Annotated in this window: 51 protein-coding genes (1 of these 51 running past the window's edge); 28 read left to right on the top strand and 23 right to left on the bottom strand. The window is 34.9% G+C overall.

All coding sequences use genetic code 11. The features are described from left to right. The coding region (locus tag AC1EU5_RS00005; protein WP_480190283.1) for a DUF7933 domain-containing protein at positions 1-5,097 on the bottom strand (5,097 nt) is incomplete at its 3' end. A gap of 500 nt (positions 5,098-5,597) precedes the next feature. On the opposite strand from AC1EU5_RS00005, the gene AC1EU5_RS00010 reads away from it, so the two are divergent. Genes AC1EU5_RS00010 through sufD form a run of 5 tightly spaced genes read left to right on the top strand, consistent with a single transcriptional unit; the run spans position 5,598 to position 10,346 of the window. Continuing rightward, complete coding sequence (locus AC1EU5_RS00010) at positions 5,598-5,927, top strand: HesB/IscA family protein (protein WP_480190284.1); 330 nt, start codon at positions 5,598-5,600, stop codon at positions 5,925-5,927. Positions 5,928-5,940: 13 nt separating this feature from the next. Then, the gene (gene sufB / locus AC1EU5_RS00015; RefSeq protein ID WP_480190285.1) at positions 5,941-7,389 is read left to right on the top strand and encodes a Fe-S cluster assembly protein SufB; all 1,449 of its coding nucleotides are present in this window, start codon (positions 5,941-5,943) and stop codon (positions 7,387-7,389) included. 9 nt (positions 7,390-7,398) lie between these two features. After that, a complete protein-coding gene (locus tag AC1EU5_RS00020; protein WP_480190286.1) occupies positions 7,399-8,265 on the top strand; it encodes an N-acyl homoserine lactonase family protein in 867 nt (288 codons plus the stop codon). Between the two features lie 15 nt (positions 8,266-8,280). Next, positions 8,281-9,018, top strand: coding sequence for a Fe-S cluster assembly ATPase SufC (sufC, locus tag AC1EU5_RS00025; protein ID WP_480190287.1), 738 nt, complete (start codon positions 8,281-8,283; stop codon positions 9,016-9,018). Positions 9,019-9,023: 5 nt separating this feature from the next. Continuing rightward, the gene (sufD, locus tag AC1EU5_RS00030; protein ID WP_480190288.1) at positions 9,024-10,346 is read left to right on the top strand and encodes a Fe-S cluster assembly protein SufD; all 1,323 of its coding nucleotides are present in this window, start codon (positions 9,024-9,026) and stop codon (positions 10,344-10,346) included. Positions 10,347-10,510: 164 nt separating this feature from the next. Here the strand turns inward: sufD and AC1EU5_RS00035 are convergent, their stop codons facing one another. Further along, a complete protein-coding gene (locus AC1EU5_RS00035) occupies positions 10,511-11,836 on the bottom strand; it encodes a serine hydrolase domain-containing protein (protein WP_480190289.1) in 1,326 nt (441 codons plus the stop codon). 174 nt (positions 11,837-12,010) lie between these two features. Between AC1EU5_RS00035 and AC1EU5_RS00040 the strand changes: the two genes are divergently transcribed. Next, complete coding sequence (locus AC1EU5_RS00040; RefSeq protein ID WP_480190290.1) at positions 12,011-13,225, top strand: aminotransferase class V-fold PLP-dependent enzyme; 1,215 nt, start codon at positions 12,011-12,013, stop codon at positions 13,223-13,225. Positions 13,226-13,235: 10 nt separating this feature from the next. Beyond that, a complete protein-coding gene (locus AC1EU5_RS00045) occupies positions 13,236-13,886 on the top strand; it encodes a DUF4377 domain-containing protein (RefSeq protein ID WP_480190291.1) in 651 nt (216 codons plus the stop codon). Between the two features lie 2 nt (positions 13,887-13,888). Here AC1EU5_RS00045 and AC1EU5_RS00050 read toward each other — a convergent pair whose 3' ends face one another. Continuing rightward, a complete protein-coding gene (locus tag AC1EU5_RS00050) occupies positions 13,889-14,527 on the bottom strand; it encodes a ribonuclease H1 domain-containing protein (protein WP_480190292.1) in 639 nt (212 codons plus the stop codon). After that, positions 14,520-15,101 carry a phosphoribosylglycinamide formyltransferase gene (gene purN / locus AC1EU5_RS00055; protein ID WP_480190293.1) on the bottom strand — a complete coding sequence of 194 codons (582 nt, stop codon included), beginning with the start codon at positions 15,099-15,101 and terminating at the stop codon, positions 14,520-14,522. The genes AC1EU5_RS00050 and purN overlap by 8 nt, the downstream gene beginning before the upstream one ends. A gap of 177 nt (positions 15,102-15,278) precedes the next feature. On the opposite strand from purN, the gene AC1EU5_RS00060 reads away from it, so the two are divergent. The 7 genes from AC1EU5_RS00060 (at position 15,279) to AC1EU5_RS00090 (ending at position 20,937) form a co-directional block, all read left to right on the top strand. Beyond that, positions 15,279-15,515 (top strand): acyl carrier protein, encoded by a 237-nt coding sequence (locus tag AC1EU5_RS00060; protein WP_117883955.1) that lies wholly within the window; start codon positions 15,279-15,281, stop codon positions 15,513-15,515. An 84-nt stretch (positions 15,516-15,599) separates the two neighbouring features. Next, positions 15,600-16,853 carry a beta-ketoacyl-ACP synthase II gene (gene fabF / locus AC1EU5_RS00065; protein WP_480190294.1) on the top strand — a complete coding sequence of 418 codons (1,254 nt, stop codon included), beginning with the start codon at positions 15,600-15,602 and terminating at the stop codon, positions 16,851-16,853. A gap of 9 nt (positions 16,854-16,862) precedes the next feature. Then, a complete protein-coding gene (rnc, locus tag AC1EU5_RS00070) occupies positions 16,863-17,600 on the top strand; it encodes a ribonuclease III (RefSeq protein WP_480190295.1) in 738 nt (245 codons plus the stop codon). An 80-nt stretch (positions 17,601-17,680) separates the two neighbouring features. Further along, complete coding sequence (locus tag AC1EU5_RS00075; RefSeq protein ID WP_480190296.1) at positions 17,681-18,148, top strand: IPExxxVDY family protein; 468 nt, start codon at positions 17,681-17,683, stop codon at positions 18,146-18,148. A 2-nt stretch (positions 18,149-18,150) separates the two neighbouring features. Beyond that, positions 18,151-19,578, top strand: a complete 1,428-nt coding sequence (gene pyk, locus AC1EU5_RS00080) for a pyruvate kinase (RefSeq protein ID WP_480190297.1) — start codon at positions 18,151-18,153, stop codon at positions 19,576-19,578. 3 nt (positions 19,579-19,581) lie between these two features. Next, complete coding sequence (locus AC1EU5_RS00085; RefSeq protein WP_480190298.1) at positions 19,582-20,334, top strand: enoyl-CoA hydratase/isomerase family protein; 753 nt, start codon at positions 19,582-19,584, stop codon at positions 20,332-20,334. Beyond that, positions 20,335-20,937: a DUF4230 domain-containing protein gene (locus AC1EU5_RS00090; protein ID WP_480190299.1), complete on the top strand. Its 603-nt coding sequence runs from the start codon at positions 20,335-20,337 to the stop codon at positions 20,935-20,937. It begins immediately after the preceding gene. A 1-nt stretch (position 20,938) separates the two neighbouring features. Here AC1EU5_RS00090 and AC1EU5_RS00095 read toward each other — a convergent pair whose 3' ends face one another. Then, the gene (locus tag AC1EU5_RS00095; RefSeq protein WP_480190300.1) at positions 20,939-22,702 is read right to left on the bottom strand and encodes an aromatic amino acid hydroxylase; all 1,764 of its coding nucleotides are present in this window, start codon (positions 22,700-22,702) and stop codon (positions 20,939-20,941) included. Between the two features lie 127 nt (positions 22,703-22,829). On the opposite strand from AC1EU5_RS00095, the gene AC1EU5_RS00100 reads away from it, so the two are divergent. The 3 genes from AC1EU5_RS00100 to AC1EU5_RS00110 all read left to right on the top strand — a co-directional run bounded on the left by AC1EU5_RS00100 (position 22,830) and on the right by AC1EU5_RS00110 (position 24,524). Then, positions 22,830-23,606: a M48 family metalloprotease gene (locus AC1EU5_RS00100; protein WP_480190301.1), complete on the top strand. Its 777-nt coding sequence runs from the start codon at positions 22,830-22,832 to the stop codon at positions 23,604-23,606. Between the two features lie 99 nt (positions 23,607-23,705). Continuing rightward, entirely contained in the window at positions 23,706-23,972 is a 267-nt protein-coding gene (locus tag AC1EU5_RS00105; protein ID WP_480190302.1) for a hypothetical protein, read from the top strand. Positions 23,973-23,990: 18 nt separating this feature from the next. Further along, complete coding sequence (locus AC1EU5_RS00110; RefSeq protein ID WP_480190303.1) at positions 23,991-24,524, top strand: inorganic diphosphatase; 534 nt, start codon at positions 23,991-23,993, stop codon at positions 24,522-24,524. Between the two features lie 40 nt (positions 24,525-24,564). Here AC1EU5_RS00110 and AC1EU5_RS00115 read toward each other — a convergent pair whose 3' ends face one another. Continuing rightward, positions 24,565-24,981: an ankyrin repeat domain-containing protein gene (locus tag AC1EU5_RS00115; RefSeq protein ID WP_480190304.1), complete on the bottom strand. Its 417-nt coding sequence runs from the start codon at positions 24,979-24,981 to the stop codon at positions 24,565-24,567. A gap of 152 nt (positions 24,982-25,133) precedes the next feature. Between AC1EU5_RS00115 and gpmI the strand changes: the two genes are divergently transcribed. The 5 genes from gpmI (at position 25,134) to AC1EU5_RS00140 (ending at position 29,334) form a co-directional block, all read left to right on the top strand. Then, positions 25,134-26,648, top strand: coding sequence for a 2,3-bisphosphoglycerate-independent phosphoglycerate mutase (gpmI, locus tag AC1EU5_RS00120; RefSeq protein WP_480190305.1), 1,515 nt, complete (start codon positions 25,134-25,136; stop codon positions 26,646-26,648). Between the two features lie 2 nt (positions 26,649-26,650). Beyond that, on the top strand, positions 26,651-27,184 hold the full coding sequence (locus AC1EU5_RS00125; protein WP_480190306.1) for a thioredoxin family protein: 534 nt from the start codon (positions 26,651-26,653) through the stop codon (positions 27,182-27,184). 65 nt (positions 27,185-27,249) lie between these two features. Then, positions 27,250-27,654 (top strand): BT0820 family HAD-type phosphatase, encoded by a 405-nt coding sequence (locus AC1EU5_RS00130; protein ID WP_480190307.1) that lies wholly within the window; start codon positions 27,250-27,252, stop codon positions 27,652-27,654. An 8-nt stretch (positions 27,655-27,662) separates the two neighbouring features. Further along, entirely contained in the window at positions 27,663-28,481 is an 819-nt protein-coding gene (map, locus tag AC1EU5_RS00135; protein WP_480190308.1) for a type I methionyl aminopeptidase, read from the top strand. An 85-nt stretch (positions 28,482-28,566) separates the two neighbouring features. Continuing rightward, positions 28,567-29,334 carry a class I SAM-dependent methyltransferase gene (locus AC1EU5_RS00140; protein ID WP_480190309.1) on the top strand — a complete coding sequence of 256 codons (768 nt, stop codon included), beginning with the start codon at positions 28,567-28,569 and terminating at the stop codon, positions 29,332-29,334. Positions 29,335-29,336: 2 nt separating this feature from the next. Here the strand turns inward: AC1EU5_RS00140 and AC1EU5_RS00145 are convergent, their stop codons facing one another. The 17 genes from AC1EU5_RS00145 to AC1EU5_RS00225 form a co-directional block, all read right to left on the bottom strand. Continuing rightward, positions 29,337-30,092: a tetratricopeptide repeat protein gene (locus AC1EU5_RS00145; protein ID WP_480190310.1), complete on the bottom strand. Its 756-nt coding sequence runs from the start codon at positions 30,090-30,092 to the stop codon at positions 29,337-29,339. Positions 30,093-30,129: 37 nt separating this feature from the next. Next, positions 30,130-31,896 (bottom strand): BatD family protein, encoded by a 1,767-nt coding sequence (locus tag AC1EU5_RS00150; protein ID WP_480190311.1) that lies wholly within the window; start codon positions 31,894-31,896, stop codon positions 30,130-30,132. Between the two features lie 4 nt (positions 31,897-31,900). Further along, positions 31,901-32,728 (bottom strand): tetratricopeptide repeat protein, encoded by an 828-nt coding sequence (locus tag AC1EU5_RS00155; protein ID WP_480190312.1) that lies wholly within the window; start codon positions 32,726-32,728, stop codon positions 31,901-31,903. Continuing rightward, complete coding sequence (locus AC1EU5_RS00160) at positions 32,721-33,773, bottom strand: VWA domain-containing protein (RefSeq protein ID WP_480190313.1); 1,053 nt, start codon at positions 33,771-33,773, stop codon at positions 32,721-32,723. The genes AC1EU5_RS00155 and AC1EU5_RS00160 overlap by 8 nt, the downstream gene beginning before the upstream one ends. Continuing rightward, the gene (locus AC1EU5_RS00165; protein WP_480190314.1) at positions 33,773-34,777 is read right to left on the bottom strand and encodes a vWA domain-containing protein; all 1,005 of its coding nucleotides are present in this window, start codon (positions 34,775-34,777) and stop codon (positions 33,773-33,775) included. Before AC1EU5_RS00165 ends, AC1EU5_RS00160 begins: the two co-directional genes overlap by 1 nt. Continuing rightward, positions 34,761-35,681 carry a hypothetical protein gene (locus AC1EU5_RS00170; protein WP_480190315.1) on the bottom strand — a complete coding sequence of 307 codons (921 nt, stop codon included), beginning with the start codon at positions 35,679-35,681 and terminating at the stop codon, positions 34,761-34,763. The genes AC1EU5_RS00165 and AC1EU5_RS00170 overlap by 17 nt, the downstream gene beginning before the upstream one ends. Before the next feature lie 7 nt (positions 35,682-35,688). Further along, entirely contained in the window at positions 35,689-36,558 is an 870-nt protein-coding gene (locus AC1EU5_RS00175; RefSeq protein ID WP_480190316.1) for a DUF58 domain-containing protein, read from the bottom strand. An 87-nt stretch (positions 36,559-36,645) separates the two neighbouring features. Next, positions 36,646-37,650, bottom strand: coding sequence for an AAA family ATPase (locus AC1EU5_RS00180; RefSeq protein ID WP_480190317.1), 1,005 nt, complete (start codon positions 37,648-37,650; stop codon positions 36,646-36,648). A gap of 161 nt (positions 37,651-37,811) precedes the next feature. Next, positions 37,812-38,630 (bottom strand): 3-methyl-2-oxobutanoate hydroxymethyltransferase, encoded by an 819-nt coding sequence (gene panB / locus AC1EU5_RS00185; protein WP_480190318.1) that lies wholly within the window; start codon positions 38,628-38,630, stop codon positions 37,812-37,814. Positions 38,631-38,640: 10 nt separating this feature from the next. Then, positions 38,641-39,156, bottom strand: coding sequence for a CvpA family protein (locus tag AC1EU5_RS00190; RefSeq protein ID WP_480190319.1), 516 nt, complete (start codon positions 39,154-39,156; stop codon positions 38,641-38,643). 31 nt (positions 39,157-39,187) lie between these two features. Then, positions 39,188-42,319: a UvrD-helicase domain-containing protein gene (locus tag AC1EU5_RS00195; RefSeq protein ID WP_480190320.1), complete on the bottom strand. Its 3,132-nt coding sequence runs from the start codon at positions 42,317-42,319 to the stop codon at positions 39,188-39,190. A gap of 27 nt (positions 42,320-42,346) precedes the next feature. Continuing rightward, complete coding sequence (locus tag AC1EU5_RS00200; protein WP_480190321.1) at positions 42,347-43,507, bottom strand: metal ABC transporter permease; 1,161 nt, start codon at positions 43,505-43,507, stop codon at positions 42,347-42,349. After that, entirely contained in the window at positions 43,500-44,585 is a 1,086-nt protein-coding gene (locus tag AC1EU5_RS00205) for a metal ABC transporter permease (protein WP_480190322.1), read from the bottom strand. The genes AC1EU5_RS00200 and AC1EU5_RS00205 overlap by 8 nt, the downstream gene beginning before the upstream one ends. Before the next feature lie 130 nt (positions 44,586-44,715). After that, positions 44,716-45,456 (bottom strand): metal ABC transporter ATP-binding protein, encoded by a 741-nt coding sequence (locus tag AC1EU5_RS00210; protein ID WP_480190323.1) that lies wholly within the window; start codon positions 45,454-45,456, stop codon positions 44,716-44,718. A gap of 73 nt (positions 45,457-45,529) precedes the next feature. Then, on the bottom strand, positions 45,530-46,441 hold the full coding sequence (locus tag AC1EU5_RS00215) for a metal ABC transporter solute-binding protein, Zn/Mn family (RefSeq protein ID WP_480190324.1): 912 nt from the start codon (positions 46,439-46,441) through the stop codon (positions 45,530-45,532). Between the two features lie 10 nt (positions 46,442-46,451). Beyond that, positions 46,452-47,228, bottom strand: a complete 777-nt coding sequence (locus tag AC1EU5_RS00220) for a transporter (protein WP_480190325.1) — start codon at positions 47,226-47,228, stop codon at positions 46,452-46,454. A gap of 3 nt (positions 47,229-47,231) precedes the next feature. After that, complete coding sequence (locus tag AC1EU5_RS00225) at positions 47,232-47,891, bottom strand: metal-dependent transcriptional regulator (protein ID WP_480190326.1); 660 nt, start codon at positions 47,889-47,891, stop codon at positions 47,232-47,234. A gap of 85 nt (positions 47,892-47,976) precedes the next feature. Between AC1EU5_RS00225 and AC1EU5_RS00230 the strand changes: the two genes are divergently transcribed. The 6 genes from AC1EU5_RS00230 to AC1EU5_RS00255 form a co-directional block, all read left to right on the top strand. After that, entirely contained in the window at positions 47,977-49,137 is a 1,161-nt protein-coding gene (locus tag AC1EU5_RS00230) for an aminotransferase class V-fold PLP-dependent enzyme (RefSeq protein WP_480190327.1), read from the top strand. A gap of 50 nt (positions 49,138-49,187) precedes the next feature. After that, positions 49,188-52,571 (top strand): transcription-repair coupling factor, encoded by a 3,384-nt coding sequence (gene mfd / locus AC1EU5_RS00235; protein WP_480190328.1) that lies wholly within the window; start codon positions 49,188-49,190, stop codon positions 52,569-52,571. Between the two features lie 47 nt (positions 52,572-52,618). Beyond that, positions 52,619-53,428 (top strand): DMT family transporter, encoded by an 810-nt coding sequence (locus AC1EU5_RS00240; protein WP_480190329.1) that lies wholly within the window; start codon positions 52,619-52,621, stop codon positions 53,426-53,428. Between the two features lie 256 nt (positions 53,429-53,684). Further along, positions 53,685-55,166 carry a CoA-acylating methylmalonate-semialdehyde dehydrogenase gene (locus tag AC1EU5_RS00245; protein ID WP_480190330.1) on the top strand — a complete coding sequence of 494 codons (1,482 nt, stop codon included), beginning with the start codon at positions 53,685-53,687 and terminating at the stop codon, positions 55,164-55,166. A gap of 56 nt (positions 55,167-55,222) precedes the next feature. Then, positions 55,223-56,557 (top strand): aminotransferase class III-fold pyridoxal phosphate-dependent enzyme, encoded by a 1,335-nt coding sequence (locus tag AC1EU5_RS00250; protein WP_480190331.1) that lies wholly within the window; start codon positions 55,223-55,225, stop codon positions 56,555-56,557. Between the two features lie 3 nt (positions 56,558-56,560). After that, positions 56,561-57,671, top strand: partial view of an NCS1 family nucleobase:cation symporter-1 gene (locus tag AC1EU5_RS00255; RefSeq protein ID WP_480190332.1) — the 5' portion only. The gene runs 566 nt beyond the window's last position; 1,111 of the gene's 1,677 nt are visible here — the first part of the coding sequence; the start codon lies at positions 56,561-56,563; its stop codon lies beyond the right edge, outside the window.

The following is a 57,671-nucleotide window of genomic DNA, read 5'->3' on the forward strand; positions in this document are numbered from 1 at the left end:
CGTTATATTTACAACAATTTCTGCCCTTGTGCTTTCACACCCATTAGCATTCGTCTGAGTAACATAATATGAAGTACTTCCTACTGTTGAGGTATTAGGTGTAGGCGCAGTAGAGCTACCTGTACCACCCGTTGGCACGGTATACCATAATAGATTAGTTCCCGTTGCAGTTAATTGTGAAGCCGTGTCATTCTGACAGTAAGTAACTGGAGAAGACACTGTTGGTGGAGAAGGTTCTCCAAGAACATCTGTTAAGGTTACTGTACCAAGATCAACGGGGCATTCATTATTTCCCCATCGCGCCCATACATTGTAGGTTCCAACTGCCAGATTAGAATAAGTTACAGAACCAGAATTATCAGCTACAGCGGTTTCATAACTTGCCTGATTGTCAAGACTAAATTCAATATTAGTTCTATTGGGATGATTTGGAAATGTAAAAGTTATTGATCCATTATCTTCTGCACATGTTGGATTAACTTGTGAAATTGCGGCTATGGGGTTCGATTCAACGGCAACTACCACAGTATCTGTCGCAGTACAATTGGTAGTAGTATCGGTAATAGTAACTGTATAATTTACCGATGTATTCAAGTTCGGATCTCCTGATGGTGAAACATTTATAATTGGAGTTGTAGCTCCAGTACTCCATAAATATGTATAGGTTCCACTACCACCTGACGGTGTTGCTGTAAGTGTAACTGATTCTCCCTGGCAAATTTCTTCATCTGCTCCCGCACTAACTGAAGGGCTTGTTGGATCTGAAAGTGTTGCCGAAACAGCAGCACCCGAACAGGTTGGAGTAGTTGTTGAAGTTGCTATAATATTTGTATAAATACCCGCATTCAATCCAGAAATGGTAATTTCTCCACTTCCATCTGCTGTAAAATTATTTGGTCCAACCGGAGTGCCATCATCCAGATAATTTATCGTATAAATCAAACCGGCAGTTAAACCGCTTAATGTTATTTCTCCATCTGTGCCTCCACAGGTTGCAGGATTACTCCCAACCGCTACCATTGAAACATCAGGCACGGTTAACTCAGCACTGGCAGAAATAACTTCTCCGCAGGCAAATGAACTGTTTGTGACAATTACACGATATTCATTTTCATTTAAAGCTTCAGACGAAGGAGAAATATTCAACGTAGCTAAGTTTACTCCAGAATAAATACCTCCATTCGATAAATCGGTAAAGCCACTACCAGTATCTATTTGCCATTGATATGTAAGATTATCACCTGAAGCACTTACTGAAAAACTTCCGCTATCGCCAGCACAAATTACTGTATCTGTGGGTTGACCCCCAACATCAATTGTTGGAATGGTGCCCAATTCTAAAAAGTCAGGAGTACCATTACCATCATTATCTGCAGGAGTTGTATATCCATCAACCACTGCAGTATCTGTTACAAGACCATCACTATCAACAACAGTTGGCAGTTCACCTAAAATACCATCGACATTTTGATCAGTAAAGCCAGCTTCAATGACATCATCACATCCATCACCATCAGCGTCAGTATCAAATATATTGATGGTGCCGTCGCCATCCGTATCTGTATTACAAATTGTAAAGCTACTTGGGTCAGAACCTATAATTATTAATTTTCCATCACCGGCATCATTACTTCCAGCATTATCATATATTCTAATAGAAGCTACATTTGATCCTAACGGAGCTAGCTGATCAAGTGGTAGTAAAGCTATTCCCAACTCTCCTGTAGTAGCTGGAGCAGAATTTGCTTGAATTCCAGAAGCTATTAAATCGGATACAGCTACCGTTTGAGTTCCAATTAAACTTCCATTTATATCATAAGCTTCTAGTATATAACCATTGTTTATATGTCTTTCAGAAAGCCAAATAATGCTTTCTCCATTGACATAAATTGGTGTATTGTAATGCAGTTCCCAATAGGCAGTGGTACCTGAAAGTCCAGCACCATTAAGATCTTGCATCCAGTTGATATCATTAGATTGAAATGCCTGTAAAATTTCATTATTCCAATCAGGTGTAGTTACATAGTCTCCTAGAGAATTTCCATGTTGCAAATTTTCAGCATCACTAGCAGTCATACCTTGCGAAGCAAAATTAGAAGTATATGCATCTGGAAATATAAATTCTGAATATGTTGTAGCGCCAACAGTAACACTATTTAATAGTATTGGTCCGCCAGCACCCCCCGTAGTATTAAATGTACCTGAAGTAATAAATCCTGTTGTGCCAAATGGTGTAAATTCACATTCATCGGTATCCAAAATACCGTCGTTATCATCATCTAGATCATTTACATCTATAATACCATCATTATCATTATCATTACCCGAAACTACGGCAAGACTAGCGGATGAAGAAATCACCACACTACATATATATGCGCTATTACTAACAACTAATTGATATAAGTTGCCATCTAATGAAGCCGTTGCTCCTGTAATATTAAGTGTAGCCGTTGTAACTCCAGAATATACTCCTCCATTAGCTAAATCAGTATAATTTGAACCTCCATCTGTACTCACTTGCCATTGATAAGAGATATTTGTACCTGTGGCCGTAACACTATAACTAGTATTAGCTCCTTCTAAGACAATTTGATTTTCCGGATTTATAGATATGGCATTACCTGAACCTACTTCTTGAAAATCTAAAGTACCATTAGAATCACCATCCAATGGATCTGTATACCCATCTGAACCACTAGTAACTAACCCATTACTGTCTACAGTTACAGATAGCGGGCCTAAAACGCCATCAACATTGTCATCCGTATATCCTGCTTCATCAACATCATTACAACCATCATTATCAGAATCTAAATCTAAAAAGTCTCTTGTATCTAAACCATCAGTATTGGTAACTGTATAATTTAATATTCCATTATCTGTCACAGTCTCTACCGTGTCAAATACTCCATTTGTACCTACATTAGAAGATGTAATCCCATCAATAATTCCGTCATCATCAGCATCGTTAACGCCAGAAACATTAATAGCTCCGCCTTCAATTATATCATAAATACCATCGTTATCTGAATCCAGGTCTAAGCTATTAATAACACCATCTCCATCCGTATCTAAATTGGTACAGACTCCATTAGCATTAAGTGTACAAAAATCCGGATCTTCATAGTTAAAAAGGCCATCTCCATCGTCATCATTACTCGGGTCAGAGGTTGTACATGAAAAAGGATTAGATGGTGGTATTGTAACCGTAAACGTATGCGTTTCAAAAGTTCCTCCTCCTCCACTAAAACTCGGATAATTTGCGGATGTAACTACAGGCGTTCCATCAACCGAAATGACATAGCCTGCCATACTATCACTATCAGATCCACCTGCTGGTCCTTGCATACCATCTCCAAAAGAATCAAAAATGTTAAATGTGTAGTTACCGGAAGTTGAGACTATCGTATTTGGTGACGTAGGAACAATTTCATCGGTACCTAGATATGGACCACCACTTGCAATGATAGTAGATGAAGGATCTCTAAGCTCCCATGAAGTTTCATTTTCCCATTGATCAAGATTAATCACAACAGATATTGTAGAAGTACCCCCAGAAGCAGGTAATGGGTTTGTTCCACATAATTCTTGAGTATCTGTAATACCGTCATTATCGTCATCTAAATCAAGAACATCAATGGTACCGTCTCCATCGGTATCTTCACCAACATTTAAAATAGCAGTTGCTGAATTCTGAAGATCAACACCTTCATTATTACTAAATACCGAATTATCTACAGTATTCGAAAAAACTCCCAATTCAGTACCAACTACATCAAAAGTAATTGTACAAGTTGTATTTACAGGTATATTCATACCACTTGCGGTAAATGTACCTGAACCGGCAACGGCAGTTACAGTACCACCGCATGAAATAGAAGCATTAGGGGTTGGTGCAATTACAACGCCTGCCGGTAAATTATCTGTAATGGAAGCTCCTGTCATAGAGATTCCTCTATTTGGATTGTTTATAGTTAGCGTAACAGTAGAAACATCCCCAATTCTTGTGACATCAGGATTTGAAAATGATTTGGAAACAGTAGGTAATACAATTTCATTTGAAATTACAAATAGACCACCCCAAACACCTTCATTAGCACTACCTAATTGCACCGCAACTGAGGTGGCTGAATTAGGAACGTATCCCGCGGCATTAAATATATCAAGGTCATAACCCCAATTATAAGGAGTTATATTGGGGTTTCTATTTGCATTATTAGCTCCAAATACCGAATTCGTACCATTAAATACATCATTCGTAGGGTTTAAGGCATTCGTTAGAGGGCTTCCATTAATATTTATAAAATCGCCCACAAATGAACCCGAAGATTCACCATCCATACCATAATAGGCTATTTTAGTTTGAAATGCACCAAGCGAAGGTGTTAAAATACCAGTAACGTTAAATGAATCTGTCCCCCCAAAACCAAAGAACTGAAAGCCATCCCAAACATTAATTCTTCTACTTTGCTCCGACGGATCACTATAAATGACTACTAGTACCCAACCTCCGTGAGGGCCAGTAAATGCACTCCCGGTTGCTAAATTTATGTCCGCAACAAAATAATTACCTGATCCTGCTGATTGAACTGTTGAAGTTATCTCGGCAAACGCCATGAAAGTGTTCCAACCTCCAAATGTTGTAGTCTCTAAATTTCTAGTTGTCGCATTAATAGTAGTATATCCAGTAGCGCCAGGTTCCATAAGTAATACCTGGTCATTGTTCATGCCTGTTGGATTTGTTATACCTCCGAAAGAAGAATTATACATTCCTCCCCAATAAAGACCTGCCCACTCAACTGTGGCACCCGCTGGTATAGTTAATAAGGAACTACTTGAATTTTGTGTTGACCCATCCGAATCTATATCTACATAGACCATATTTGCCGACGGGTTATTTGATAATGTCCCTCCTGGACATCCAGAACATTGCATATTGGTATTACCAATTGCTTCAAAATTACCAACAAGATTTATTGCCGTACGTTCTGAATAATTACGGGTAGTATTACTGATCTGTGCTATTATACTATTGGTAAATAGCAAAAACAAAAATATAGTGAGGACGCCTATCCTACTAAGGTATTTTCTCAAAGTCAGTATATTTGGTTTGTTGCGTATTTTTATATCATACATCTATTAATGCGTTAGACCCTATTTAGCAACAAAAGTCACATGTGTTTTTATTAAAACAACTACATAAAAAAAACTCCCAACACTACTGTAAAATTTAACAGTCTTGCAGGGGTTTACTTTAAGATCAACTTTTAAAAAGGGTAAAATTCTTTTTCATTAAATTTAGTTAACACTATGATAAGGCAAACACTCCTATTTGAAAGCCCATTTTATCCCTTATAGTAAAAGCAAATATAAATTCCGAAAATCAAATTGTTAACATAGTGTTAATAACCCAATAAAATTGTTGATAACTTTCAGTTCAACAAATCTAAAACTTGAATTATTAAGCTGATAACTAGGAATTAAAGCTCGTTACAAATATAAACATTTACCTATGCTACTATCAATTTTTACTATTTTATTTATAAGATCATTTAATGTAACTTTGCAAGCTCTATTTAGATTAATTAAAGATTATGATTCAAGTATCAGAGGCTGCAAAAAATAAGGTAGTGGAGTTGATGAAAGAAGATGGTTTTGATGCTAGTACTGACTTTGTTCGTGTAGGTGTTAAAAGCGGAGGTTGTTCGGGTTTATCATATGAATTAGACTTTGATAAAACTAAGGCAGATACAGATAAAGTTTTTGAGGACAATAACATCAAAATCATTGTAGACAAAAAGAGCTTTTTATACTTAGTAGGCACTACTTTAGAATATTCTGGTGGCCTTAACGGAAAAGGTTTTGTGTTTAATAACCCAAATGCCAATAGAACCTGTGGTTGCGGTGAGAGTTTTGCACTTTAAATTTAAAAATTGAATGAGTAAGTATACCGAGGATGATTTAAAGAAAGAACTCGAAACCAAAGAGTACGAGTATGGCTTTTATACTGATATTGAGGCCGATAAATTTCCTGTAGGATTAAACGAGGATATTGTTCGTGCCATTTCTGAAAAGAAAAATGAGCCTGAATGGATGACAGAATGGCGTTTAGATGCATTTAGAATTTGGCAGCAATTAGAAGAGCCTGAGTGGGCCAATGTTACCTATCAAAAGCCAGATTTTCAAAATATTTCTTATTACTCTGCACCTAAGAAAAAACCTGAATTAGAGAGTTTAGACCAAGTCGATCCTGAATTATTGAAGACTTTTGAAAAATTAGGTATCTCTTTAGAAGAACAAAAACGTCTTTCAGGAGTGGCTGTTGATATTGTAATGGATTCCGTATCTGTTGCAACTACTTTTAAAGAAACTCTTGCTGAAAAAGGCATTATTTTCTGCCCTATTTCAGAAGCAATTCAAGAACATCCTGAGCTCGTCAAAAAATATATAGGCACTGTAGTTCCTAAAACCGATAATTTCTATGCCGCACTTAATAGCGCAGTCTTTAGTGATGGCTCTTTTTGCTATATACCTAAAGGAGTAAAATGCCCAATGGAATTATCTACATATTTCCGTATTAATGAAGGTGGCACAGGGCAATTTGAACGTACATTAGTGATTGCTGATGAGAGCAGTTATGTAAGTTATCTTGAAGGATGTACAGCGCCACAACGTGATGAGAATCAGCTTCATGCAGCAGTTGTAGAGTTGATTGCTTTGGATGATGCTGAAATAAAATATTCTACAGTACAGAATTGGTTTCCTGGTGATAAAGAAGGAAAAGGCGGTGTCTTCAACTTTGTTACTAAGCGTGGATTATGTGAGACCAAGGCTAAAATTTCTTGGACACAAGTTGAAACTGGATCGGCCATTACATGGAAATACCCTAGCTGTATTTTAAAAGGAAACAATTCTATTGGTGAATTTTACTCAATAGCTGTCACCAATAACTTTCAACAAGCAGATACAGGTACCAAAATGATTCATCTTGGTAAGAATACTAAATCTACAATTATTTCCAAAGGTATTTCTGCTGGTAAGTCACAAAATTCATATCGCGGATTGGTTCAAATAAATCAGCGCGCTGAAAATGCCAGAAATTTTTCACAATGTGACTCTTTGTTAATGGGCAATGAGTGTGGTGCTCACACTTTTCCATATATAGAAGCAAAAAATAAATCTGCCCAGATAGAGCATGAGGCTACCACTTCAAAAATAGGTGAAGATCAATTGTTCTACTGTAATCAACGCGGTATAGATACCGATAAAGCTATTGCCTTAATTGTAAATGGATTTAGCAAAGAAGTTTTGAACAAATTACCGATGGAATTTGCCGTTGAAGCGCAAAAATTGTTAGAAATAAGCCTTGAAGGTTCTGTGGGATAAACTATAAAAATGAGAAAATTAGTAATATTAGTTCTTGGGTTATGCGCCCTAACTTCTTGTAAAGATTTTAAAAAAGGTTATAAAGACTCTAAAAATGAAGATGAAAAGGAAAAACCTAGGGTGAAACTGTATGTGTTTGACGGAGGCACAGTGAATGCTAATAAATTGGAGATATTTTCTCAGGATACTGCTTATACTGGTCAATCTAAACAATTTGCCGATGCCTTTTATGTGATCTCTCACCCAAAAGGAAATCTAATGTGGGATGCAGGGTTACCCGAAAATTTAGTAGGTCAAGAACCTTTTACTGATCCCAGTGGTGCTTTTACAGTTTCTAGAAAGGATTCGTTAAAAAACCAATTAAAAAGCATCAAAATGACAATCGACAGCATTGATTATTTAGCGCTTTCTCATTCTCATTTTGACCATACCGGTCATGCCAATGCATTAAAGAACTCAACTTGGTTAGTGCAAGAAAATGAGTATAATTTCATAACAAATGATTCTGCTAAAATTAAAGATGCAAACACTTATAATTCAATTAAAGAATTGACGAAAGTCAAGAAGTTAAATGGCGATCATGATGTATTTGGTGATGGTACGGTGGTTATAAAATCTATGCCGGGTCATACTATTGGGCACCAAGTATTATTTGTTGATTTAGGAATTGAGCAACCCATTTTATTGACTGGTGATTTGTATCATTTTGAAGAAAATAGAGAAAATAAAGGTGTTCCTGTGTTTAACTATAATGTTGAGCAGACCCTAAAGAGCATGGAAAATTTTGAGGCATTTGCTAAGCAAAAAAATGCTCATGTTTTTATTCAACATTCTCCAAAAGATTTTAACCGATTAAAAGAAATATTAAAAAACTAAAACTGGTAGTTTACCATGCTAGAAATAAAAAACTTACACGCAAGTATAGAAGATAAAAACATTCTTAAAGGGATAAACTTGAATGTTAACCCTGGTGAAATACACGCCATTATGGGACCTAATGGTTCTGGTAAAAGTACCTTGTCTTCCGTCATTGCAGGGCGAGAAGATTATGAAGTTACTGATGGAAAAATTCTTCTGGAAGGTGAGGATATTGAAGATTTAGCTCCCGATGAAAGAGCACATAAAGGTGTTTTTATGTCTTTTCAGTACCCTGTTGAAATCCCTGGTGTTACGGTAACAAATTTTATTAAAACTGCTATTAATGAAACCCGTAAAGCAAATGGTCAAGAAGAACTTCCTGCCAAGGATATGTTGAAAAAAATACGTGAAACTGCAGAAATGTTAGAAATTGACCGTAAGTTCTTATCGCGTTCTTTAAATGAAGGTTTTTCGGGCGGTGAGAAGAAGCGTAATGAGATCTTTCAAATGGCTATGTTAGAGCCTAAATTGGCAATTCTAGATGAAACAGATTCTGGGCTAGACATTGATGCCTTAAAGGTAGTAGCTAATGGTGTAAATAAGTTAAAGAGTGAAGATAATGCTGTTATTGTTATTACGCACTACCAAAGACTATTAGAGTATATTATTCCTGATTATGTGCATGTGCTACATGATGGGAAAATTGTAAAATCTGGCGGTAAGGAATTGGCGTTAGAACTTGAAGAAAAAGGATACGATTGGGTTAAATAAGCACTATGGACTTAAAAGAAAAACTAGTAGCTTCTTTCTTAGCTTTTGAGAATAAAGTGAGTATTGATACGGATAGTGATATTCATGATATACGTTCAGAAGCATTTACACATTTTGAAGAAAATGGCTTTCCAACACGTAAGAATGAAGAGTGGAAATACACATCTTTAAAATCAGTCTTGAAACATGATTACAATGTCTTTCCAGAATCTGAAAAAGCACTAGCTTATGCTGATGTAAAGACCTACTTTTTACATGAAATAGAGTCCTATAAAATTGTATTTATAGACGGTGTATATAGTTCTTTTTTATCCGAAACTACGCATGATGGTTATGATATCTGTTTACTTTCAGCAGCATTAAAAAAGCCTAAATATAAAATGGTTATTGACCACTATTTTAATACAATTGCTTCTGATAAAGACAGCATCGCCTCATTGAATACGGCTTTTGCCAAAGAAGGTGCTTATATTCATATCCCAAAAAATACAGTACTTCCAAAACCTATTCAGATTGTACATTTCTCTACAGGTAGTGAAGCGAATGTATTACTACAACCTCGTAATTTGGTTGTGGTAGGTGAAAATTCTCATGTGCAAATCATAGAGCGTCATCAAAGTTTAAGTGAGAATGTAGTACTGACCAATTCGGTAACAGAAATCTTTGCTAATAAACGTGCTATTGTTGATTATTATAAGATTCAGAATGATGAAAGATCTGCTTCTCTAATTGATAACACGTATGTTAAACAACAGCAAAATAGTATTGCTTCGGTTAATACGTTTTCTTTTGGCGGCAACTTAACGCGTAATAATTTAGATTTTTATCAGGAAGGTGAGCATTGTACTTCAAACCTTAACGGAATTACCATTGTTGGCAACAAACAACATGTAGATAATCACACCTTGGTGCACCATAAATTTCCCAATTGTGAAAGCCATGAACTATATAAAGGTATGTATGCCGATAAATCTACAGGTGTTTTTAACGGAAAAGTAATTGTAGATAAAGTAGCTCAAAAAATAAATGCTTTTCAGCAGAACAATAATATTTTGATGGATGATGGCGCTACCATCAATTCAAAACCTCAGCTTGAAATTTTTGCAGATGATGTTAAGTGCTCACATGGATGTACTATTGGGCAACTTGATGAAGACGCCTTATTCTATATGCGCACACGTGGAATTCCGGAAAAAGAAGCAAGAGGATTATTGCTGTATGCCTTCGCAAATGATGCTTTAGAGAAGATCAAAATACCTGAATTAAAAGCACGAATCACCAAACTGATTGCTAAAAAACTTGGGGTTGACTTAGGTTTTGACTTGTAGCTTAAAAAGTCAAAATATTTAAAATAAGCCTTTCTAATAGACTTTAAATAACGATTGGAGGAATTATATCCAATAATTTGTAAAAACTCTTGTAAGATATTTATTACAGTTCAAATTTAAATTATTAAAATCTATTGATTTTAAGTTTTGATAGATTTTTATTATTAATTGATCGTTGCTAATATTTCCTTTAAAAACTCATTAAAATCCATAGTGCTTAATCCCATTCTTACAATTACCAAATCTTTTGAAGGAACAATAAAAACTCGCTGCCCTTGATAACCATTAAATGATAAAACTTCTTTTGGAGCATCCGGGTAATAACCTCCTTGATTCAACCAAATCTGTGCACCGTATCTACCTTCTGACGAATTTGTAGGTGTTGTAGCATAGTCTACCCAGTTCTTATCGAAAATTTGCTTCCCATTCCAATTACCGTTATGCAAATACAACAATCCGAATTTGGCCCAGTCTCTTGGCGTTGCCCAACCATATGAAGAACCTACATAATTACCTTCTAGGTCTGCTTCTATAGTCATAGAATGCATGCCAATTTTATCAATCAATTGGCTATACCAGGCATCTAAATATTTCTGATGCGAAGCATAATAAGATCTTAATAACTTAGACAACAAATTCGTGGTTCCTGAAGAATAGTTCCATGTTTCATTAGGCTTTCCCACAAACTCCTTATCCGCTTGTAAGCCACCCATATCTTCAGCTAAGAATAGCATTTTTGTCACATCAGAAATAGCGTCATAATCTTCAATCCATTCTAAACCACTATTCATTTGCAATAAATTATGAAGTGTAATTTCAGAACGTTCATCATCTTTCCAAAGTTCAATAGGCGCCCTATCCTTTACATTTAATTTTCCCTGGTGCTGCAATATACCATACATGGTTCCTGTAATACTTTTGGTCATTGACCAACCCAACAGTTTAGAGTTCTTATCAAACCCTTTAGCATATTCCTCAGCAATAATTTGATCTTGATGTATTACCAATAGAGCCCTTGTTTTATTTATACTATCAAAAGCTTTTACAATAGCAGCATCTAATCCTTGATAGTCAATATTTTGAAAAATGGTATCCTTTTGAGGTAGATCCCCGTATGGAAATGGCAAATTACTTTTCACCTTATTTCGCTTGGGAGCTATCTTAGGAATTTCTTTATCATAACCTTTGGGTACCAAAACGCTTCCTAAGCCATCTCTATAAATTGCCTTTCTAGTGAGCAAGCCATATACAGAAGCAGTAGTTGCTTTTTCTGACGCTAGCACTTCATCACTTGCCAAATTCACAGGCGTAAAATCATTATCATGTGTATCAGTAAATTCAAAACTCCTCCCTGCAAGAAATACAGAAGAACTCATATTCTTGGCAGAGTAACCTGCCAAAATATTTAAACGAGGATACTGACTATAAACCGCATAAATGATCATCAAAGCTGCCAATAACAAAACAAATCTTATAACTTTCTTGCGCATTATTTAAAACTATAATTCAATCAAAAACAAATATAGCTGAATAGGTTTAAATCTGACTTTGTTTTGTAAGTTTGTGTTTTAACACCTCCCTTAATCCCTACTCAAAAAGGGAATATACATAGATGCGTGAATTATGTCCCCTTGAGGGGACCTTAGGGGTGTAAATTTTGAAACATGTTTGACGTACAAAAAATCAGAAAAGATTTTCCCATTTTAAATCGTGAAGTAAACGGGAAACCATTGGTTTATTTTGATAATGCCGCTACTTCGCAAACACCTAAAGTGGTGATTGACTCCATAGTAGATTACTATTCAAACTACAATGCCAATATTCATCGTGGGGTTCATGCGTTGAGTCAAGAAGCTACTGATGCCTATGAGGCGGCTAGACAAAAAATTCAAGCGCATTTCAATGCTGAAAAAACTCATGAAATCATATTTACTTCTGGCACTACACATGCTATAAACATTGTTGCCAGTGGATTTTCAGAAATACTCAAAAAAGACGATGAAGTTATTGTTTCAGCGTTAGAACATCATTCTAATATTGTGCCTTGGCAGATGTTATGCGAAAAGACAAGTGCTATACTCAGAGTAATCCCTATGAATGAAGATGGCGAACTCGAGATGGATACTTTTGAAACATTACTGTCAGAAAAAACCAAGCTTGTTTTTGTTAATCATATCTCAAATGCCTTAGGAACGATAAATCCCATTAAAGAGATTATAAAAATGGCGCACAAAGTTGGAGCTGCTGTTTTAATTGATGGCGCACAGGCCTGCCCACATGTAAAGCCTGATATACAGGCACTAGATGTAGATTTTTATGTGGTCTCAGCTCATAAAATGTGCGGACCCACTGGCGTTGGTATTTTATATGGAAAAGAAGCATGGCTTAATAAATTACCTCCTTATCAAGGTGGAGGAGAAATGATCAAAGAAGTAACCTTTGAAAAAACTACCTATGCCGATCTTCCGCATAAATTTGAAGCAGGTACCCCTAATATTTCAGGAGGTATAGCATTTGGGGTAGCCATAGATTATTTAAATAAAATAGGATTCGATAATATAGCAGGTTATGAAAAAGAGTTGCTTGATTTTGGTACCAAAAAGCTCCTTGAAATAGAAGGGTTGAAAATTTACGGTACTTCATCAAACAAGACTTCAGTGATCTCATTTAACATTGAAGGTATTCACCCTTATGATATTGGCTCTATAGTAGATAAATTTGGAATTGCCGTCCGTACAGGACACCACTGCGCACAACCAATCATGGATTTCTATAAAATACCTGGTACAGTTCGCGCATCCTTTGCTTTTTATAACACCAAAGAAGAAATTGTTAAATTAGCTGAAGCGGTTAAAAAAGCCAAAAGCATGCTTTCCTAAACTATACATTATGAGAATATTTATGATACTATTATTAGCACTATGCATAACATCGTGCAATGAAACCAAAACCATTTATGTAGGACCTGAATTGGTAGATTGTGAAGGTGTAGGCAAGCAAAAATGTATGCAGATAAAAGAAAATAAGGAAGATGATTGGACATTATTCTACGACAATATTGAAGGTTTTGAATATAAAAAAGGGTTTACCTACAAAATGATAGTGAATATTAGCAAGATTAAAAATCCTCCTGCAGATGGTTCAACTATAAAGTACAAAATGACCGAACTTATCTATCAAGAAGCCATGCCTAAAAAAGCAAACCAAGTGTCAGATCTTTCAGGAGAATGGAAAGTAAGTTTTATTAATGATATAGGTGATCTAAGTTCTAATATGACTATGAATTTTGATACTGAAAAGAAAACGTTATCGGGGTCATCGGCTTGTAATAACTACAGCACATCGTATACCTTAGATGGTGAAAATATTTCTTTTGGTCTTACTATGGCTACCAAACGTATGTGCACTGAAATGAAAACGGAAAAAGCTTTTTTTGCATGTTTGAATCAAGCCACTTCTTATAAAATTATTGAAAATGAACTTACTTTTTACAACAAAGAAAATGAAAGGTTGATTGACTGTTCTGTGAAAGAAGATTAATGTTATTTTCTACCAAAATCTGCAGGAATTTCACCCCATGCTTTAGTTTCCCATTTCAAAATGGGATTTTTATACGAGTTTTCTTGTAACCACTTCTCTGCTCTTTTAATAAGGTTTGTTAGCCTTTTGTTTTCTTCATTGAATAAGATATTGGTTCTGCATTGCTTTTTTTTAACCCAAGAAATTGCAATTTTAGAATCTGAATAAATAGGATAATCATACAGTTTCTTACTTTTTAGCATTGAAATACCATGCACCAAAGCTAAAAACTCACCAATATTATTTGTGCCGTTTTTAAAAGGTCCTTGAATAAAAACTTGCTTCTTAGAATCGGTTAAAACGCCTCTATACTCCAGAATTCCAGGGTTTCCGCTACAGGCCGCATCAACTGACAAACTCTTTGAAATAGGTGCTCCATATTTTGCTTTTTCTGCTTTGGTAAGAGTTTTCTTCTTCGTGTTTTTTCCTTTGTAGTCGCTATACTTTTTCTTGAATGCGTTTTTGGCCTCCGTCTTATCTGTAAAAGCTTTGTATTGAGCGCCTTCAAAGCCTGTTACTTGCTTCTTACAAGCCTCCCAAGAATCAAAAACTCCCGTTTTGTGACCTTTCCAAACCACATAGTATTTCTGTTTCTTAACCATTTATTGAAAATTCGTTATGAATTACCTCTTCTATAACTTTTGGAAAATACTTGTATTCAAGTTCGTGAATTTTAACCGCTACATTCTCTGGAGTATCACCTTTATCCAACTTGACAGATTGCTGAAAAATAATAGCACCTTCATCATATTGTTCATTCACAAAGTGAATAGTTATACCGCTTTCTTTTTCGTTATTCTCAACAACTGCTTTGTGAACATTCATACCATACATCCCTTTTCCTCCATACTTTGGCAACAGAGCTGGGTGAACATTTACAATCTTTTGTGGAAAAGCATTTACAATCTTTTGCGGAACACGCCATAAAAAACCAGCTAAAACAATAAAATCAGCTTCTTTTTTTAATAGATTTAGCACAGTATTTTCTGACATAAAGTCTTTTCTACTAAATACTAACGTGTTTACATTCAAGCATTTAGACCTTTCAATTACTTTGGCATGCTGATTGTTAGTAAGCACTTGAGTAACAGCAACTTTAGTGCTATGGTTAAAATACTTTATAATGTTCTCGGCATTGGTACCAGAACCAGAAGCAAAAATGGCAATTCGAATCATGAGGCACTAAAAGATTGTTATGACAAAAAAAAGAATTATTATTAACAAATAGAATGAGGTAAAAACTAAATTTTAAACAAATTTTGTTAAATTAGGGCTCATATTTTACGGGCCAAATCCTAATTTAATCTAAAGTTTTTTATTTTTGCCCCGATTTTAAATTTAAATTAAAAAATTATGTCAGACATTGCATCAAGAGTAAAGGCCATTATCGTAGATAAGTTAGGCGTTGACGAAAATGAAGTAACAAACGAAGCTAACTTTACGAACGATTTAGGAGCAGATTCTTTAGATACTGTTGAGTTAATCATGGAATTTGAAAAAGAATTTGATATTCAAATCCCTGATGACCAAGCAGAAAATATTGGAACTGTTGGTCAGGCAATAAGCTATATTGAAGAAGCAAAAAAGTAATCAAACGATAACTTATTAAACTACGAGCATCACTTTAGTGACATGCTCGTAGTTTTTATCTCTCAATCACTAACTCAAATTTAAATGGAATTAAAACGAGTTGTAGTTACCGGTCTAGGTGCTCTAACACCTATAGGAAATACACTTTCTGAATATTGGGATGGGCTTGTTAGTGGCAAAAGTGGTGCCGCTCCAATTACCTATTTTGATACTGAAAAATTCAAGACTCGTTTCGCTTGTGAATTGAAAAATTTCAACGCTACTGATTTTCTTGACAGGAAAGATGCGCGTAAAATGGATAAGTTCACGCAATATGCTATGGTTTCGTCTGATGAAGCTATTAAAGATGCTCGTTTAGATTTAGATACCATAGATAAACTTCGTGTAGGGGTTGTTTGGGGTGCCGGTATAGGGGGCCTTGAAACATTTCAAGACGAAGTATTAAACTTTGCTAAAGGTGATGGAACTCCGCGTTTCAACCCTTTTTTTATTCCAAAAATGATTGCTGATATTGCCCCTGGCAATATTTCTATTAAGCATGGATTTATGGGACCAAACTATACAACAGTTTCTGCTTGTGCATCCTCAGCAAATGCCATGATAGATGCGCTCAACTATATTCGTTTAGGACATTGTGATGTGATTGTAACAGGAGGTAGTGAGGCCGCCGTTACTATTGCAGGAATGGGTGGATTTAATGCCATGCATGCCTTATCTACTAGAAATGAAAGCCCCGAAACTGCTTCAAGACCATTTGATGCTACCAGAGATGGATTTGTTTTAGGTGAAGGTGCAGGAGCAATTATACTTGAAGAGTATGAACATGCTAAAGCCAGAGGCGCTAAAATTTATGCAGAAGTCATAGGTGGCGGTTTGTCATCTGATGCACATCACATGACGGCTCCACACCCTGAAGGAATTGGCGTTATAGCAGTAATGCGTAACTGCATACAAAATGCAGGTATTAAAGCTGAAGAAATAGATCATATTAATACACATGGTACTTCTACTCCCTTGGGTGATGTGGCAGAATTAAAAGCCATAAAAGAAGTTTTTGGCGACCATGCAAAAAACATCAATATTAACTCTACCAAATCAATGACTGGTCACCTATTGGGAGCTGCCGGTGCTATAGAGGCAATTTCTTCTATTTTAGCTATTGAAAATGGTATAGTACCTCCAACAATCAACCACACAACAGTAGATGAAAATATAGACCCTAGTCTAAATTTAACTCTAAATAAAGCTCAGCAAAGAGATGTAAAAGTAGCTATGAGTAATACCTTTGGATTTGGGGGGCACAATGCCTGTGTGTTGTTTAAAAAGCTTGAGGAGTAAGAATCATTAATGAATTTATTCAAAAAAATAATACCATCTCGTTCTAAAAAAGACGAGATTTTTTTTGCTGAAATTTCAAAAGTTATTCGTTTTAAACCCTCTAAATTAAGACATTATAAAAAGGCATTTACACACAGTTCTTTAAAAAAGACGTCATCAAATGGTAAACCACTCAATTATGAGCGTTTAGAGTTTTTAGGAGATGCCGTTTTAAGCTCTGTTATTGCTCATTATCTTTTCAAAAAAATTCCTTTAGGAACCGAAGGTTATTTAACGCAAATGCGCTCTAAAATTGTAAGTAGAGAACATTTAAATGAAATTGGCCTTGATCTTGGTTTGATTAAATTTGTAAAAAGTAATGTGCCTAAAGAAAATTTTGGAGACAATATTCATGGAAACATTTTTGAAGCCCTAATAGGCGCTGTTTTCTTAGACAAGGGTTATAACCAATGTGAGCGATTTATTTATAGGGTAGTTATTGAACCCTACGTAGATATTGAAAGACTTGAAGGCAAGATTACCAGTTATAAAAGTCTTTTGATTGAATGGTGCCAGAAGCAAAAAAAGAAGATACGGTATGAAGTATATGAAGATACCGGGAATGATTCTTTAAAACACTTTAGTGTTCGTCTTTCAATTGATGATGATAATTTATCTAAGGGCAGAGCAACTTCAAAGAAAAAAGCCGAAGAAATAGCTTCAAAAAGAGCTTACTACAAACTACAAGATAAAATTTCTCTCACCTAAGTAATATAGCGATAACGTTTTCGCAATTCATGGAGCCTACTTCTTAAAAGTATATGTATTTTAGCATAAACTTTCTCTGAATGTCTAAAATACTCACCCTAGAGCTTGAAGATGAACATGACTATAAACTTATTGGCATTCATACTACTTTAGAAGACTGTCGGCTTGTATTTTACTTAAACAACGTTCTGAATATAAGTTTAAAACGTGAGAAATATGATTTGGACTTTGAACCTGACAATATTACTTATCCATTATTTGCGTATCAATGTGACTCTACATTTTCAAATTGGTCGCTCATTGCAAACAAAAGTATTTCTGAGGTAGATTCTAATAAGAATGAAGGTATTTTATTTAAAAAGGAGTATAAAACATCTGTTTTGATTCGAGAAAAAAAACAACTTGATTATTTTCTAAAAATAGAAGGAGATATTCATAAAAAAAACCTTTATGAAATCATAACTACAATCAATACAATCAACAATGTGATAACCTCATATCAAATAAATCCACTAACTTTAAAATCGAAAGATTTCTTAATTTTTTAAATATGCGAAATCGTAAAAAAACCAAGATCGTAGCCACTTTAGGTCCTGCATGTGATGATCCAAAGATCATGGAAGACATGATGACTACGGGTGTAAATGTATTTAGGATAAATTTTTCTCATGCTCGATACGATAATGTTGAAGAAAAAGTAAGACAGATACGTGAAATTAATAAGCGTAAAGGATATAATGTAGCCATATTAGCTGATTTACAGGGACCCAAATTACGTGTTGGAGTGATGCAGGAAGGTGTGAAATTAAAAAAAGGTGACACATTTACTTTTACCACTGAAGAATGCGAAGGTACTAAGGAAAAAGCTTATATGACGTATCAAAACTTTCCTAATGATGTAAAGAAAGGAGAAAATATTTTAGTAGATGATGGTAAATTGCTATTTGAAGTACTTGACACAGATGGTAAAAAAGATGTAACCACCAAAGTATTAAGAGGTGGAAAATTAAAGTCTAAAAAAGGAGTTAATTTACCTAATACAGCTATTTCGCTTCCCGCTTTGACTGAAAAGGATGTTCAAGATGCAATTTTTGCAGTTAAACTACAGGTAGATTGGATAGCATTATCATTTGTTCGTAATACGGATGACCTTGTAATGTTACAAGACCTTATTAAAGAACATTCTGACTATAAAATACCAATTATTGCCAAAATTGAAAAGCCTGAAGCTGTAGCTAATATTCGAAAAATTACTGCATATTGTGACGGATTGATGGTAGCACGCGGTGACCTTGGTGTTGAAATTGATATGGAAAAAGTTCCTTTAATTCAGAAAAAACTAGTGCTCCAAGCCAAAAAAGCCAGAATACCGGTGATTATTGCTACACAAATGATGGAAACCATGATTACCAATCAGGTACCAACCAGAGCAGAAGTAAATGATGTTGCTAATTCCATTATGGATGGTGCAGATGCTGTTATGCTTTCTGGTGAAACCTCAGTAGGAGCGTACCCAGTTGAAGTTATTCAGAAAATGCGAAATATAATTGAAAATGTAGAAGATTCTCCGTTAATTATAAAACCTGGTTCTTCAATTCAAAGTGTAAATGACCGATTTATATCTAAAAAGATATGTCACCAAGCCGCTTTGATGGCTGATGATATTGGAGCAACCGTTATTTCTACATTAACCAATAGTGGTTACACCGCTTTCCAAATATCTGCATGGAGGCCTAAGACACATATATTAGCCTTTTCTTCCAATAGACGTATACTTGCCATGCTTAATTTACTTTGGGGTGTGAAAGCATTGTATTATGATAAAATTGTAAGTACAGACGATACAGTAGAAGATATTAACAAGATAGCTGTTAAAAAAGGCTATGCAGAGCAAGGTGATTTTGTCATCAACCTTACATCTATGCCCGTTCATGAAAAAGGGATGGTAAATACATTACGAGTGAGTCAAGTGGAATAATATATGGAACAACCTTATGTTCAACTATCGGTAAATAAAGATATTGGAACTATAGAGTTCTTTCATCCTGCACATAATTCATTGCCTAGTGATTTATTAACTGATTTAAAAGAAGTTATTGAAGAAGCTGATAAGAATAATGAAATAAAAATCATTATCCTCAAAAGTGGTGGTGACAGAACCTTTTGTGCAGGTGCGAGTTTCAGTGAATTAGTGGCTATTGATACTATAGTAAAAGGAAAACAATTCTTTGCAGGTTTTGCCAACGTTATCAATGCTATGCGGAAATGTTCAAAAATTATACTTGGACGTATACAAGGTAAGGCCGTGGGCGGCGGTGTGGGTCTAGCATGCGCTACTGATTATTGTTTTGCAACAAAATATGCCTCAATTAAACTCAGTGAATTAACTATAGGCATAGGACCTTTTGTTATTGAGCCTGCGGTAGAAAGAAAAATTGGATTCAATGCACTTTCTCAAATGACATTAGAGGCTACAAATTTCTTCTCTACTGATTGGGCTAAAAACAAAGGCATGTATGCGCAAGTACATGATTCTATTGAATCTCTAGACTACGCTTTAAATACTTTCGCCGAAAATTTGACCGCTTATAATCCGGAGGCTCTTAGAGAAATGAAAAAGATCTTTTGGAAAGGAACGGATCACTGGGATGAATTACTGGAAGAACGTGCTGCTATATCAGGTCGTTTAGCACTATCTGATTTTACAAAAGAAAAACTTAAACAGTACCAATAGATGCGCAAGATTCTTATCGGTATTATTATACTCTTGCTAGTAATTCTCACTTATAAGACCTTCACCAAAGATTCGAATTCTGCTATCATAAAAGAGCAATCTGAACTCATTCAAGAAGAAGTAAAGAAGGTAGGTAAATTGATCGTTACAGAAGGGCATTTTAGCCAAGTTTTTGATTATAAAAAATCTAGAAATCTTTTTGGTGATTATTTTACCGCCAATAAGAAGGCATTGGTAGTGGTCAATGCAAAAGTAACTGTAGCCTATGACTTAAGTAAACTTATATATGAAATTGATAAAGAGAACAAGGTTTTACATATAAAGAGCATTCCAAAAGAAGAACTTAATATATATCCTGAAATAGAGTATTATGACATACAGCAAGATTTTTTCAATCCTTTTAAAGCTGAAGATTATAATAGCATAAAAGAAACTGTCGAAAAATCGTTAGACGAAAAAATTAAGGCTTCTGACCTTACTAAAAATGCCAAGCGGCAATTATTAAGTGAACTTTCCAAATTTTATATACTTACAAAATCTATGAGCTGGACACTTTCCTACAATGAAAACATCATTGAAAATGTGCAAGAAATCAAGTTGTAATTTAGTCAGTCACCAGTTCTTTTTCAATAATATTAATACCATCATCTATTAAATGGCCCACTTCTGGTCGTTCTAGTTTTACAGCCTCTAGGTGGGCTAATATTTGTTGACACAAACTTTTCTCACCACCTTTAAAAGCTAGTTCATAGAGCTCAACTGGCAACAACCAATCTTCTGGATACTTTTCAATCAACTGTTCTAATACTTTAGTTCTAGATATAGTCCGGTTTTTACCTTCTCTGTAATCTCGTACTTGCTCATAAAAAATTTCTAATTGCAATTGTTTTTCTGATTTTTCAACCTGAATAGTTTGAGAAGATGGAACATGCGTAACTAAATCAAAGCTATGAATATCAGCAACCCCAGCATGGGCAGAGATAACTTCTTTTCCTATAGCCATGTCATAAATTCCCCATTCTGGCTGAAAAAGAATCTCATTTTTAAACGTTACGGTACAGTCTTTAAAACTGATAAGTATGATCTTGCCTTGTAAATTTCTTTTACCGGTAATAATAGTTCCTGATACTTTTACACCACCTTCAAACTCAAGTGTTACTTTTTCATTTTCGTATATATCATAAGCTCGCAAATCTCTAGGACTCATATCTTCAATAGCAAGATTAATTCCTTTTAATTTACCTATTGGGGAGCCAAATCCATCAGCATGATACTCAATACCATGCCCTACTAATTCTTTATCTCTATAAGCCAATGCAGTTTGACCATTACTTTGAATATATACAGGTTCTCCTTTGTGTTCTATAACCTTCGTGAAAATACCTGAAACCTGTAACCCAGTACTTAACTCAATAGTTCCTAAAGCTTTTGAGTTAATTAGTTTATTAACACCTGTCAAACCTCCGGTCCGTAATGCCATAGTATTTGCAAATTCTTCTAAAACCAAGCTCAGATGCGCAAAATCTGGTGTAACAAACAATTGGGGCTGAGGTTTGGTAATATCAAAATTTTGAAAAGCTGCCTGAAGAGAATACGGTAGTTTCTTCACTTCATCAGTCATACACCACGCGCTTTCTCCAATTGAAGATAACAAACCGGCTCCATATATTTTCGGGGTTTCAAGTGTGCCGATCAAACCATACTCTACAGTCCACCAGTGCAAGTTTCTTATGAGCGCCATCTCACTAGGGTCGCCCATATTTTGTTGTAACTCTTCAACTTTTTGTTCGGCTTTCTTAATTTCATTCTTTGGTGTACCTGGAGCTTCTTTTATTATTGATAAATGTCGTACCGCTTCATATAACTCATAATCTTTAGCAGATGAAATTGCTTTGCATCCAACTTCGCCAAAACGCCTTAAATATTCTGCATACTCAGGATTTGCAATAATAGGAGCATGACCTGCCCCTTCATGAATAATGTCAGGAGCCGGAGTATATTCTATATGCTCTAGTTGGCGAATATCAGAAGCTATTACCAGCACGTTATAGGCTTGAAACTCCATAAAAGCATTTGGCGGAATGAATCCATCAACAGCCACCGCGGCCCATCCTATTTCTTTTAAGATACGGTTCATGCCATACATATTCGGAATATGGTCAATAGAAATACCCGTTTGCTTCAACCCTTCAACATATGATTCATGTGCTACCGCACTGAGGTAATCTACATTTTTGCGCATAGCATACCTCCAAACTGCTTGATCTATGGCAGAATAATCCTCATAATTTTGAGGTTTTATATACTGCCTTAAATAATACGGTAGTTTGTTTAAAATTTCATTAGATTCTATAGTATCAAATGCCATAATATCTTAAAATATCTATTTGTAAAAATACAAATATTTAAACGATGTCTTCTTTTATGAAGAGGTAAAAGCATAAAATTCGCGTTAAAATATTTGTATATTTATACCCAACCAAAGTATTTTAATTATGAGAAGAGGTGGGCTTAGTATTCGACTATTGATTGGGGCAGGTATTGTTATATTTACTCTTTTTAAGTACTATTCTAATAGGCAAACAAACCCATATACCGGTAAAAAACAGAGTATTTCTTTGTCTGCTGATGATGAAATTGCTATAGGTTTGCAAAGTGCACCACAAATGGCGCAGCAACATGGTGGTTTATATCCAGATCAGCGCGCTCAGGATCTTGTAGACCAAGTTGGACAGAAACTGGTAAATAACAGTATTGCCCGTGAAACCCCTTATAAATATGATTTTCACTTATTGCGAGATCCACAAACCATTAATGCATTTGCTTTGCCTGGAGGTCAAATATTTATTACTTATGCTCTTTTTTCTAAACTAAAAAATGAGGATCAACTTGCTGGAGTGTTGGGTCATGAAGTTGGGCATGTGGTTGGTCGTCATTCGGCAGAACGTATGGCTAAACAAGGACTTACTCAAGGTATCATCTCAGGTGTTTTGGTAGGTGGTGGTGATGGTACTGGTCAGATGGCTGCCATGATCGCGAATGTAGTCAATATGAAATACGGTCGTGAAGACGAACTAGAAAGTGATGACCTTGGCGTAAAATTTATGATAGATGCTGGTTATCAACCCGAAGAACTCGTTGGAGTTATGAAGATATTAAAAGAAGCTGCAGGGCCAAATAGAGTTCCTGAATTTCAAAGTACCCACCCTGATCCTGAAAATAGAATAGAAAAAATAAAGGAGGCTATTCAAAAATATCGCAAAGGCAGTTAATACTTCCAATCTGTAACATTTTTAAGGTTTTTGGTACTAATATGATACAAGTATCGCATAAATACTTGAAAGTATTCATTAACCAAAAAATCAACTATTATGTCAGGTGCAGGATCTATACAGGGGATGATTACTTCTCTAAAAAACAATAAGCGTTTAAGAACAAAAACTTTTGATCGTTTAAAAGAATTTAAGAATATTAAATATAAAGAAGGAAAAATCCTTAAAAAAGCAACTCCAAAACAACTAAGGACTATTCGTGATCGCATTCAAAAAGAAAACAAGAAAGAAAGAATAGTTTTTATTGTTTCTATTGCTTTATTGTTAGCGGTTTTCTATATTCTGTTTAACTTTGTGGCTTTCTAGAAACTTAGATCGTATCGTATGATGAATCCATGGCACCACGTAAGTGTTGGTGAAAATGCTCCTGAAACTGTAACTGGTATTATAGAAATTCCTAAAAATACAAGGGCAAAGTATGAATTAGATAAAGAAAGTGGTTTACTTAAATTAGATAGGGTGCTGTACTCTTCTATGTATTACCCAGCCAATTATGGTTTTATACCCCAAACCTACTGTGAAGATGATGATCCTTTAGACATTGTTGTACTATCGCAACAGGAAATTGTACCGATGTGCCTTGTAGATTCTAAAGTAATTGGAGTAATGCGCATGTTAGACGGAGGTGAAAAAGATGATAAGATTATTGCTGTTGCTGCTAATGATATGAGTGTAAACCATATTGACGATGTTAATGAGTTACCTCGTCATTTCTTTAGAGAATTGAAGAATTTCTTTGAAGACTATAAAAAATTGGAAAACAAAACAGTAGTAGTTGAAGAATTTCAAGATAAGGAAATTGCCATAAAGATTGTTAAGCAAAGTATTGTAGACTACAATAACAAATTCAAGAATTAAAAAAAGCGGGAATTTTTATTCCCGCTTTTTTTAAAGATGACTATGCTTTTCTTTTCTTCTTTTTGGCTTCCATAGCTTCAGAAATCACTTTATAGGTATCATGAGCTTTAGAAATTTTGGCATACTTTAGAGCATTATAGCCTTTATCTGACTTAGCTTTTAGTTTAGCTCCATTAGCAATTAATAGTTTTACTATCTCTACTTTATTATATCTTGCTGCATACATAAGTGGTGTCATTCCTTTTGACTTTTGGTTTACATCTGTGCCGGCTTTGATCATACTTTGAACAGCATCTAAATTTCCTTCAATAATTAATTTGCAAAAAGTACTTACTTCGGTAGTATACTTTACACTTGATAAAATTGGCGTAATTTCATTTTCGAAATTTGATGGGGTGGTAGTAGCTGATAAAGCAAAACTAGTAACTAAAGCTGCTGATAGAATTAAATTTTTCATGTTAAAGAGGTTTTTAGATTATACTATAAAGACTACCATCATACTGTTAAGTTACCGACTTTAACACTACTTAACTCAAATTTAACATTAGCTGTTAAATTGATCTAAAAATCTTTTTTAGTTTGTTAATTTTGTGACTCAACTTGAAAAACATGCAAAAAAAAGTTATTCTGCTCATACTGGATGGATGGGGAATTTCAAACAACCCTAAAGTTTCAGCAATAGATCAAGCTAACATTCCATTTATAAACTCTCTTTATGAAAAGTATCCAAATGCAACCTTGCGTACAGATGGATTACATGTAGGGTTACCAGATGGTCAGATGGGCAATAGCGAAGTTGGGCATATGAACTTAGGTGCTGGGAGAATCGTATATCAAGATTTGGCCAAAATTAATTTAGCCGTAGAGAATGACGAATTGGCCAAAGAGAAAGTATTACAAGATGCTTTTTTATATGCTAGAACTCAGAATAAAAAAGTGCATTTCTTAGGACTGGTCTCTGATGGGGGTGTACATTCACATATAAATCATTTAAAAGGCTTGGTTAAAGCAGCCGAAGTTGCTGGTGTAGAAAGTTATATTCATGCTTTTACGGATGGTAGAGATGTAGACCCGCAATCGGGTATTGATTTTTTGATTGATTTAGATGATTTTTTATCAGACTATACTGCCAAACTAGCATCAGTTGTTGGTCGTTATTATGCCATGGATAGGGATAAGCGTTGGGAACGTGTAAAAAAAGCTTATGACCTTATAGTTAATGGAATTGGCATAAAGGCAACTGATGTAAAAAGAGCAATTCAAGATAGCTATGACATGGAGGTAACAGATGAATTTATTGAACCTATTGTCATGGTTGACGATGATGAAAATCCTCTAGCCACCATTCAATCAGATGATGTTGTAATATTCTTTAATTTCAGAACTGATCGTGGTAGGCAGCTTACCCAAGCATTATCTCAGGAAGATTTTCACGAGTATAATATGCATAAAATGCCTTTGCATTATGTTACCATGACTAATTATGATGATACATTTAAAAATGTAAACGTCATCTACCCAAAAGAGGATCTCTCTGAAACCATTGGTGAAGTCTTAGAAAAACATGATAAGAAACAGATTCGTATAGCAGAGACCGAAAAGTATCCTCATGTTACCTTTTTCTTTTCTGGCGGTAGAGAAAACGAATTTAAAGGTGAAAAACGTATTATGTGCCCTTCACCAAAGGTGGCTACATACGATTTAAAACCAGAAATGAGTGCTTATGAAATTACTGAAAAAATACTGCCAGAAATAGCTAATAAAGAACCTGACTTTATTTGTTTAAATTTTGCAAATACAGACATGGTAGGCCATACAGGAGTGTTTGAAGCGGCTGTAAAAGCAGCAGAAACAGTTGATGGTTGTGTAAAGCAAATTGTAACAAGAGCACTTGAAAATGATTACACTACCATCATCATTGCGGATCATGGTAATAGCGACACAATGATCAATGAAGATGGGTCGCCAAATACAGCTCATACCACAAATCCTGTCCCTATTATTTTGGTAGATAAGGAAATCGATACTATTGCTAGCGGGATTTTAGCCAATATAGCACCCACAATTCTAAAATTAATAGGGATTGAAAAACCCGCCATTATGGATCAGGAAGCATTGATTTAAATATGAGAAAAGTCCTATTTCTAATATTTCTTATTTCTCAGCTTGTTTGTGCACAAGAAAAGGAAACTATTACTCAGAAAAATTCTGATTTTATCGGCTTAAAGAATAAAGAATTTCTGCTTCAAGAACCTAATTCTAAATGGTATTTTGACAGTTATGATACTTACACTCCTCATCAAAAAACAGTTGAGAAAATAAAAACTCATATTCAAGATTACCAGATTAAGATTTTCATGTCTGTTTGGTGTCATGATAGTCATCGAGAAATCCCTCGTCTTTTTAAAGTTCTTGAGCTGGCAAATTTTAATTTTGATAATTTAGAGTTGATCGCTCTTGATCGCTCTAAGAAAACTCCCGATCATCTCCAAAAAGGTTATGATATCAAGCGTACTCCAACCATTATTTTCTTAAAAAACGGAAAAGAAGTTTCAAGGTTTGTAGAGCAGCCCGTCAAAAATCTAGAAAAAGACCTTTTGAAGATTATAAGTGGTAAAAATTACCGACATTCATACTACAAACAGTGGCATAGTAATTGACAAATAGTGAGTCTATTATATTCTAAAAGAATCCCTTAAATTTGCACCACTTTAAATGAAGAGAGATGTTACCTAAAAACCACAAGATAATTGCTGTTGATTTTGACGGTACTATTGTTGAAGATGCCTATCCAGAAATTGGAAGTCCTAAAATTTTTGCTTTTGAAACCTTAAAAGAATTAAAAAATGATGGTCATCGATTAATTCTTTGGACCTATAGAAATGGGAGCAAACTTGATGAAGCTGTTAATTTTTGTAAAAAGAATGGTATTGAGTTTTATGCTGTAAATAAAAACTACCCTGAAGAAGTATTTGATAATAAAGTCAGTCGAAAGATTAATGCTGATATTTTTATTGATGATCGTAATATAGGCGGTATGTTAGGCTGGGGTGAAATCTATAGAATGATTACTAATAAACCTGAAATTTTAGTAAAGAAAAAACGCAAAAAAGGCTTTTGGCGCTTTTAAATTTTAATATGATCAAAGCAAAAACCCGCGAGGAAATTGAATTAATGCGCGAAAGCGCACTTATAGTATCTAAAACACTTGGTATGCTTGCCAAAGAGGTAAAGCCTGGTGTTACAACTCTATATTTAGACAAACTTGCTGAAGAGTTTATTAGAGATCAGGGTGCAGTACCCGGTTTTTTAGGTTTATATGACTTCCCAAATACACTATGTATGAGTCCTAATGCTCAAGTTGTTCATGGTATACCTAACGATACACCTCTTGATAATGGTGATATTATTTCTATAGATTGTGGGGCGATTAAAAATGAATTTTATGGAGATCATGCTTACACATTTGAAGTAGGTGAGGTGTCCGAAGATGTAGAAAAACTCTTAAAAGTTACCAAGGAAAGCTTATACCAAGGAATCAGACAGTTTAAAACTGGTAATCGTGTAGGAGATGTTGGCTACGCTATTCAAAATTATTGTGAAGCTCATGGTTATGGTGTAGTACGTGAATTAGTAGGTCATGGATTGGGGGAAAAAATGCATGAAGACCCTGAAATGCCTAATTATGGTAGAAGAGGGCGAGGAAAAAAATTCATAGAAGGCATGGTGGTAGCCATAGAACCTATGATTAATATGGGTACGCATAAAACAAGACATTTAAAAGACGGTTGGACCATCTTAACAGCAGACAACAAGCCCTCTGCACACTTTGAACATGATGTTGCTATTGTTAATGGAAAACCGGAACTGCTTTCTACATTTGCATATATATATGAGGCTTTGGGTATAGAAAGTGATGAAGAAGACGAGTTTCGAAAAGTTAAACTAACAGTCTAATTATTTCGAACCTTTAGGTAAGAAGTTAGATTTATCAATCATCTGCCGAAAGCAGGCTCATTTTAAAATGACTTAAAATATTCTTGTGTCGCTTTTTAAATACATTCTCAATACAATTCCAAGACCTTTTTTGATCAAAGCCAGTTATTGGGTTCGTCCTTTATTCGCATTTTATCTTAAGGGTTCTAAATACACTGATCCTATTGATGGTAAAAGTTTTCGAAAATTCTTACCTTATGGTTACGGTACGCAAAGACCTAATGTACTTTCTCCAAGTACACTTTCTTTAGAACGTCATCGATTACTCTGGCTGTATTTACAAAATGACACCGATTTTTTTGATGCATCAAAACCAAAACGTGTTTTGCATATGGCTCCTGAACAATGCTTTTTAAAACGTTTTAAAGCCTTAAAGCATATTGATCTGGTAACAGCTGATCTTTATTCACCTATCATTGATGTAAAAGCTGATATTTGTGATCTACCCTTCAAGGATAATGAGTTTGACATTGTCTTTTGTAACCATGTGCTGGAACATATTCCAGACGACAAAAAAGCCATGCAAGAGCTCTACAGAGTCATGAAGTCAGGTGGGCTTGGCATTTTTCAAATACCTCAAGATTATTCACGAGATACGACTTATGAGGACTTTAGCATCACTTCTCCTGAAGAACGTGCAAAACATTTTGGACAATATGATCATGTACGCGTATATGGCAATGACTATTTTGACCGACTTAGGAATGTAGGTTTTAAAGTAGAAGAGATAAACTATTCTAAAAAAATGTCTGATATAGAAATTGACAAGTATTGTTTGATGAAAAATGAAATATTGCCGGTATGTTATAAATAGAATTACTGGAGTTCTTTGATATCTTCCTCCTCTATCCATCCTATTTTACCATCAGCAATTTTTATCTTTTTAAATCCGTCAAGGCTCTCTAATAATTGCACTTTAGTACCTTCATGCAATTCAAAATTCACTTCACTTGATTTTGTAGGTGCGCTTCGCACATTACTTTGTTGTGCAAAAACAATAGCCGTTCTGTAACTCTTAGTGAATTCATGATTGCTATACGCAAAAAACACAGATACGATTGAAAATAGCACACTTAGTATACTCGTAATAAAATAAATTCTTTTCTTAGAAGCAGCATAGGAAAAATGATATAGTAAAAACAAGAGTGCAAATAAAAACGAAAATACTACCGCCAAATAGGCCCAGATATCATACGTGAACCTTTGTACAATATTCTCTGAGAGTTTTTGTCCTATAGACTTAGGCAAGGCTTCAATGTTATCAAGTGCCATTCGCTTTGCAAAACTTAAGTTATGCTTTGCATCTTCATGATTAGGGTTTAACAATAACGCTTTTTCATAATAATAAACAGCCGGCGCTACCTGATTCTTTTTATAATAAGCATTCGCCATATTATAAAACAGATCATCTGACTTTAACTTATTAGCTTCTATCTCTTGATAAATGGTTAAAGCCTCATCATATTTTTCTTGTTGGTATAACTTATTGGCCTTTACAAAAAGGCTATCTGCAGGTTGCGCTGAAAAACCTGTAAAACCGAATAATAACAGTATTGGTAATATTCTTTTCATATATCTATAACTGTCTTAAAAAACAGTATAACCACATCTATAGTTGTTTATCAATCTTTGCAATTACTTCTTTTGCATTATTATATTCCTGTTGCATCTGCACATTAGTAGTTGGTGTATAGCGCGCATAATCACAATCATCTAATACTTTTATGAGTCTATCAATAGAAATTTCATCTACATTTCTATTTAATAATAACTCCGTAATTCGTTCCTGGCTAATATCTGATGTTTCTACTTGCAACTTCGCCTTTAAATAATTGTGCAATGCCTTTTCTAAAGCAATATAAAACGCTTCTTTATTTCCTAACTGTTTTTTAGCTTCTGATAAGTACTTCCGTGCTAAACGATCAGCTTTTCTTCGCTTATTACCAATAATATCTCCATCTCGTTCTTTTTTCTTTTTTCCTATAAAAACCCCAATAGGAATTACCAGTAATGGCAATATCAAAAGAGAATAAAACAAGTTTGAATCTAAAAAGTCTTTGGTTTTGGCTGTTGAGATAAATTTTGCAGTACTACTTATATATCTGATTGTATTACCTGTAGTAATCACATCTCTTTTGTCTATGGCAGTTGTGTTTGCAGCTTCAGAGGGTATGGCTCCCTGGGGAGCATTAATAACAATAGGGTTGGTGGTAATTGTTTTATATACTTTGTCTTTTAAGCTAAAGTAAGAAAATGATACCGGTGGAATCTTATACTTTCCTTTGTACTGAGGTACCACTGTATATTGATCGTATATTTTACCGCGAAGGCCTGCCAAATTCGTACTAATACTTTCTTTGTGTTCAGGTTCATAACGTTCCAAACCATTAGGTGTTTCAATAGATGGGAGGTCAATCAATTTTAAGTTTCCTTTTCCCGTTACCTCAACTTTGATCTGGGCAGATTCATTTGCTTTTAATTCAGTCTTCGTAGCAAAAATCTTAAAGTCCAAATCACCTACTGCGCCATTAAAATTTGACGGTCTCCCCTCTTCAGGTAATGCTTTAACTTCAACAGTTCTTCTTCCAGTAGTAACCGTATAGTTAACATTGCGTGTCATTCTATTGCCAAAAAGATCAACTCGACCACTAGGAACTCCTACTGCTGTCTCTATACTCATAGGTTCTATACTCAGTTTGCCCGCCCTTTGTGGAATCAAAACAGCTTTTTTTACAATAACATAACGATGTGGCTTCCCTTGAAATTCCCCCATTTTAGGTTCCCATTGTTTTACCTCTATATTTTGATTCCAAAAACCATTAAATGACGGAGATTCTAGTTCTCTGGTATTACGAACAGAAACATTATTTACATCTACGTACAATTTGTAAACTACAGAAATGCTCTCACCAACATAGGGTTTTGAATTAGATATTTCTGCAATTAAATGCACATTTTGAGATGCAAGATAGCTAGGATCATTCGGATCTTTAGGAATCTCAACAGCCTCAGTAACCGTAACTTTTACTGTGTTCGTTTTGACAATATCTCCTTCATATTTTATACTAGCTGAAGGAATTGTATGTACTCCTTTTCTTTTTGGCTGCAATGTGTAAGTGTAAGACTGCTCAAAAGATTGTTTACCATTTACATATGAAAAATTCGTTGACTGCATTGGTCCTGCAAGCACTTTAAAGTTTTTAAAACTTGGTGGTGTGAAGTCGTCTCCGCCCTGTTTATTTAAAGAAAATGTAATGCGTAAACGCTCATTAACGCCCAGTCTATTTTTACTTACAGTAGCTTTAAAAGATAAATCCTGGGCTTCAATGGTTTGCAAGCCTATGATAAAAAATAGTATGAATGTTATTCTAAACATTATTTTACCAATCTTTTTCCTGTTTTACCTTTCTACCTCTGGCTTTTTTGGCATTAACTTTTTTCTGTGTTTTATTTTCTTCATTGTTCATAGCCTCTAATAACTGCTGAACTTGCTGTTTTGACAATTGATTCTTTTTAGGCTGAGGCTGTTTTTGTTGCTTATCATCATCACCCTGATTCTTCTTGTTTGAATCCTTTTTATTATCTCCCTTTTTATCCTTGTCTTTGTCGCCCTTATCGCCTTCGTTTTTATCTTTATTCTGGTCTTTGTTGTCTTTTTTATTATCTTTTTGGTCCTTCTTTTGATCCTTATTATCGTTGTTCTTATCGTCGTTATTTTTATCCTTTTCTTTATTGTCAGCTTCATTTTTCAATAACTTTTGCGCCAAGGCTAAATTATAACGGGTTTCATCATCATTAGGGTTATTTCGTAATGAATTTTTGTAGGCGTTAATAGCTTTATCATATTGTTTTTGCTTCATGAACGAATTACCCATGTTATGGTAATTATCAGCCTTTACCAATTTATCTTCACTAGTTTTAGCTACCAATTCATATTGAGGTACCGCTTCTTCAAACCTATCCTGTTGATAGATTGCATTACCTAAGTTGTATTGCGCTTTTTTGTAATTAGGGTTTACCTCTAACGCCTTTTTATATTGAACTTCTGCATCAGAAAAATTGCTGTTATTATAAAAACCATTACCATCACGAATGATTTGTTTTTCAGCTTTTTCAATCTTTGATTGTTTGGACTTCTTTGTATCATTCTCTTTTTGACCAAAAGCAACAGAAGAAATTAAAAGTAATGCTATAAAAAACCTATTCATAACTATTATCCTTTTTTTCATTAAACAAATTCAATTGCTGTATCCATTTTGTTTTCTTATTGAACATAAGTGTATCAAAAACTAGCAACAATAAACCTAAACCAACAAACCATTGAAACTGATCCTTAAAATCAGAAAATTGTTTGGTTTCAAATTCTTTCTTGTCAGCAGCCAGTAACAATTCATCAATATAATCTACTGTTTTAGTCGTATTATTTCCATAAAGGTATTCCCCTTTACCATCTGAGGCAATTGTTTTTAAGGTTTGATCATTTAATTTTGTAATTACCACTTCTCCTTTTCTATCTTTTTTATGACCAATAAATGTGCCATCACGCTTGATTGGAATGGGTTCTCCTTTTGATGTTCCGATACCAATTGTATAAATTTTAATACCTTCTTCAGTGGCTTCATTGGCAACATAACTCACTTTTTCTTCGTGATCTTCTCCGTCGGAAATCACAAACAAATACCTATTGGTCTGTTCATCATCATCAAAATAACTCTTGGCCAATTTTAGAGCCTCATTAATTGCTGTTCCTTGAGATGATACCATGTCTGGTTCTGCATTTTGCAAAAACATTTTTGCTGCCGCATGATCTGTAGTAATTGGCAATAAGGGAAATGCATTACCAGCATAAATAATAATACCTACTCTATCACTACCCAGTTTATCAATTATTTTAGAGATGATCTGCTTTGCTTTCTCTAACCGATTTGGAGCGATATCTTCAGCCAACATACTTTTAGAGACATCTAAAGCGAACACCACATCAACACCTTGGCGCTTGACTGTTTTAAGTTTAGTGCCCATTTTAGGGTTTACCAAGGCAATAATTAGAAAGGATAATCCTAAAGCGATGGTCAATACTTTTAATGCTGATTTAAACGGTGAGGTTTCAGGGCTTAAACGCTCTAACAACTCTTTATCAGCAAACGACTTTTGTTTATTACGTTTCCACCAGGCAACAAGAATATAAGCTAGTAGTAAAATTGCAACTACTATAAAGTACATGAAATATCCTTTTTCTTCTAGTTGATACATTATATAAAACTTCTAAATACCGTAAAACGTAATAACATTTCAGTTAAAATTAAAAATCCTGCCAACAGGATTAACGGTCTATATTTCTCTTGGTAATTATAATATTTAAATTCTTCTATTTCCGTTTTTTCCAATTTATTAATCTCATCGTAAATAGATTCTAACTTCTCATTATCAGTTGCCCTAAAATATTGCCCTTCTGTTTCATCTGCTATATATTGCAATAATTTTTCATCTATTTCTACAGGGGCATTCCTAAATAACAAATTTCCTCTTGGGTCCTTTGCATAAGGAAATTGCGCCATACCATTAGTCCCCAAACCAATAGTATAAACTTTAATTTCTAAACTCTTAGCTAACTCCGTTGCTGTCTTAGGGTCTACAAATCCAGAATTATTTACCCCATCAGTCAGCAAAATAATTACCTTACTTTTTGCTTTACTTTCTTTCAATCTATTTACCGCAGAACCTAATCCCATGCCAATGGCAGTACCTCCTTCTAGGTCACCCCATTTTAACTTTCTAACGGTATTAATAACGATTCGCTTATCGCTAGTAATAGGTGTTTGCGTAAAGCTTTCTCCTGCATATACCACAATACCAATTCTATCATTTGGTCGTTTATTTATAAATCTATTGGCAACACCTTTTAAAGCTTCCAACCTGTTGGGTTTCAAATCTTTTGCCAACATACTGGCCGAAACATCAATAGCCATTACAATATCAATTCCACGTGTAGTTTTTGTACGCTTACTAACCTCTACATTTCTAGGTCTAGCTAAGGCAATAATTAGAGCTGCAAAGGCTAACATACGGAGCACATACAGCAGAGGTTTTAACTTTGCCCAGATAGAACGCTCTGCAAAACCTTTTGTACTAGCCAAAGTTAATCTAGCGGCATCTCTATTTCTGTTAAAAATGTGCCAAAATACCAGTAGTGGTATAACAAGTAGCAACCATAAAAATTCAGGATTCGTTAGTTCTAAATTATTCCACAACTTCATCTTCTTCTATCCTTTTAGGTTTTAACTCATCAATGACCTCTCCTGCACTGTTACGATGTAATTCAATATCGTTAGCTAATGGTTTAAATTTTGCAAACTTTACTAAATCAGCATCCTTTAGTAGTTTGTTTAATTTGTTGATGGTCTCTTGCGGAATATTCAAATTACTTGAACTATTAAAATCTGTAAGGGTTTCCATTAGTTCGTCAGTAGTCGATTCCAAAGCCGGGATTTTCATTTCACGCTCAATATATGTTCTTACAATGTCAGTAAGCTCAACATAAAACATTTTGATTTTATTCTTTTGCCATAACTGCTTAGCATCCAGTTCTTGCAAGCGTTGCAATGCCAATTGATATGGAGGTATGGCGAGCTCAACCTCTTCAGGAGTCTTCTTTTTGCGTTTCAAGAAGTAGATGATTGCAGCTACTAACGTTAAGAGACCTAATAGCCACCACAGATAGTTTTTAAAATCTTCAAAAGTATAAGGTTCATTCCTGATAGCTTTTATGGTGTGCATGGGCTGCTTGATGGTATCTACGGCTACCGTATTCACGTCAATGGTTAATGAGTCTGTCATGTACTCTTGACTCCAGATCATTACTCTTTGTTGTGGTATAACATAACGACCACTATCAAAACTAGTCAAGGCATACTTTCTGACAAGTTTGTCTTTTAATGTATCAATACCTAAATCTTCTACTAACTCTACTCTAGCAAAACTGTCTAATTTAATCTCTGTAAAAACAACACCTTTATCTGCATTATCTACAACAATCTGATAGTTGAACTGCTCACCTATCCTAATCTTGGACGTATCTACTTTCGCAGAAACTTCAGGAATGTTTTGAGAAAACCCAAAGAGTCCAATAAAAAAGGCGATATGTACTAAAATCTTTTTCATAAATCTTCTACGCGCCTTTTCTTTTGAAATAACCCAGTAACTTCTTAACATAACTCTCGTCTATACGCGTACTAATAGTGCCCGAACCACTTCTTTTAAAAGTGTTTTCAAAATAATCCACTGTTTTGAGGTAGTTGGCTTTGTAGTTAGTCCTTATCTTTTGAGAGCTTGTGTTGACCAAAACTGTCTTGCCACTTTCAGCATCTAACATTGGCACCATTCCCAGGTTTGGAATTTTCTCTTCATATTTGTCATAGACTCTAATACCCGTTACATCATGCTTGCGACCAACAATTTTTAAGGCATTATCATACGACTCATCCATAAAGTCAGATAAAATAAAAACAATAGCTTTCTTCTTCATCACATTTGACAGATAACGTAAAGCTTGCGTAATATTCGTTTTTTTACTTTTAGGTTTAAATTCTATTAGTTCTCGTATGATTCTAAGTACATGTGTTTTTCCTTTTTTAGGAGGAATGAATAATTCAATTCCGTCAGAGAATAACAATAAACCCACCTTGTCATTGTTCTGGATAGCGGAAAAAGCTAATGTAGCGCTAATCTCAGTAATTGTTTCTCGCTTAAATTGTTGTGTTGTACCAAACATTTCAGAACTACTAACATCTACAACCAACATCATAGTTAACTCACGTTCTTCTTCAAAAACTTTTACAAAAGGTTCGTTATAACGTGCAGTAACATTCCAATCAATAGATCTAATATCATCGCCATATTGGTATTGACGTACTTCAGAAAAGGTCATACCTCGCCCTTTAAAAGAACTGTGATATTCACCAGAAAAAATATGATCAGACAACCGACGTGTCTTAATCTCTATTTTTCTAACCTTTTTGAGTATTTCTTTGGTATCCAAGATGCTGATTTGTTAAATTGTTGAATCGAATAATCGTTACTATCATTTAACCTAAAGCAGTTAAACGAATCAACGGTTAAACAAATTTTAAGGTACTTCTACTTGGTTTACAATTTTGTTGATGATATCAACCGAAGTAATATTTTCTGCTTCTGCCTCGTAGGTAATTCCTATTCTATGACGTACTACGTCATGTACAACTGCTCTAACATCTTCAGGTATTACATATCCTCTACGCTTTATAAAGGCGTAACACTTAGAAGCCATTGCTAAATTAATACTACCTCTAGGAGATGCGCCAAAACTTATTAAAGGTTTTAAATCTGGCAATCTGAATTCTTCTGGGTAGCGTGTTGCAAAAATAATATCAAGAATGTATTTTTCTATTTTCTCATCCATGTAAACTTCTTTCACAGCTTCTCTCGCCGAAAGAATTTGTTGTAAATCAACAACAGCATTTACGGCCTCAAAACTTCCTCTCAAATTATTACGCATAATCAACTGTTCTTCAGCAAGCTTAGGATAGTCAATCACCGTTTTTAGCATAAAACGGTCAACTTGCGCTTCTGGTAATGGATATGTGCCTTCTTGTTCAATGGGGTTTTGAGTAGCCATAACCAAGAAAGGTTCATCTAATTTAAAGGTGTCATCGCCAATAGTAACCTGATGCTCTTGCATGGCCTCCAACAAAGCCGACTGCACCTTTGCTGGAGCACGATTGATCTCATCAGCCAGTACAAAATTTGCAAAAACAGGGCCCTTCTTTATAGAGAAATCATTCTCCTTAATATTATAGATCATTGTACCTATGACATCGGCTGGCAATAAATCTGGAGTAAACTGTATTCTACTAAAAGAACCTTTAACAGCTTTGGAAAGTGTATTGATAGACAATGTTTTTGCTAACCCTGGTACTCCTTCCAAAAGAATATGGCCATCACCTAAAAGACCTATTAATAATCGTTCAACCATGTGCTTTTGCCCAACAATTACCTTGTTCATTTCTAAGTTTAACAAATCAACAAAGGCACTTTCTTTTTCTATCTTCTCATTAATCGCTCTAATATCAACGCTCGTAGTTGTTCCTTCCATATATTTTATTAAAAATTATGCAATACTAAATGAATTTTTTCAGGATAGCAAACTTAGGGCATTACTAAAGTTCTAGTTGTTAAATTATGGTTAAAAAACCTTATGTATAAAGGATTTAGCAACATTTTAACAAGTAATGATCCGTGAGAATTTAAGCAGTCTTAATACTGCTCTTTTTCACTGGGAAAATCCTCACTTTTCACGTCAGAAATATATTGTTTGAAAGCCCCGTTCATTTCATTATACAAATCAAGATAACGACGTAAAAAACGTGGATTAAATTCATGGGTCATACCTAGCATATCATGAACCACTAATACTTGTCCGTCAACACCATTGCCTGCACCAATACCTATCACGGGAATAGATATACTTTTAGCTACTTCTTTTGCAAGTTTAGCAGGAACCTTCTCTAGTACTACCGCAAAACATCCTAATTTTTCTAATAATTTTGCATCTTCCTTTAATTGTTCTGCTTCTTCTTCTTCTTTTGCTCTTACGGTATAGGTACCAAACTTGTAAATAGACTGTGGCGTTAATCCTAAGTGTCCCATTACGGGAATTCCAGCATTTAAAATCCGTTTAATCGACTCTTTAACTTCTCTACCGCCTTCCATTTTGACAGCATGCGCTCCAGACTCTTTCATAATACGAATGGCAGATCGTAATGCCTCTTTTGGGTCCGACTGATAACTCCCAAAAGGAATATCTACAACCACTAAACAACGTTGAATTGCACGCACAACAGAGGTGGCATGATAGATCATCTGATCTAACGTAATTGGCAATGTAGTTTCATGACCAGCCATTACATTGGAAGCCGAATCGCCTACCAAAATAACATCTATACCTGCATGATCAACAATTTTAGCCATGCTATAATCATAAGCAGTAAGCATAGCTATCTTCTCTCCGTTACGCTTCATTTCCACTAAGCTATTCGTGGTAATACGTTTATATTCTTTTTTTGCTGTTGACATTTCTTAAAATTTAAGTAGTTCGGTTAACTGGTTCTTCATTTTTTTCTTCATTCAAAATTGAAGGAAATAACATAGGTGCAAAACTTTTTACAGGTTTATATAATATCGATTCTTCTATAGTAGCATCGCTCACAAAAGGTAGCGTGTTATTTAATCTGTTGAAGACCACAAGAACAATACTTAATATTAATGCTAATTTTGCCGCTCCAAAAACAGCCCCTAAAAATTTATTTGCTATTCCTAAGGCTGCTAAATCCGCAATTTTTGTAAGAAGTTTTCCTGCTAAGGATATAATTAAAACAATTCCCACAAAAGTGATGGCAAAAGCAACAATCTGAATATATCTTTCAGACCAGTCTACACTATTTTGCAGGTAACCAGCTGCAAAATAAGAGAAGTGAATGGCTCCAAATACCCCTAAAGCTAGTGCTACTAATGAGGTAATTTCAACAAAAAACCCGTTCATAAAACCTCTAATGGCACCGTAGAGTAATATGATACCTAAAACGATATCTAGTATGTTCATGTAAAAAATTTTTCAAAGATATTATTTTTAACTAGACTTCTTCTATTTGGATGCTTTCATGAATATATACCAGCAACTTTTTATTTACGATATAGCCCAATTCTGCAACTACACTGGCATATTTTTGAATTTGGCCATGGTATTTTTTATCTGGTAGACCAGTTTTGTAATCTATAATCGTAGCTTGATTATTCTCATCAATAACCAATCGATCAGGTATTATAATTTCTTTATCTGAAGTAAGTATTTCACGTTCGCAATAAATAGTAAGGTTTTGTTGAAAGTATTTTTCTAATTGAGGATGCTCAATCACATTCGTTATTGTCATTGAGATGTCCTTTATTTGGTCAGTTGAAATAGTTCCATTGATAAGGTATTGTTCAATTGCCTGCTCAGTATCTGTTTTGGTTTTTATTTTGGATAGTATTTCATGAATCAAGTTTCCATAAAGAATGGAGGCTCCTTTTTCAGAATCCCATAAGAGGCTTGAAGTTGCCACAATATTAATATTATGATCTTGCCATGGTGAACTGATAAATTTCTCTAGTTGGTAACTATCTTTTGACCTTTTCTCCTTTTTAGAAACGCGTTGTTTAGTGCCAAATTCATATTCAGATCGTTCTTCTTCAAACCTTCCTTTTGATCTTAAATAGGCTCTAAAGAATTGAGAATATCGCTTGGGTATATCTGTTTCTTTTTGTTTTTCAGAAATGATATAAAGTTGCTCAATGGCCCTTGTTAAGGTTACATATAATAAATTGATATTATCAAACTCCAATTCATTTCTTTGTTGCTGAAACAAAACAGTTCCTAATTCACTAGACTGCTCCAATTTTTTATTGGCACTTACCAAAAGACTGTCAAACTCATTAAATTGCTCTTTTTCCTCAATAGGATACCAAGTTTTTGGGTTCATTTGATAATAAACATCCAAATCATAAGGAAAAATGACTATTGGAAATTCCAATCCCTTTGATTTATGAATGGTAATAATTCTAACCGCATTCTTTTCTTCTGGAACTACAATACTTAAGCTATCCTTTTTCTCATGCCAATGTTCTAAAAAACCTTGAATACCTTCTGATTTTCTGATAGAATACTGTAATATCTCATCTAAAAAGAATTGCAAATAGGCATCAGAAGTTTCAGTAAGCTTAAAAGCCCTTATAATATATTCAATACTTTCATAAAATGGAAGAGATGAGAATGTTTCATAACTAAAATCGACACTCAAAGTCTTTAACTCATCAAAGAACTTTGGGGTATCGTAGCCTATGAATTTTTCAAGAAAATCATGCTTGTCTTGATTAAGTTTGAAATGCTCAAATAGAAAATACAAGACCTCAAACTGCGCTTCTTTATCGGATTGCTGCTGCAGATATGTAAGCAAATCAATGATAAACTGCACCTTAGAAGAATTTTGTAATAGTAAAGTTTCAGAACTGATAATATCAATACCATTTTCTGTGAGATAGTTGGCGATAGCAACACCTTCTTTACGCTTTCTAGTAATCACACAAATTTCATTCAGATCAAATTCGCTCTTCAAATCATGAATGATCTTCAAAACTCTTTCAGAGTACATTTCATCCTTTTCAGCAGCTAACAAGCCTTCTTCTATGAAGGATACATGTACGTAACCACCTATTTTATCAGTAATTTTTTGCTGATTTTCCTTAAAGTAGATTTCGGAATAGGTCTCTTTTTCAAAATACTTAGACAAGAATTGAAAAAAATCATTGTTAAAATTGATGATCTCAGAATAGCTTCTGTGATTTGTATCTAAATATTCTGGCTGACTTACAATGTTAAAAGGATTATTATCTGTTGACAAACCGACGAACTGTTCCGCTTCTCCTCCACGCCATCGATAGATAGATTGCTTTGCATCACCTACTAATAATAAGTTTGAATTTTCTTGAGATAATGCGTTTTCAATAAGCGGAATTAAGTTCAACCATTGTAATTTAGAAGTATCCTGCATTTCATCAATAAAATAGTGTTTATACCTTTCACCAAGACGTTCATAAATAAAAGCTGCAGGTTGTTCTCGTAAATGTTCACTAATAATCTGATTAAACTCAGCATTTAAATGAATGTTTTTTTCTCCTTTAAGTTCATCCAAACTTTCATTAATCTTACTTAAAACTGCTAATGGGACCAGACTTCTTAAAAACAATTTAAACAATAAATGCTCCTGATAGAGTTTTTCAGAGCGACTGTAAAATTCCAAAAGCGGATTGATAATACTATCTATAGCGGTTTTAACCTCTTCAGGTTTATTCTTGGTGTAAAATTGCCTGCTTTCAATACTCTTTGGCAAGCCTTTACTCTTATCAAAGCTTAAATTAGAAATATCTGAAATGCAGTTTTGAAAGTGTTTAGGAAACTGTGAATAGTAGAAATCCTTATGATCAATTTGAAAGTCATCTATGAGTTGTAGACCTTTTTCTCCAACTTTCTTTAATTCTTTCTCAAGGGAGTCGATTTTGTTTTGAAGATTTTTCTTAAGCTCAATAAAGTCTTCTAACGATTTATCTTTTAGTTGTTTAACATGCAAAAAATCATTTTCATTCAATAAAATTTGAGCAATTTCTTTCAATTCTCTTGAGATATCCCATGATCTATCTTCGTTGGCCTTTTGTATGGAAAAATCAATCAAGACTTTTGTTAGCTTTTCATCTTCACCAATTTTAGAGATCAATAAATCCACCGCTTCATTGAGTAAGGATTTAGTATCCATTTCAACATCAAAATTGAGTGATAAGCCCAGATCAAAAGCAAAGTTTCTAATTAATCGGTAGGTAAAACTATCAATCGTAGTAATATTAAAAGCTGAATAGTTATTAAGGATACTTGTGAGCACTTTTTTTGCTCTCTTATGAAGTTCATTAGCGTCAACACCTGTTTCTTTTTCAACCTTTAGAAACATCTCCGTTTTATGCTCCAAAATTTTGATATTGGAAAAATCTCGCAGATTATTAATGACACGCTCCTTCATTTCGGCAGCGGCTCTATTTGTAAATGTGATTGCCAGTATATTCTGAAAGCGATATGGATCTGAAGTCGCTAATAAAATCTTAAGGTATTCCTTAACCAGTGTAAAGGTTTTACCGCTACCTGCTGAGGCGTTATAAATTTTAAAAGTGGAAGCGTTTTGCACTATAGAATTTTGTGCAAAGTACAAAAATTAACCCCGAAACAGGAAGAAATTTTCTTTCATAGATTCAATGCCAGTATCATCATTTGTTATGATATAATCAATGGCTTTATCGGTAAATGATTTTCCTTTTTCAGTAAGCGAAATAATCTTTTGATCTATTGTAATCATATTGTTTTTTAATGCCAGATCAACTACAGACTGCGATTTCACCTTATGCCAATTAATATGTTCGTTTAAATGATTAATATGCCTTTCTTGCTTCTCTTGATGGTTATTCAAGTGTAGCAAAAAAGTTAATAATTGAACTTCAATTTGCTTCTGTTTGTTTCTATAGAGCACTGAAATTAAACCTTTATTCGGAGCAAAGAGATACACCAACAAAAATACGAGTCCTAACATGGTTGTCATGGATCCAGAAATGGAAGCGTCTAACCAATGTGCCAACCAATATCCAGCAATGGCAGAGAAAACTCCAAATAGCACTGATAACACTAACATTTTCTTTAAATCATTGGTTAGTAAATACGCTGTTGCAGCAGGAGCAATCATTAAGGCAACAACTAAAATTGCGCCAACAGCATCAAAAGCACCAACGGTTGTAACTGAAGCGATACTCATTAGGCCATAGTGCAGTACTGCTGGTGAAAAGCCCAAAGCTGTGGCTAAGCCAGCATCAAACGTACTCACTTTTAACTCCTTGAAAAAGGCAAACAAAAGCGACAGGGTCACTAAAAGGATACAACCAATTACCCATAGAGATTTTGGTCCCACATCAATACCACTAAGAATGATTCTATCAAAAGGTGCAAACGCCAGCTCACCCAATAAAACAACGTCTATATCTAAATGTACATCATTGGCATTTTTAGCAATTAAAATAACTCCAATGCTAAATAAAGCAGGAAAGACAAGACCAATAGCCGTATCCTCTTTTACCAATCCTGTTTTCTGAATGTATTCTACTAAAACAACAGTTACTATTCCTGATAAAGCAGCCATAAGAATCAATAGCGGAGACCCTAAATCATGCGTTATAAAAAATCCAATAACAAGACCTGGTAAAATAGAATGGCTAATGGCATCACTAATTAGTGCCATTTTACGAAGTACCAAAAACACCCCTGGAATAGCGCAAGCAATGGCCACCAAACTGGCAATTAATTGTATTTCTACTTGGGCACTACTCATTATCTTCTATTACTTGTTGACTGTATAAATTGCCTGCAAACTCATACCCTTCATTTGTCATAGACCACATTTGCCCGTCAATTTTTATATAATTTCTATCTTCAAGCTTTTTTAGTGTACTCCTTGCAAACCCTTGAAAATTATTTAGAATTTTTATGGTGTGTGGATGCGACTTATCTTCATGTGTTTGCGCAATATCAAACATAAAAGCTAATGTTTTATGCAATTGTAAATCCCTTCTGTTTTTTATAAGCCGTATCTGACGAAATAGTAATCCTCTTGAAGGAGAAAATATAAATGAAAAGATTACAAATACCGCTGCTACCAAAACAATTACTGGTCCTGTAGATAAATTGCTTTGGCTTGCGCTAATTCCTGTTCCTATAACTCCTGCAAAAGCTCCAAAAATAGCTGCCAAAATCACCATAATACCCAAGCTATTTGTCCATTGCCTTGCGGCTGCAGCAGGTGCCAATAGCATGGCGCTCATTAAAACTACACCCACCGTTTGGAGGCCTAAAACAATAGCCAATACGATAAAAGATGTTATTAAAATATCTATGAATTTGGTATTAAAACCCAGCGTGTTCGTATAATCTGCATCAAAAAGCAATAGCTTGAATTCTTTCCAGAACAGTAATAGAACTATTAAACAAAAGGCTGTTACAATTGCCATAAACCAAACGTCTCTGGCAAGCAAGGTGGCTGCTTGACCAAATAAAAATTTATCTAGTCCTGACTGATTGGCATTTGGTAATTTTTGAATAAAGGTTAATAACAGCATTCCAAATCCAAAGAAAAGCGATAGAATCAATCCTAATGCTGTGTCTGATTTTAAATGTGTTTTTCTAATGATACCTCGAATCCAAAAAGCACCAATCAACCCACTTATTAAAGCTCCAACAAGAAGTACATTGGTTTCTTTAGTACCTGTAATTAAAAAAGCGATGGCAATTCCTGGTAAAGCGGCGTGAGAAATGGCATCTCCAAGTAAACTTTGCTTTCTTAGCACCGCAAAACTGCCTAGCATACCACATATAGCACCCAAAATGGCTGTACCCAGTGTGATAGTTCGCAAGGTATAATCAGTAAAAACAAGTTCTATGTATTCTTTTAAGTCTATTTTTTCTTGTCATTCCGCACTTGATGCGGAATCTATTTTTAATTATTACTACTTTCATGCGATTCCTACCTACGCAGGAATGACACTATTGCTGAATACTTACTTTATAGTTGATTCCGTAGGTCTTGGTTAAATTGTCATCATTAAAAATATCTCTCACAGGCCCTGTAGCTATCTTCTTTACATTTAGGAATGTTACCCAATCAAAATATTCTGGTACTGTTTGTAAGTCATGATGTACCACAATAAGTGTTTTTCCAGCTTTACGCAGTTCTTTCAAGATATTGATAATGGCAATCTCAGTAGTTGCGTCTACACCCTGAAATGGCTCATCCATAAAATAAATTGAAGCATTTTGCACCAAAGCTCTTGCCAAAAAAATACGTTGTTGTTGCCCACCGGAAAGTTGTGAAATTTGACGGTCTTTAAAAGCCAGCATACCAACTTTTTCAAGCGCTTCAAGCGCGGCTTTTTTCTGCTTTTGCCCCGGTCGTTTGATCCATCCTAAACTACCATAGGTACCCATCATCACCACGTCTAAAGCAGTTGTGGGGAAATCCCAATCAACACTCCCCTTTTGAGGTACATACGCTACTAGCTTTCGTTGCTTATCATAGGGTTTTCCATAAATAGAAATACTACCGGCAATGGGTTCGATAATTCCCAAAATGGACTTAATCAAGGTAGATTTTCCAGCACCGTTAGGGCCTACAATGGCCATTAATACACCTTCTGGTATGGCTAAATCAATATCCCACAGCACAGGTTTATAATTATAAGCTACCGTTAAATCATCTACTGTTACTGCTAGTTTTTTATTATTCATTTAACTTGTGTTTGTCATACTGAGTATTGCCAAGTATCTTAATTGAGATTCTTCACTCTGTTCAGAATGACAGTTATCTCAAAGCGTCAACAATAGTTTTCACATTGTGTTTGTACATACCTACATAGGTTCCTTCTTCAGTGCCATCACTTCCTAATGCATCCGAATACAAAGTACCACCAATTACCGTTTCAAAACCTTTTGATTTTACAGCTTCCTGAAGTGCTTCTATTGTTCGTTTTGGAACTGAGCTCTCTACAAAAATGGCCTTTACCTCATTATCAATAATAAACTGTGCCATTTTCTGAACATCTTGAACTCCAGCTTCAGTAGCTGTAGATAACCCTTGTAGTCCCACTACTTGAAAATCATATGATTTACCAAAATAATTAAAGGCATCATGCGCTGTTACTAGAATTCGTTTTTCTTTTGGTAGTTGATTAATAGCCGTATTAATTGCCATTTTTAAAACGGCTAAACGATCTAAGTATGTTTTCCCATTTTTTTGAAAAACCTCCGCGTTCTTAGGATCTAAATCTGATAACTTTGTTACTACATACAATACTACTCGTTCCCAACTATCAATATCAAACCAAATATGAGGATCATAATTAGAAGCAAAATATTCAGAACCTATTAAAGTCTTCTTATCAACAGCTTCAGCAACAGCAATCACTTTTTTGTTTTGATGACGCATTTTCTCAAATACTTCTTCTAGTTTTCCTTCTAAATGTAGTCCGTTATAAATAACAACATCAGCATTGAAAAGTTTACTGACATCACCTTCACTAGCTTTATATAAATGCGGGTCAACACCTGTACCCATCAAACCTTTTACATCAATTTTATCGCCACCTATATTCTTTAGTAAATCAGTAATCATTGTTGTAGTTGTTACAACCTGCAACTTACCATTCTCACTTTTCTCTTTGGTCTTACAGTTAACTATTGTTAATGCAAGTAGTATAATTAATATTTTTTTCATCTTTTTTGTTTTATTCTGGTATTCTAAAACTAATACCTGCACTTAAAAACACATCTTGAATATCTTTTGTAATTCCTGTTCCACCAGAAATATCCAATTGCATATGATTACTTATTAAATACGTTAAACCGGCATCCCAAAGGTGATTAAAACTTCCATCCTCTGGCAGGTCACCGTATAACTCTATATAAGTTCCAACTTTATTTGAAATACTATATCCATATGCCAATGTGTATATGTATACCGGCTCAGAAGTATCTCCGTCCCATGCCATTCCCAAATTATACCCTAAGCTAGACTTCTCACTTAATGTATGCGATAAAGAAAATCTAAAGTCTACAGATGTGTTTTGAGTTTTATAAGTGCTAGAAGCTAAGAAATCGGGGTTTATATGCCCAATAAAAGCAATTTCAGGTAAGAATCCCTTTTCTTCAGTAACTCCAATTTTAACTCCCAACAATAACGGAGAAAATCCACTGGCGATCGTATTTTTATTTAGTTTTACTTCAGTATTATCAAATCCTAGGCGTAACTCAAGATTATCTAATAATCCATAACGTATTAAAGTGGTATTATAAGTGGTTGCATCTACAGCACCTAAAGATTCAAAAAATGCGCCCGTTTCTATTTGTAAAAATTTCTTAGGCACCACGCTAGACGCTTCTGTTTGATCCGGCCGATCTGTTGATATAGTTCCATAATCTTTCGGTGTATCTTCTTGCTGTGCATTTGCAAACAAAATGCCTGCTAGTATATATAATCCAGTAATAAAATATTTTGTCTTCATATATTATTCTAATTCCTTTACCAATAAATTCTTGGCAACATCTTCTGTAATTGATAATTCTTTTTGGTTAATCTCTATTTGCATTGATTTATCAAAAGGCTCAATACTTACTACCCTTATATAATTGCCAATGGCTATATTTTTTTTATTTAAATACCTTAAAAACTCATCTGAAGAATCTTTAACGCCTAACAATTGGCTTTCTTCTAGAGGTTTCAGTGTAGAAAGTTTAACCTTTCTTCTTGTTGTTATGTTTCCATCCTTATCTGGGATGGGATCACCATGTGGGTCTATGGTAGGAAACTCTAAAAAGGCATCTAAACTATCTATTAAAGATTCCGATTTAATATGTTCCAGTTGTTCTGCAATATCATGCACCTCATCCCATGAAAAATTGAGCTTATCTACAAGAAAGCATTCCCATAAACGATGTTTTCGAACGACAGAAATAGCTATTTTTCTTCCTTTTTCAGAGAGCTGAGTTCCTTGATATTTCACATAATTAACCAGCTCTTTATCTGATAATTTCTTAATCATATCTGTTACCGAAGAAGCTTTGGTCTGCATTTTTTCAGCAATCAAATTGGTGCTTACTCCATTATCGGTAGTGGCTTCTAAAGAATAAATAGCCTTTAAATAATTTTCTTCAGCCTGTGAAAACACAACTTTGTAATTTTTGACAAATATAAATAAATTTTTAGACAAGTCTAAAAATTTAAATTCCTAATCAAAACTCGTACATTTGGGTATGGAAACACTTCAAATACTCAGTTGTCAAAAAGACAAGTTCAAATTAGAAGATCATATTACCTATTTGAATGGTGCATATATGTCACCTTCCTTAAAAAGTGTTGAGGAAGCCGGTCATAAAGCAGTAACACAAAAATGTACACCTTATCAAATTAAAGCTGAAGATTTTTTTAAGCATTCAGAGCGATTACGGAAACTATTTGCTCAATTTATTGATGCTCCTGATTATCAAAACACAGCCATTATCCCCTCTGCATCATACGGATTGGCAACAGTGGCCAATAATGTAAAACTACAAACAGGTGATGAAATTTTATTAGTAGATGAACAGTTTCCAAGTAATGTGTATGTATGGCAAAAACTTGCTGCGCAAAATAATGCTTCAATTAAGGTGATTTCTGCCCCAAAAATAGGTGAACACCGAGCTAAAACTTGGAATAAAAACATACTAGATAGTATTTCCTCTAAAACTGCTTTGGTTGCAATGCCTCCATCTCACTGGGCTGATGGTACATTATATGATCTTAAAACCATTAGAAAAAAGACCAAACAGTATAATGCTCTTTTGGTACTTGATGGCTCTCAAAACATTGGTGCAATCCCCTTTTCTGTGCAAGAAATTCAACCCGATGCGTTGATTACTGTAGCCTATAAATGGATGTTAGGACCCTACTCTATGGGGATGGCGTATTATTCTGATTATTTTAATGATGGTAACCCTATTGAAGAAAGTTGGATCAACCGCTATAATAGCGAAGATTTTTCTAGATTGGTTAATTATGAATCTCGCTACCAACCTAAAGCCGGACGCTATAATATGGGTGAGTATTCTAATTTTATCAATACGCCTATGTTTATTAAAAGTATTGAGCAATTATTAGAATGGCAACCCAAAAACATTCAAAACTATTGCGATTCAATTTCAAGATCGGCCATTGCCCAATTAAAAGCTAAAGGTTGCTTTATAGAAGATGATGCGCATAGAACCAAGCACCTGTTTGGTGTTTATTTACCAGATTATATAGATTTGGAAAAGTTAAAAGCAAGTTTTTCTGATAATAACATCTTTGTTTCCTTTAGGGGAAATGCCATTCGTGTTTCACCAAATGTATATAATGATGAGCAGGATTTTGAACAGTTGATTGATTGTTTTAGGTAATTCTTTTTTTATCATTCTCTTACAACTATATTTGCCCAAAATTTAGTGCATTGAGCAAACAAACTATTGTTTCGCTTTACGAACAATCGATTAAAATAAAGCAGATTGTTCAACATCTTCAACTAGAAAACCAAAAGCTCCAATTACAGCATTTGGCAGGGTCTTCATTGTCTTTTGTGATTTCAAGCAGTTTTAAACGGCTTGAAAAACCCTATTTGCTGATCTTTAATGACAAAGAAGAAGCTGCTTATTATTTAAATGACCTTGAGCAATTATTAGGAGATAACAACGTGTTATTCTACCCAGGTTCTTATCGCAGGCCTTACCAGATTGAAGAGACCGATAATGCCAATATATTATTGCGTTCTGAGGTCTTAAACCGCATCAACTCTCGTAAAAAACCAGCTGTCATTGTCACGTATCCAGCTGCACTATTCGAAAAAGTGGTTACAAAAAGTGAACTAGAGCGAAATACCTTGAAGTTAAACGTTGGAGAAGCCGTTTCTTTAGATTTCGTAAATGAAACCTTATTTGAATATCAATTTCATCGCGTTGATTTTGTCACTGAGCCTGGTGAGTTTGCCGTTCGTGGTGGCATTATTGATGTATTTTCTTTTTCAAATGAAGAGCCTTATCGTATTGAATTTTTTGGTGATGAGGTAGATAGTATCAGAACTTTTGATGTAGAAACACAACTTTCTACAGACAAACATAAAAAAATCAGCATTTTGCCTAATGTTGAGAATAAACATCTGCAAGAAAAACGAGAAAGCTTTTTAAAATATATCTCCAATAAAACGGTCATTTTTTCTAAGAACAAAGAGCTTTTATTCGGGCGACTAGATAAACTTTTTGAAAAAGCAAAAACTACTTTTTCAGAAACCAAAGGTGAATTAAAACTGGCTGAGCCCAAAGAGTTATTTTGTGCTGGTGAACTTATAAAAGAGCAACTGAATAATTATAGTTTAGTCGAATTTGGTAGTTCTCGTCATTCCGAACTTGTTTCAGAGTCACATGATGAGATGCTGAAACAAGTTAAGCATGACAAGCAAATAGAATTCAATGTCTCTCCGCAACCTTCTTTCAATAAACAGTTTGACTTACTTATTGAAAACCTTAACCAAAATACAGAAAATGGTATAGAAAACTACCTTTTCTGTGCGAATGAGCAACAAGCAAAGCGTTTTAAGGATATTTTTAATGATGTTGATCAAGAAGTAACTTATAAAACGGTTGTTTTTCCATTATACCAAGGCTTTGTAGATCAAGAACACAAAGTTGCTTGTTATACTGATCATCAGATCTTTGAACGTTATCATAAATTCCGATTAAAAAGTGGTTTTGCCAAAAAACAAGCTCTCACACTCAAGGAACTAAATACGCTGGAAATTGGCGATTATGTAACCCATATTGATCATGGAATCGGTAAGTTTGGCGGGCTTCAAAAAATAGATGTAGAAGGCAAGCAACAAGAGGCTATTAAGCTAGTTTATGGTGATCGTGATGTCCTGTATATTAGTATTCATTCACTCCATAAAATTTCAAAATACAATGGCAAGGATGGTAAGGTTCCGAGGCTTTTTAAGTTAGGTTCTGGCGCATGGAAAAAACTCAAGCAAAAAACAAAAAAGCGGGTTAAAGAAATTGCGTATGACTTAATTCAACTCTATGCAAAGCGTAAAATGCAAAAGGGATTTGCTTACAACCCTGATAGTTATATGCAGTTAGAACTTGAATCGAGTTTTATGTATGAAGATACGCCAGATCAATCAAAAGCTACGGCTGATGTAAAGAAAGATATGGAAAGCCAACAACCTATGGATCGCCTTGTGTGCGGTGATGTAGGTTTTGGTAAAACCGAAGTAGCCATTAGGGCAGCTTTTAAAGCAGTGGATAATGGAAAACAGGTTGCCATTTTAGTACCAACAACAATTTTAGCTTTTCAACATTTTAAAACGCTAAGTGAGCGTCTGAAAAACTTTCCCGTTACTATAGATTACTTGAACCGCTTTAGAACCATCAAACAAAGAAATACTGTTCTTGAAGGGCTTAAAACAGGAGCTATAGATATTGTGATTGGCACCCATCAGCTTGTTAATAAAAATGTACAATTCAAAGATTTGGGTTTATTAATTGTTGACGAAGAGCAGAAATTTGGTGTGTCTGTAAAAGACAAATTAAAGACAATAAAAGAAAATGTTGACACACTTACTTTAACAGCCACCCCCATCCCAAGAACCTTACAATTTTCATTGATGGCAGCTCGCGACCTATCAGTCATCAATACACCTCCGCCTAACAGACATCCCGTTGAAACGAATGTAATCCGCTTTGGAGAAGAAATTATACGTGATGCTATTAAATATGAGATTTCAAGAGGCGGACAAGTTTTCTTTATCCATAATCGCATTGAAAACATACAGGAAGTAGCCGGTATGTTACAGCGACTTTTACCCAATGCTAAAATTGGTATCGGTCACGGACAACTAGAAGGTAAAAAATTAGAGCAATTGATGCTTTCTTTTATGAATAACGAATTTGATGTGTTGGTTTCTACTACCATAGTAGAAAGTGGACTTGATGTGCCGAATGCTAATACTATTTTTATCAATAATGCCAATAATTTTGGATTGTCTGATTTGCATCAAATGCGTGGACGTGTAGGTCGTTCTAATAAAAAGGCATTCTGCTACTTCATCACTCCTCCTTATCATATGATGACTGATGAAGCCAGAAAGCGTATTCAAGCACTAGAACTATTTTCGGATTTAGGAAGTGGGTTCAATATTGCAATGAAAGACTTGGAAATTCGAGGTGCTGGTGATCTATTGGGAGGTGAGCAAAGTGGTTTTATTAATGATATTGGCTTTGAAACCTATCAAAAAATATTGAATGAGGCTATTGAAGAACTAAAAGAAAATGAGTTTAAATCACTGTACAAAGACACTGATGACACACCAAAAGAATTTGTAAAAGAAACTCAAATTGATACCGATTTTGAAATTCTTTTTCCAGATGATTATATCAATTCTATAAAGGAAAGGTTGAACCTATATAGCGAGCTGAGTGCTATAAAAAATGAATCAGAGTTAGCAGTTTATGAGCAAAACCTCATTGATAGGTTTGGTGAATTACCCATACAAGCACAAGACTTGTTAAATAGTGTTCGATTAAAATGGGTAGCTAAACAATTAGGGTTAACACGACTAATTCTTAAAAAAGGAAAAATGATCGGGTATTTTGTTTCAGATCAGCAATCACCTTTCTATCAAAGTGAGGTCTTTACTCGAATATTGAAGTTTGTGCAGCAAAATACAGCTATCTGCAAAATGAAGGAAAAAGAAACAAAACTGGGACTGCGGTTATTAATGACCTTTGATAAAATCAATTCAATTGACAAAGCGCTTTCTACACTTCAAAAAGTGCTACATTGAAAACTAAGCACTTTAAGAACATAACCGAACTAAACTTGGCCATGCTAATGATTAGTACATCAGGTGTTTTGGGAAGGTATATAAGCATGCCCCCTCCTATAACAATTTTAATTCGTGGTATTCTAGCTCTACTAATCATAGGTTTATTTTGTAAGTTCCAAAAAATAAGTTTGAAGTTTATAAATAGTTTTGACGCAAAAACTGTTTACTTGAGTGGTCTTTTATTGGGTGCACATTGGATCACTTACTTTTATAGCCTACAACTCTCTAATGTTGCTATTGCAATGCTATCACTTTTTACCTATCCGGTAATAACTACATTTCTTGAACCCTTATTTTTTAAATCAAAATTAAACACATTACACGTTTTACTGGCATTCATAGTTTTAACAGGAATTTATTTCTTAACCCCTGAAATTAGTTTAGAAAACAACTTTACCCAAGGAATTTTATTAGGCTTGTTATCCGCAATATGTTATTCTTTAAGGAATATTCTATTAAAAAGGAAAGCTTCTCAATATGATGGCTCAATGCTCATGTTTTATCAATTAGTAGCATTGTCTATAGCCTTGCTACCAACCCTTTTCTTTTTTGAACTAAACCCTACCCTAAATGAATTAAGTGCAATTCTGGCCTTAGCCTTAATGACTACGGCAATTGGACATACTTTATTTGTTAAAAGCTTTAAAAATTTTACAATCAGCAGTGCCAGCATTATGAGCAGTATTCAGCCTATTTATGGTATACTACTAGCTATGATTTTTTTAAATGAAATTCCAGTATTAAATACAGTTATAGGAGGTGTATTAATCTTAGCAACTGTTGTGGTAGAAAGTATTAAGTCAAGCAGGAATTAGATACTTCGTCTTTAGAAAAAAGAGAAACATTGAGGCATTTTTAGAATTGCAATTAATTTGATCAAAATAATTCCATTCTTGTATAATATCTGGTATATCTAAATAGATATTTTATATATTTGATAAACATTGAAGCAAATTTTTGCATTTTTATTAGATGTTTTTCTCTTAATTTTTTGGGTTAGAGGCCCTACTTTTCTAGCAATTACATCTTATTTATTAGTTATTTTTTGAAAACACATAAAACTGTTGTGTTATGGAAGCAATTGCAAAACAACCAGAAGTAAAAAATTTTATAAACGGAAAATTTGTCCCGATACCTATCGGGAGTAATGGTCATGATTCTATGGACGTTATGAGTCCTTTAGACGGGAGCGTTATTTCAAATTTGCCACTATCAACCTATAATGATGTTGACGAAGCTGTAAAAGCTGCCGAAAAGGCTTTTCCTAAATGGTCTTCTATGACTTTTAAAGAGCGGGTACAGATATTTTTCAGATATCGATCACTATTAGAAAAGCATATGGACGAATTGACTAATCTCGTCCATTTAGAAAATGGTAAAACCTACGGAGAAGCGAAAGCAGAGGTCGAAAAAAGTATGGAACTATGCGAGTTTGCAGTTTCTATTCCTCAAGTTATTGTCAATGAAATTCAAGAAGTTAGTAAAGGTGTAGAATGCAGAATTGAACGCAAACCTCTAGGTGTAGTCGCATGTATTACGCCTTTTAACTTTCCAAACATGGTGCCACATTGGACCATGCCAAATGCGCTTGTACTTGGCAATACGATGGTAATGAAACCTTCAGAACTGGTTCCATTAAGCACTATGCGAATGGCTGAATTATTAAAAGAAGCAGGCTTACCTGATGGTGTTTTTAATATTGTAAATGGTGGTAAAGAAGTGGTTGAAGCCATTTGTGATCATCCTAAAATAGAAGCTGTTTCCTTTGTTGGTTCTACGAAGGTGGCTAAAATTGTATATAAGAGAGCAACTACAAATCTAAAACGTTGTGTTGCGTTAGGCGGTGCCAAAAATCATTTATTGGTATTACCAGATGCCAATCCAGAAATGACAGCAAATAATGTGGTAGCATCTATGGCAGGCTGCGCTGGTCAACGTTGTATGGCAGCTTCAGTAATGGTGGGTGTAGATAAAGTGCAGCATATTATTGATAAAATGGTTGATGAAGCAAAAAAAATAGTGCCTGGTGAAAATTTAGGGTCTGTAATTAGTGCCGAAGCTAAAATTCGTATCGAAAATTATATTGCTGAAGCAGAAAAAGACGGTGCCAAAATTTTATTGGATGGTAGAAATACAACTGTTTCTGGAAAAGAAGGTGGCTTTTATGTTGGTCCCACGATTATTGACTATGCAACGACTGATATGTCTGTGGCCAGAGAAGAAATTTTTGGTCCGGTAATATCTATTCTTCGTGCTAAAAATCTAGATGAAGCTATTGAAATAGAAAATGGTTCAAATTACGGTAATGCCGCTGCGGTATTTACACAAAGTGGCGGACTGGCAAAGCAAGTGATGGAACGTGCTAGTGCAGGAATGATCGGTGTAAATATTGGAGTACCCGTGCCACGTGAACCTTTCTCCTTTGGCGGATGGAACGAATCAAAATTTGGTGTTGGTGATATTACTGGTAGGAGTTCTATTGAATTTTGGACACAAAATAAAAAAACCACCATTAAATGGAATCCGGAAGCAAAAACCAACTGGATGAGTTAACAGCTGTCACCCTGAGCGCTGTCGAAGGGTCTTTATAATTTATAACTTGAAATTTAATGACTAACCAGAAAATTATACAGAACAACCTTGATTATACCCTCTTTTCATGGGGGAAACAAGGAGGTTTAAACCCTATCAATGCTTCACATGCCAAGGGCTCATATGTCTATGATAGGGATGGAAAAAAATACCTCGACTTCTCATCGCAGCTAATGAATGTGAACATTGGACATGGCAATCAACGCATTACTGAGGCTGTAACCAAGCAAATGCAAGAAGTCAGTTATGTCTACCCAGGAATGGCAACTGATGTTAGAGGTCAATTAGGAAAAAAATTAGCTGAAATTACTCCTGGCAATTTAACCAAGACTTTCTTTACACTTGGTGGTGCCGAAGCTATAGAAAACGCCATTAAATTGGCACGAATTTACACTGGAAGACATAAAATCATTACCCATTATCGTTCCTATCACGGAGCTACTTATGGCGCTATTTCTGCCGGTGGTGACCCACGAAAATTTGCAGTAGATAATCAGGCAGTTAATAATTTTGTACATGTTGAAAATCCCTATTTTTATCGTTGCCCATGGAATTCTTCTTCTATTGAAGAATGTGGTGAACGAGCCGCTGCACATTTAGAGCGCGTTATTCACTTTGAAAATCCAGACGCAGTGGCGGCAATTTTATTTGAAGGCGAATCAGGTTCATCAGGGTGTATAAAATACCCGCCAATGTATCTCAAAAAAGTTCGGAAAATTTGTGATAAATATGGCATTCTACTAATAGACGATGAAGTAATGAGTGGTTTTGGTAGAACTGGAAAAATGTTTGCTATAGAACATCATGATGTGGTGCCAGACATCCTATGTATGGCAAAGGGACTTACATCTGGATATTTACCATTAGGTGGCATGATCATTACTGACACCATTGCAAATCAATTTAATGACAATCCCATGACCTTAGGCCTTACCTATTCTGCACATGCCGTTACTTGTGCCGCCGCTTTAGAGAATTTAAAGATTATTGAAGAAGAAAATCTGGTTGAAAGGGCTACCGAAATGGGCAAGTATATTGAAGCAGAAGTTGAAAAATTAAAAGCTAAGCATCCATCCATTGGTGACTTTAGAAATACAGGATTACTGGGATGTATAGAATTAGTAAAGAATCGTAGGACCAAAGAACCTGTAACCCCTTGGAATGCGAAGCCCAGTGAAATGGCAGTTACTTTAAAAATGGCTTCAAAGGTTCGTGAATTAGGTATGTTCACTTTTGTTCGTTGGAACTGGATTTTTATTGCACCACCACTTAATGTTACTAAAGAGGAAGTAGACGAAGGCTTACAAATAATTTCTGAAGTTATATCTATTGCAGATCAATATTGCAACTAATTTATGAGTAAAGATATTGTAGAATTACACGAAGATGTATCTAATTCGTCTTTATATAGTGAGGATTTAGCACCTGTACCACCTCAAAATCGTACCTGGAATAAATGGCATTTGGCCGCCATTTGGGTGGGTATGGCCGTATGTATCCCTACTTATTTATTGGCATCATACATGATCAAAACTGGACTGAATTGGTATGAAGCTTTAATTATTATAGGTTTAGCAAATTTAATCATCACAGTACCTATGGTACTAAATGGTCATGCAGGCGTTAAATATGGCATTCCATTTCCTGTGATTGGTAGAGCATCTTTTGGTACCAAAGGTGTGCATTTGGCTTCTGTAGCCAGAGGTATTATAGCTTGTGGTTGGTTTGGCGTACAAACATGGATCGGCGGACTCGCCATTTATGCTATTTTTAATGCTATTACAGGATCTACAGGAGAACTCGGTTTATCTATTGGAAAATTTGTAGGATTTGCTATTTTCTGGATCATCAATATGTATTTTATCTGGAAAGGAACCGAAAGTATCAAATGGTTAGAAACCTATTCAGCACCTATACTTATCATCATGGGCTTGGCACTTATTTATTGGGGATACAGTCAAGCTGGCGGATTTAAAATTGTACTAGATCAAAGCAAACAATTAGAAAATGTAGCTGCTACGATTACGAAAGATGAAAACACGGCTTATCTAAACCTCAACTCCTTAACGAATAAAGATGGAAGTTTAAAAGTCACTGATTATAATATTGTTTCAAATAGTACCAGTTCTTGGAAGCCCTTTACAAATGTGCCTATTCCTATTACTTCTTCAGAAAACCCACAGGTTCAATTCAGAAATACTGAAGGTAAAACCCCAGTACTATCAAGCATAATAACACCAGCGGTGGTTAGTACTTCTAATACCTCAACAGGAAGTAAGCTTTGGAGCTATCTTTTATGGCTCACAGCTATGGTTGGTTTTTGGGCAACTATGTCAATTAGTATTGCAGATATTACACGCTATGCAGCTACTCAAAAAGATCAGATAGTTGGTCAATTTACAGGATTGCCATTAACAATGATGCTGTATTCGTTTGTAGGCATTTTTGTAACCTGTGCCGCTGTGA

The sequence above is a fragment of the Maritimimonas sp. 2405UD52-3 genome (assembly GCF_056591715.1).

Coding starts and splice junctions, on each gene's coding strand:
- panB (WP_480190318.1), bottom strand. CDS start 38,630: ATGTCAACAGCAAAAAAAGAATATAAACGTATTACCACGAATAGCTTA.
- AC1EU5_RS00050 (WP_480190292.1), bottom strand. CDS start 14,527: ATGGTTAAGAAACAGAAATACTATGTGGTTTGGAAAGGTCACAAAACG.
- AC1EU5_RS00210 (WP_480190323.1), bottom strand. CDS start 45,456: ATGAATAATAAAAAACTAGCAGTAACAGTAGATGATTTAACGGTAGCT.
- AC1EU5_RS00130 (WP_480190307.1), top strand. CDS start 27,250: ATGTTACCTAAAAACCACAAGATAATTGCTGTTGATTTTGACGGTACT.
- purN (WP_480190293.1), bottom strand. CDS start 15,101: ATGATTCGAATTGCCATTTTTGCTTCTGGTTCTGGTACCAATGCCGAG.
- AC1EU5_RS00180 (WP_480190317.1), bottom strand. CDS start 37,650: ATGGAAGGAACAACTACGAGCGTTGATATTAGAGCGATTAATGAGAAG.
- AC1EU5_RS00230 (WP_480190327.1), top strand. CDS start 47,977: ATGGAAACACTTCAAATACTCAGTTGTCAAAAAGACAAGTTCAAATTA.
- AC1EU5_RS00115 (WP_480190304.1), bottom strand. CDS start 24,981: ATGAAAAATTTAATTCTATCAGCAGCTTTAGTTACTAGTTTTGCTTTA.
- AC1EU5_RS00160 (WP_480190313.1), bottom strand. CDS start 33,773: ATGTATCAACTAGAAGAAAAAGGATATTTCATGTACTTTATAGTAGTT.
- AC1EU5_RS00220 (WP_480190325.1), bottom strand. CDS start 47,228: ATGAAGACAAAATATTTTATTACTGGATTATATATACTAGCAGGCATT.
- AC1EU5_RS00145 (WP_480190310.1), bottom strand. CDS start 30,092: ATGAAAAGAATATTACCAATACTGTTATTATTCGGTTTTACAGGTTTT.
- fabF (WP_480190294.1), top strand. CDS start 15,600: ATGGAATTAAAACGAGTTGTAGTTACCGGTCTAGGTGCTCTAACACCT.
- AC1EU5_RS00150 (WP_480190311.1), bottom strand. CDS start 31,896: ATGTTTAGAATAACATTCATACTATTTTTTATCATAGGCTTGCAAACC.
- sufD (WP_480190288.1), top strand. CDS start 9,024: ATGGACTTAAAAGAAAAACTAGTAGCTTCTTTCTTAGCTTTTGAGAAT.
- pyk (WP_480190297.1), top strand. CDS start 18,151: ATGCGAAATCGTAAAAAAACCAAGATCGTAGCCACTTTAGGTCCTGCA.
- AC1EU5_RS00165 (WP_480190314.1), bottom strand. CDS start 34,777: ATGAAGTTGTGGAATAATTTAGAACTAACGAATCCTGAATTTTTATGG.
- sufC (WP_480190287.1), top strand. CDS start 8,281: ATGCTAGAAATAAAAAACTTACACGCAAGTATAGAAGATAAAAACATT.
- sufB (WP_480190285.1), top strand. CDS start 5,941: ATGAGTAAGTATACCGAGGATGATTTAAAGAAAGAACTCGAAACCAAA.
- AC1EU5_RS00095 (WP_480190300.1), bottom strand. CDS start 22,702: ATGGCATTTGATACTATAGAATCTAATGAAATTTTAAACAAACTACCG.
- AC1EU5_RS00105 (WP_480190302.1), top strand. CDS start 23,706: ATGTCAGGTGCAGGATCTATACAGGGGATGATTACTTCTCTAAAAAAC.
- AC1EU5_RS00100 (WP_480190301.1), top strand. CDS start 22,830: ATGAGAAGAGGTGGGCTTAGTATTCGACTATTGATTGGGGCAGGTATT.
- AC1EU5_RS00125 (WP_480190306.1), top strand. CDS start 26,651: ATGAGAAAAGTCCTATTTCTAATATTTCTTATTTCTCAGCTTGTTTGT.
- AC1EU5_RS00020 (WP_480190286.1), top strand. CDS start 7,399: ATGAGAAAATTAGTAATATTAGTTCTTGGGTTATGCGCCCTAACTTCT.
- AC1EU5_RS00215 (WP_480190324.1), bottom strand. CDS start 46,441: ATGAAAAAAATATTAATTATACTACTTGCATTAACAATAGTTAACTGT.
- AC1EU5_RS00200 (WP_480190321.1), bottom strand. CDS start 43,507: ATGAGTAGTGCCCAAGTAGAAATACAATTAATTGCCAGTTTGGTGGCC.
- map (WP_480190308.1), top strand. CDS start 27,663: ATGATCAAAGCAAAAACCCGCGAGGAAATTGAATTAATGCGCGAAAGC.
- AC1EU5_RS00010 (WP_480190284.1), top strand. CDS start 5,598: ATGATTCAAGTATCAGAGGCTGCAAAAAATAAGGTAGTGGAGTTGATG.
- AC1EU5_RS00170 (WP_480190315.1), bottom strand. CDS start 35,681: ATGAAAAAGATTTTAGTACATATCGCCTTTTTTATTGGACTCTTTGGG.
- AC1EU5_RS00085 (WP_480190298.1), top strand. CDS start 19,582: ATGGAACAACCTTATGTTCAACTATCGGTAAATAAAGATATTGGAACT.
- AC1EU5_RS00250 (WP_480190331.1), top strand. CDS start 55,223: ATGACTAACCAGAAAATTATACAGAACAACCTTGATTATACCCTCTTT.
- AC1EU5_RS00110 (WP_480190303.1), top strand. CDS start 23,991: ATGATGAATCCATGGCACCACGTAAGTGTTGGTGAAAATGCTCCTGAA.
- AC1EU5_RS00060 (WP_117883955.1), top strand. CDS start 15,279: ATGTCAGACATTGCATCAAGAGTAAAGGCCATTATCGTAGATAAGTTA.
- AC1EU5_RS00090 (WP_480190299.1), top strand. CDS start 20,335: ATGCGCAAGATTCTTATCGGTATTATTATACTCTTGCTAGTAATTCTC.
- AC1EU5_RS00190 (WP_480190319.1), bottom strand. CDS start 39,156: ATGAACATACTAGATATCGTTTTAGGTATCATATTACTCTACGGTGCC.
- rnc (WP_480190295.1), top strand. CDS start 16,863: ATGAATTTATTCAAAAAAATAATACCATCTCGTTCTAAAAAAGACGAG.
- AC1EU5_RS00245 (WP_480190330.1), top strand. CDS start 53,685: ATGGAAGCAATTGCAAAACAACCAGAAGTAAAAAATTTTATAAACGGA.
- AC1EU5_RS00045 (WP_480190291.1), top strand. CDS start 13,236: ATGAGAATATTTATGATACTATTATTAGCACTATGCATAACATCGTGC.
- AC1EU5_RS00155 (WP_480190312.1), bottom strand. CDS start 32,728: ATGAATAGGTTTTTTATAGCATTACTTTTAATTTCTTCTGTTGCTTTT.
- gpmI (WP_480190305.1), top strand. CDS start 25,134: ATGCAAAAAAAAGTTATTCTGCTCATACTGGATGGATGGGGAATTTCA.
- AC1EU5_RS00240 (WP_480190329.1), top strand. CDS start 52,619: ATGATTAGTACATCAGGTGTTTTGGGAAGGTATATAAGCATGCCCCCT.
- AC1EU5_RS00035 (WP_480190289.1), bottom strand. CDS start 11,836: ATGCGCAAGAAAGTTATAAGATTTGTTTTGTTATTGGCAGCTTTGATG.
- AC1EU5_RS00075 (WP_480190296.1), top strand. CDS start 17,681: ATGTCTAAAATACTCACCCTAGAGCTTGAAGATGAACATGACTATAAA.
- AC1EU5_RS00040 (WP_480190290.1), top strand. CDS start 12,011: ATGTTTGACGTACAAAAAATCAGAAAAGATTTTCCCATTTTAAATCGT.